Origin of the sequence: Novipirellula galeiformis, from assembly GCF_007860095.1 — a bacterium.
Taxonomy (GTDB): domain Bacteria; phylum Planctomycetota; class Planctomycetia; order Pirellulales; family Pirellulaceae; genus Novipirellula; species Novipirellula galeiformis.
The window spans coordinates 115,344-160,010 of sequence record NZ_SJPT01000011.1 but is presented as its reverse complement, the minus strand read 5'-3'; the positions used below and the strand labels follow the sequence as shown (position 1 = coordinate 160,010).

The window sequence follows — 44,667 nt, the reverse complement described above, 5'->3', positions numbered from 1 at the left end:
GCGAAGCCTACGCCCGCCGCCCCAAAACCACCCACTTCCAGAAACGAAAAAAGAAAAGTAAACCCAACGATCCAGAAGACCCAACGTCAAAGTGAGTGCCATTGGGCGTTAGCCCCGGTTGAACCGCGTGAACCGCGTGAACCGTGGCTAACGCCAAAACGGCTAATCTCCCGAAAGACTCCTGACCTACCTGCTTAGCGCTGCGTTACAGCTAGGAATCAGGGTGCCAGCCGTAGCCTGTGCGCGGGAATCTCATTTTTGACGCCGTCCCTCGCTTACGCTTCGGGTTATGATTTGCTACGTAAAAATGCAATCGCGTTACTTCAAAACGCGTCCGCGTTTAGACAAGCCAACCCGTGCGAATGTTCGTTGCGTTTGCAATGTAGCAAAACTTCGCGGATGGTTGGAACCGGCCACGTGCTCGATTCTGTCGATCGTTAAGAGGCATCGCGTGGCTTGAAATTGAAATTGCGACTCTGCGAGAAAAACTCGATCGGGTTATCGTAAACCACTTTTCGAATCAACGATTCCCGATGGCCGCGGCGGCGCAACTCAAAAATCAAATCGGGAACTGCCGTCGGTTTGCTGGGTCCCCAATCGCCAGCGGAATTTGCCAGCAATCGTTCCCCACCACACATCTCGATCATGTCGGCGGCCCTTTCGGGCGTACATTTTGTGACGGGATAGAGCGTCATTCCGGCCCAAAAACCGCGGTCGAGCACTTCGGCAATGGTGTGCTCTTCGACGTGATCGACTAACACGCGAGAGCGGTCCAAGCGTGAATCATCCGACAGCATGTCAAGAATCATCCGCGTCCCTTGGAACTTGTCTTCCAAGTGGGGCGTGTGAATCAAAATGGATTGCTCATGTTTGATCGCGAGTTCGAGGTGCTCGAGAAAAATGATCGATTCATTCCGCGTATTCTTGTTCAAACCGATCTCGCCGATTCCCAACACATTCGAGGCCTCTAAGAACTCGGGAATCATCGCAATCACATCGCGTGAGAGCGAGACGTTCTCCGCCTCTTTGGCATTGATACACAGCCATGTGAAGTGCTGGATACCGAAGGCGGCGGCTCGCTTGGGTTCGACCTCCGTTAATTGACGGAAATAGTCCCGGAACCCATCGACACTTCCTCGATCAAAGCCAGCCCAAAAGGCTGGCTCGCTCATCGCGACACACCCCATCCTCGCCAACGTTGCATAATCGTCGGTGATCCGAGAGACCATGTGAATGTGCGGGTCGATGTAATCCATAGCAATTTAGCTCAAAATCAAAAAGTCGTAGGAAAGGCAGGATGGGGCCCCGAGCGTGTCGAACGAACGACCGCTGAGGTGTTTGGTACAGGTTCGCGATCAATCGACCTTCAGTTCCGATCGCCATGCGGGGGAGTACTTTCGCGAAAACAGCAACTGCACGCGTTCGGCTCGATCGGTTTCCTCGCTCAGCAATAACCGAATCGCGTCATGAATCTTATCGCGTCGCGCGCTGATGTCTTCATCGAGTGGCTTGCCCTCCTTCAGAGCTCGATCCACTCGATCCAGAACCGCCGCGATCTCAAGTACCTTTGCGCGGACGTCCAAAAAGGATTCCTCAAGGATGATGTTAGCGGGTCGCTGTGTCATGTTACTGCAAAGGGTTAAAGGTTCGTTTCAAGGCAGGTAAGAGCGAGCAGGCGGCCTGTTAAAGAGGGATATCGACAAATCGGCAGCCTCCCCAACGATCATTATAGCGCAAACGGGCCGTCCGCCGGAACCGACAAAGACTCGCGCCCCGGTTACCACGGTTAACCCTGCTGGTGGGGACAATCGCGTTGCCGGGGTTAGGCAAAACGCCAAAGCGCGTTCCGATTGGTCGGATTGTTTTGCTTGTACCGACTCAGGGGGTAGGTTCCCGGACGCGGCGAGGGACATTCGGCGCAGTCGAGCGAGCATTTGCCATCGATGGAGCTAGATTTTCGAGATCGCACGCTGGTGAATCTGCTCCCCGTGACGCGTCGGAAAGATGCAAGTTCCCCTCCACACCGTCTCAGAAGAAAAAGCATGCAAGGCCCGCTCTTAACTTTCGCGACGCTCGCTGAATCACGCAATGCGGCTGCCTTGGACCTGTTGTTGGTTGCGATGGAAGATCCTGAAGAGAGGGTGCGCACCTGCGCCGTCGCCGCTTTGCTGCAGCGAGAGGAGCCACAGTGCGCCGAAGCGGTCCTTTCCCGCTGGAATGTCTTTCCTCCCGAATCGTACAGTCTGCTTCGAAAACACAAGGCATGGATCACCCCGGCGATCCTAGAATCGCTGCGCGACCAGGACGCCAATCTGGTTCATGCCATCGGTGCGACCGAGACGATCGGACTCCACAGTGCCATCGTGAATCTGATCCCTCTGGCCGAAACCCATGAATCGGACATCGTTCGTGACGCTGCGTCGGAGGCAATCCTGCAATTGGCTCATGAGCTTGGGCATAACGCACGCGCGAATCGCGACAAGCCATCGGTGCGGGCGCCCCTGATCACCGCGTTGGCGGAATCAACCAAGCGAATCGCAAAACATAAAAACGAACGGCTCGTTGACGCGTTCTTAGTGGGCTCCGCCTGGGCCGATGCAGAGTTGCGTGCATTTGTTTCAACCTCATCGGAATATTGCCAATTGATTGGCAACCGGTTGGCAACCACCCAGCGTGCCGGAATCGTGGAGTTGTTGGCGGGGTTCATTAGTCGCCGCAAGGTCCCTCATTCCTTGTTAGAAATTTTATCGAATCGCACGGATGATGTTTTTCGCGATTCGCTATTGCGTGCGATTGGTGACGAACCGAGCGTAACGGTTTTGAAGAATTTGCAGGAACTCGGCATGCCGAAGTGTTGTGCCGAAGAAGAGACGTTGATGGACGCGATTAGCGCGAACCATCGCGCTGCGGCGGTACACATTTACAATCAATCGGGGGCCGATGCGCTTGTGTACTTACGCACCATCGTCGCCGCACTCAAGCGAGATGGCCAAGGTTGCACCGCGGCGGCAGTCTCAGGCATGATGAAATGTGTCGTTCCTGAATATGAAGTGTGGGGCCCCTCCGCAATTTTGATCGCCGCTGACAATCAAGCTGCGATTGCCGAAGATCCAACCGCAACGCTGTTAGCCAATTTGATCGACTTGCTTGACCATCGAGACCCCTCGCTGGTTCGCTCGGTTCGCCGCATCCTCGCTCCGCTGCACGCCGAAGCGATGCTGGAGCGATTATCAGGCATGCCCGAGGCAGATCGACGTGCATTGGGGCGAATCGTGATGACCATCGATACCGAGGCCATTTCGCGGATTCGAGATGGATTGCGGCACCCGGTGCTCGGCAAACGACTCGATGCGATCGCCGCGGCCGACGCCTTGGCCGCCGTCGACCTATTGAGCGAATCGTTTGAGCGAATCTCACGTGAAGACCACCAAGCCGCACGGGTGCTCGCTTGCCAAGTCATGTCGCGAGCGGAAAGCAAAAACACACTCAATCTACTCAAAGAGATGTCGGGATTACCCCCTTGCCCGGTCCGCGATGCGGCGATCAAGGCAATCGAAACCCGACAAGCAATGGACGCGCTCTAAACGTTGCTCATGCGACACCGGGTGTTTCCCATGGTTGCGGAATCCCAAAGCGTTTCAAACACGCCTCATTCACTGCATTCACCTTCACTGCATTCTCGAATTAGCCATGTCCCATCTATCGTCATTCCTTTTATTCGCGGAAACTCGAATGGGCGACGTTGCGCTACGCTACCAAGACGCCGCAGTCGAAACGAGCGACTCCACCCCGTGGGTCTGGATCGCGGCCGCAGTGGTGACCGTGTCCGCAATCATCGCGTGGCAAGTGCACCGCAGTGCGGCTCGCAATGAACATTGCGAGCATTCTCTGTTTAGCGAATTGTGCCGAGCCCATCGCATTGGAAACAAAGGCTGCAAATTGCTGCAATCGCTGGCCACGGCGGCATCCCTCGAACAACCCGCCACGCTCTTCTTAGCCGAGCATCACTTTGATTCGGCGTTAACGGTCGCCAAAACCAAAATGAAACTAAACGGCGATCAATTGGCCACGATCGCCATGGTCCGGCGCTGCATGTTCACGGCTTAAGAACATTGTTTGGCCGTGGCATTGTAGCCCCCACCTCTCCACGGGCCCGACACGCGGTGTTCATCTCCGGACGCGTCCGTTTTCGAATTTGGCCGGGCCGTTGGCCCTTAGGTTCCTAGGCATCGAAAACCTGGCCCGTTGGGCTCAGGCTCGGCAAATTGCGAGGCTTTCGGCGCGGAGTACATCGGTGGGCGCAACTTCAAAGCGAACACGCCGGATGATGATGTCCTCAAAACGTCGGGGGACGCCTCGCCTTCCCGCTGACACCAAGCAGTGCGATCTAGAATTCATCCAGAATAAAATCGGCGATCGCATTGAATCGCTCGACTTGTCGAAATCGCTCGGGTTCGCCGGCCGCGTGATACGCGTCGTTCACAAACGTCGCAGGAGGTTGGCCGATGACGGTCACCCGATGCGGAGCCGAGAGGGCGAGCAAACCATCCATGCCAAAATACTTCACCGCGCCGGGAACAAACATCGGATCGCTGTGCTCGGTTAACGACGAAAATGAAAACCCGGCGGAATCGATGATCGTTTGCCCGATCGAATGATTCCCCAATTGGCTCGTCGCTGCGATTGCGATCGGTCCGCCCGTTGTCCCCACTCCGATCATTCGGATCTGCGGTGGAGCCACAAGCGTGCTGGCATACTTCACCAACGACAAAACGTCATGAGTGCGTTGGACAAACAAAGGATGGTTGTATCCATGAGTGAATCCCGAATAAAGCTGCCAACCGACCGTCCCGGTTTGCTGGTACCACATCCGTTGTGAGTCCGCGGGGATGCCGAAATCTTGAAATTCACCTTGTCCGAATAGATCCGCCACCAACACGCGGTAGCCTTTTGCGGTCCACTTCATGACCGCTTCGTTGACGTTGCCATCGCGGAACGCAGCGGATTTGCCATGGTCCGACAACAGAATCATGACGCCAGCGAGCGGCGTTTGGGGATCATAAATATCGATCATCGGGATCTGTTCACGAGCTTCCTGATGGGTCAACGTTCCCGCATCCATGGTCAATCCGGATTGTTGGGTTTGCGTGGTGACGTCAAAGGAAACGGTTCCGACTTGATCATATCGGCGTCCCAGAATGGTCTCCCACGCCCCTCCGACCACACGGCGGAACTCCGCCAGTTCGGCCGCGTTTTTTGGCAGCAGCGAATGCATGATTTGATCCGAGTCAGCGGTCATGCGTTTGAGCAAGTTGATCTCGTGCACGTCGCCGATTTGGTCATCGCTTGGACGCGGATGCGATTGCGTCCAAACGGTCGCCTCGTCGATCGAAAGCGGAGTGAAGTCTCGCTCTTCAATCGTTTCGTGGCCCAGCTTGAAATGCTGGTTGAAAAACGCGTACATCGCGGCACGATTGACGTAATTGTAGTTGTGCTGGAATTGAGTATGAAACACCGCGGTCAAGTGACCGGGAACCCCAAGCATGGTGTAGAGGTCGCGTAGCTCGGGATAGCCTTTGGTTTCCAAACGGAGAGTCCAATCGTCGGCCGCCGTCAAGCCAAGCGCCCGCGGTGCGATCGCGGCTGCGATATCGATGTTGCCTTGATCGATTCGCAGTAGTGAGGCGTTCTCGCACGTACAACCTCCTTGCATCTCGGTCGAAACCATCACACATGGCATCGCCGCAGCGATGCGTTCATCGATGGCCGCGACGATCATCGATTGCGTGCCTCCGCCACTAGCTCCGGTCACTCCGATCCGTGTGGGATCGACATCATCCAATTGGAGCAGGAAATCGATCGCACGCACCGAGTTCCACGTTTGCAGCCCCATCATGTTTTGCAGTCGCAGGTCGGCTTGAACGCTGAAGAACCCCCAATCTTTGGCTGTATCGAGGTGCGACCACTGCTGAGGGCGATGAGCCAATTGGATCGCATCGGCTTCGCCGGTCATGTCGTACGAGAGCACGATGCATCCCATCCGCGCCAACTGAACCGCCCGGGCTTGAATCGGATGGCGTCCTCCGACCTCGAATTTTTCGCCTCCAATCTCAATCTGCTGTTTGACTCCCGCTTCACCCGCGTCATACATGCGGCCGTCTTTCCAATGGCCATGCGGCGAGAGCACCGCTGGGAATGGCCCTTGTTTGCCTTTGGGTCGGTACAAGCTACCGGTCACAAAGTGCCCCGGGATGCTCTCAAAGAAAACACGATCGACCACGTAATCCTCGCGTTCGACGCGTCCATGGACGACCGCATTGAGCTCGGTCTTGGTCGGCAGCGGCCACAGCCCTTGCGAGACCAGAATGCGTCGTCGGATTTCGGCAGCGCGTGTTTCCCATTGCTGCTTCGACGAGACCACTTTGAAGGGAAAGTAGCCATTGAGCGTCCGCAACTCATCCAAGCGATGATCGGCGGGTTTTCGCTCGGCGGTGAACACGCGTGGGGTTTCCGCCAGCACGCTGGTGCAGACCGAACCCAGGGTTGCCAAACAAAACGTCAGCGAGAACGAAATCCGAGTGCATGGGAGCATGGTTGTCCATTCATCAAAGGGGGCGCCGGCGCGCTGGTCATCAAACGCGAGACATCAAACGCTAAGGCAATGTCAGTAACCGCTGTGATTCTTCCAACAAGAAATCGACGTCCATGAACGGTTCGTAGCCGATATCCTGCCAACGAACACGATCATTAGAATCAATCAAAAAAGTGCCGTGTAACGGCTGGTCTTCGAAATCGTCCCAGCACCGGTACGACTTGAATACGGCGTGTTCGGGATCGGCAATCAAGGGAATCGAAATTGGTTTGTCGAAATCGTCGATTCCGGTCGTTAGGGTTTCCGAGTCTTCGGTGCTGATCGCGATGATCTCGATTCCCGCCTCCTGGAACGCCTCTAGCTTGGGTGAGAGCGCGTGCAATTGTTCCATGCAGTGCAAGCAACCAAAGCCGAGATAGAAGACGACCAAGCGTGGACGTCCGCTGAGTTCTTTACTGTGGGTCGGTGTGCCATCGGGCAATTTGGCTTCCCAGGAAGAAGCTTGATTGGGTTCCCAACGAAAAGGGCCAAGCGACTCTAGTGGCGGGCGTTCGCCAAGGTCCTTTGCCGGTTCGCGTTTGATCCGCCAATCGCCTTGCACTCCAGCGAATTTTGCAATGTGACGGAGTCGATTCAGCATGGGGGTATCGATGTCCGCATCGGCAGCCAGCGTACGCAGCGTCTCAAACTGTTTCTTCGCTTCGTCTTTCTCGCCATTTCGCCACAACAGGTCGACCAAAATTGCCACGGGACGAACTTGGCCTTCACGTTTCTTTCGCTCCGATTTTGTGATCTCCAAGGCTGATTCCACGTCCCCCGCATCCGCCAACCATTGCGCTTTGATCAATGCATCGAGCTTTGCTTTTTCGGCAAGCGTTTTGACCTTTTCGGGTTCTTTGCGGTGGGTGGCGCCCGCCGCGGACGCACGGGCGATGATCGGCCGCAATGCTTTCAGATGCGAGCGTAGCTCTTCGGCGGTCACTGCTTTCTCGGCCGGCTCCGCTTCCTTGCCGCTGTCGTCATCGGATCCAGACTCTTGCTTGTCGGCTTTGCTGTTTTTGGCAGCCGATTTGTCCGCGAGGTCTAACAACTGGGTTTCCAAGGCGATTCGGCGACGAATCAGCGTGCGGAGCGTTTTCGCGCCACGACCCGCCTTACCCGTACGGAAATGAGCCACCGCCAACCACCCCAGCAACTCCTCTTCCTGAACCGCGTCGGACGTGAACGGCAAATAGAAGCCACCCGAGTGTTGGATCAATTCATCCCACAAACCGTACTCCGTAAACGATTGCAGCAAGCGTTCGCGCCCGTACTTGTAGCTGCCACGTTTCTTGAGCGTGTTGTAGCGTGGGTGTTGAGGAAGCGAGACCAGATTTTTAGCTTGGTCGACCGCATCATTGATGCGACCGATGAACAGCAGGTTGCGAATGAGCCACTCGTTGTTATGCGCAAAATTGTGAATTTGGTCCGGTATCAATCCCGCTTGGGCGATATGAGCATGATCCACTCGCGCCGATGCTTCTTGTTGCCACGCCGCGTCAGCATAACGGTGAAGTTTGGAATAGATATGCCCCGGCATATGCCACATGTGGGCGACGCCCGGCATCGAGGGACCGCATTTTGCCGACGACTCTAACGCCGACTTCGGATGCGCAGAATCCCATAAATGAATTCGGTAGTGATGCGCAGGATGCATCGGATCGACGGCAAAAATCTCGCTTAGCAATGCATTGACCGCATGCCGGCTGGCCAATTTCACGCCTTCACGATCGGAGAGCCAGATCCTCAGGACCAAAAACGCCTTGGCTTCAATGTCTTCGGGATACTCGTGCAAGAGTTTCTCAAGATCAGCGATGTAACGCTCCGCGCGTTTCCGTTTGGCGTCGACATCATCCTCGGGGGCGTCATCGCCAAATTTTGGCAAGTAGCGAGCGTGCGCTTCGATGTAAAGCTTCTCACGTTTGTCGGCGCCTTTGTCCTTCTTCTGCTCAGCTTCATCAATCAATCCTCTGGCACGTTTTGGATTGTTCGCATTGGCCATCGCCATGCCCCAGTAGGCGATAGCGAGCTCGGGATCGGCCTTGGCGGCTTGTCGAAACGATCGCTCGGCTTCGAGGTACAAAAACCCGTGCAATTGAGCGACACCTTGCTCGAAAAACTGCTGAGCCTCGTCGGACTGGGTCGACGTCGGGAAGTGAATCTTCGCCATCCCCGAAGCCTTCACCGCGCGTTGCCGGGGTCCCTCGTTGAACGCTTCCCCATGAAAGCTGTGCCCCGCGTCGGTAGCACGATCGTCGGCGTTGACATCGCCGTGTGCCCCCTCATGCGGACGAGAATTGGATGACGACTCCATTGCAAAGGTCGCGGGCAAGCTGCTTAGCAGGCACAGAAGTGAGCACGCAATCAAAAACCGCAAATTCATATTTGGCAGGAGGTTCAGAGGGAAGGGGGCAGTGAGGGTTCGCACTCGATTACAGCACCTGGGAACGACGAACCCGTGAAGTTCGTTGACGGTCCCAAACACCGCGACGGAAACGGAGCTCCGTCTTTCTATTTCCGATGCCACAGACGTCCTGTCTCAATCTACTCCTTCAATCCGACGGCTTAGCCAATCCGGCCGGCCGTTTAGTCAATCCGGCCGTGTAGGCAATCCGACCGTTTAGCCGCTTGTGCGGTCGCGGCATGATCGCGATCGGCGTGGCCGCTTTTCGCAGCGTATCAAAACGCCCCCCATCGAGCCCGATCAAGAGAACCTTGGGGGTTTCGGCCAATACCGATGGCATCCTTGCCCAACACGTCCTTATCCAACATGTCGTTGTCAAGCACGTTGTTGTCAAGCAAGCATCCCAAAGCTAAACGCGTTGCTTCGCACATTACTTCTTCGCATCAGGCACGCGATTGATCGTCCAGTAAATCTCTTCCTTAAACGCCTCTCCGTCGCGACCACGTACGTGCAGGATAACGTGCACTTGATCGGCCGGTTGCAAGTTGGCGATTTTCAGTTTCACCGACGTGCCACTGTCATCGAGCACCACCGATTCGATCGGGACGTCATCGACACCCACCTCGCCGGTTTTGACCGAGTATTGTTTCGAGCCGTAGTTCTTGCTCCACAGGTAGTTCCACTGCTTCACATCATAGGCATTCACGTCGGTGGCAACTTTGGGGTCAAGTTCGAAGTTGAATTTCAACGTCAATCCATCCGCTTGCACCGAAGCGTCGGTAATCATCGGATAATGCCGACCGGTGTAGCGAAGACGCTGGATCCCTTTTTCCTCCAAGCCAATACGTCCGCCTCCGTTCCAGCCTTGCAATCCCGTGGCGTAGACTTGCCCATCGACGGGATTGACGCGTCCCCGCATGATCCCGGTGCTGAAGTCAAAGGGCAAATTCACTAGCGCCGCTTGGCTCACGTCATCGAAATCTTGGATCATCAGGTACGACATCCATCCGCGACCAAAACTGGTGTGCAAAAGATGGTTTGACAGTGGCCCGAAACGTTTGTCATCGACCCAAATTTGGCCGCCCGACGAATTGTCCACTTCTTGTGGGATGAACACCAACGGCGGGTCAACCGACTCGGGAGCAACCACTTTCTTGATATCGATGTTGCCTCCATCGGGTGCCCATTTTCCAGGGATCGAATAGGTGGGAACCCAGCCGTAGAAACCGCCTTTTTTCAACAAGATCACTTTCGAAGCGGGGACCCATTGCCCTTGATTGTCGCTAGCGGTAATGCGCCCGCCCGGCATGCTGCCAAGGCCATTGGGGGTGCGGAAACCGGTCGACAACACTTCGCGATGCTTGCCATCGGGCGAGATTTTGAAGACGGCACCGGGGAGCGAAAAATCGGCACCGTGACCACTCTTGGAGTAGTAGAAGTTGCCGTCATCGTCGGTTTGCAGATCAAAATTGAAGGCATGAAAGTTAGTCGAGACGTCAATGTCAGCACAAAAACTTTCGTAAAAGTCTGCCTCGCCATTGCCGTCTTGGTCGTGCAGTCGCGTCAACCGATCTTTACAAGTGAGATAGATTTGGTCGTCGACAACCTTGACACCAAATGGCTCATAGAGTCCCCCGGCAAAACGCTTCCATTTCAATTCCAACAGGTCGTCATCGATTCCCGAGACGATCCAGACATCGCCGCCGTGAGTCGCCAAGACCATCCGTCCATCGGAGAGGAAATCGAGCGAGGTGGTGCGAAACCAAGTGTTCCAGGGGGTGGATCCAGGAATGGTCAACGTGTCCAGCGCGTAGCCGCCTTGCTCGAGACCACGATAACCGACCGTCTTGGGTTCCTCGGGCCAAAGCGTTGGGCCCCCCTTGGTCAACGAGACAAGATCCGCCGTCGCCTTGAAGGAGCCGGCAATCGTTTTCAGTTTTGCTTGGTCGCGGCCTGCGGTGCGAAACAATTGCAGCACGCGTGATTGGGTGTCCGCGGGAATCCGCAACACGAGCCGGTTCTCGGAGTCGGTCGTTAACGTGGTTCCATCAGCATCACCGGCGACGACGGCAGATGCCTCGTCCGCATTTTGTGCGACACACAGGATCAGTTCCTCACCCGCACCGATTTGGAACTCGTGCGCGATGACGTCGCTAGCGGCGATCGTCGGCGACTCTAAAATTTCACGCCCGTCGATCGTGTAGCTCAGCGTCACGCGGTCGTGGTGCAAGTAATGGCCACGGTAGTCCATCCACTTCGCTGGAATCGGCCCGCGAGGCAGAAAGCCTTCGCGAGAGTAGTCGAGCGTGCCACCGTGCCCCCAACGCCAACCGGCCAGTTCCGAAATCGATTCACCATCGGGATCCGCAGTCCCTTCGCCACGCGGACGAACGTGTTGCGTTTCGCTCAGATCAAGGAAACCGCTCCAAAGATCGGCTTGATCCATCGAGTGCAAATTGTAAGCGATCGTGATTTCGCCCAACTTCACATTCAACACACTGCGGAAATCACGGCGAAGTTGGGACGCCAACGCGGGACCAAAGTCACGCTCGACGTTCTCGATCTCCGTCCCGTTCTTTTCCCCTTTGGGCAACGATTGCAAAAACGTGGGCGTCACTTTGACGTAATCGGGATTGTTGCCCTTCATGAACGCTTCGCGGATGTAATGCACCACTTGGTAGCGTTCTTTGGGGGTCAAATGAGACATCGGTGCCATCAAGCCGTTGCCCTTGGTCAACGTCATGAACATCTCATACGGATTGGCACCAAACTTGAGTTTCTCCGTACCAAACGCGCGTGCGGTCGATAGCGCAGGGGTGTTTCCGTCACTGCCATGACAATCGAAACAATAGCCGTGATAAATCGCTTTGCCCGCTTCGAAGTCGCGTGATCCGAAGCGTCCGATGATCCCGGCATGATTGAGGTCGACCGAATCGTCTTTCACCTTCAGCTCTTCGGGCGAAGGACGCAATTGGGCGGCGCGCGTTTTGCCTCCCCGAGCCACTTCGATCACATAACGCGCCAAATCGAGAAACTCACGTTGCTCCTTTAGCGATGCGATCAACCCATCGGGCATCATCGACTTGTCGTTCTTTTTGATGCCTTCAATCTCATCTTGCGGCAAGACGAAATCGTTCGTCAGATCGCTTGCCAATCGCATCGTGATTTTGTCGTCATCTTCGCTGGCGATCAAACCCACGTGAACCTGTCCGTCGACCGTCAACACCGTGAAGGTTTCAAACCCCTTGCGAATGTGCCGTGAGGGAAAAAGCAGCGATTCGACGAGATACTGATCCGTTAACTCGGTTCCCAATTCGGCGAGATTCGGTCCCAAGGGAGACATTTGGTCGCCGCTGCTATGGCAATTCACGCACCCTGCGGCCGATTTAAAAAAGACGATCGCCCCGCGGCGAGCATCACCCCGCTGCTGAACTTCGCTGGCCAGAAAACCAGAATCAACGTTCTTGAGCTGTTGTTCGAGCGGCTCGGCTCGTCTTAACAATTCAGCGTGCAGGGTCAGTGCAGGCGCACAGAAACAAGCGAAAAACACAAGGAAAGCAAAGCGGATCATCATCATCTTTGTTTGCGGATACTCAGCACGCAGAGGTGGTGGGAATGGGGTGGGTAGAAACCAGGTCCAGACAGGAAGCCCTATCATAATCACGTGGCGTCATGAAGTGATTGACGCCTTTATCGCGCGACCCATGATTCTAACCGCGTCTCCTTCACAATACATGCCCAGAGCCGCAAAACGTAGTGATCCACGCGAATCCTCCCAATCTTTTGCCATACCCCACCCCAGACTGCAGGCCTTGTAACCCCCATCACAACCGGAAGGGTCGAGAGTTGATTCTGGCGTTTTTTTGCTGTCGAGCGCCTCCATCGCACGCGATTGAGGCCTCCCAATTAAGCTGTAAGACTCTTTTCCATCACTTTTCGGAGGCTCGGTCCCGTGCCGGACTCGATGATCGATCTCGCCAACCGCATGTTCGTAGGTCCCCTGTGGCCTGCCTCCCTCCTGATTTGCTTGTTGGTCGTCTATACGATCTTGGCACTCATTGGGTTGGTGGATTTCGGGTTCGATCTCCCCGACGTTGATTTGGACGTCCCCGATGCGGGGATCGATCTGCCCGATGGCGAGATGGTTTCGGTGAATGCCGATTTTCTACAGGGGCTCGGGGGAACCGTCGTCCGCTGGACCAATTTTGGACGCATCCCGATCGTGCTCTGGGGCGGCATCTTTTCAGTCCTCTTTTGGGGCATTTCCTACTGGCTTTGGCACACCTTTGACGCGGCGCGTTATTCACCCGATTGGCTGCCAAGCATCCTGTTGTCGATCCGCAACTTGGTGATCGCAACGGGCATCACCAAAGCCGTCACCCAGCCGTTGCTCGGTTATTTCGTCGATCCGCCCTCCTATGACGAAAACCACATGGTCGGTGCCAGTTGTGAAATCACCTCCCACACGGCCACGCCCGAGTTCGGGCAAGCCAAGTTCCGCACCAACGCCGCACCATTGCTGTTGAATGTGCGCACCGACGGAGCGCATCTCCCGAAAGGGACGGAAGTGCGCATCATCGGTTTTGAGAAACAAAAACGTATCTACATCGTGACCCATCTTCCCTCGGAGAACGCATCGTGACCTCGTCGTTATTCATCGCCGCGATCAACTGGACCTCCGGGCCCATGTTATTGCTGTATTTTGTCTTGTTTGCCCTGGTCGCTGCGATCGCGACGTTCAAACAGTACTTCATCGTCGTCGGCCCCGACCGCGCGATCGTCAAATCGGGTCTCGGTGGGCTCGATGTCACGACCGCGGGCGGCAAGTTCATCGTGCCGATGTTTCATCGCTACGAGTTCATGGATCTGACGCTGAAAAGCTTTGAGATCCATCGCCAAGGCAGCGAAGGGCTGATTTGCCGAGACAACATCCGCGCGGATATCAAAGTCGCTTTCTTCATTCGAGTTGATAACACCGACGAAGAAATGAAGGAGGTGGCCCAATCGATCGGTGCCAAGCGATGTAGCGAACTCGAAACGCTCCGCGAGCTCTTCGATGCAAAGTTCAGCGAAGCGTTGAAAACCGTGGGCAAGCAATTCGAGTTTGTCGACTTGTATGACCAACGCGACAAGTTCAAATCCGAGATCCTAAAGGTCATCGGTACCGATTTGAACGGTTACCGATTGGACGATGCGGCAATCGATTACCTCGAGCAAACGCCGCTGGGAATGCTCAGCCCGAACAACATTCTTGACGCCGAGGGGATCAAGAAGATCACCGAATTGACCTCGATGGAAAAGGTCAAAGAAAACCAATTCACTCGGGACAAAGAAAAGACGCTCAAGAAACAGGACGTTGAAGCGGAAGAAACCATCCTCGAGCTCGAACGCCAACGTGTCGAAGCGGTCGAAAAACAGAAACGCGAAATTGCCGAAATCACTTCGCGTGAACAAGCGTCTGCGGCCAAGGTGCGTGAAGAGCAACGGCTCGAAGCAGAGCGAGCTCGAATTGCGACCGAAGAAGAACTGGGGGTCGCCGAAGAGAACAAATCACGACAAATCCTCGTCGCTCAGCGGAACAAGGAAAAAACGGACGCCGTGGAACTCGAGCGTGTCAATCGAGATCGCGATCTCGAGATGACCGAGCGATTGCGTGTCGTCGGGGTCGCCGACGTCGAAAAAGAAAAAGCGATCGAAATCGAGAAACGCAACATCCAAGAGGTGATTCGTGAACGAGTTGCCGTGGAACGTGCCGTCGTCGAAGAGAAAGAGCGAATCAAAGACACCGAAGAGCACGCGGCAGCCGACCGCTTGAAAAAGGTGCAAGTGACCGCAGCTGAAATGCGAGCCGAAGAGGAACGGATCCGCATTACCCAACAAGCTCAAGCGGAGAAAGAATCAAGCAGCCTGCTCGCGGAAAAGGTTCGAATCGAAGCCGAAGCCCGTCGCGACGCCGCCGAGAAAGACACCGCAGCGAAGAAAATGCTTGCTGAGGCCGAAGCGGCAAACGCAGCCGCTGCGGGGCTGGCCGAAGCGACGGTGCAAGAAGCCAAAGCATCCAGCTTGGAAAAAGAGGGCAGCGCCGAAGCAACCGTGCTCGAACGAAAAGCGATCGCCGAGGCCAAGGGAATCGAAGCCAAGGCCCAAGCGACCGAAAAGCAAGGCTTGGCCGAGGCCAACGTGTCTCGCGAAAAGTACCACAGCGAGGCAACCGGCATTACCGAAAAGGCCGAAGCGATGAAGCAACTCGACAACGTCGGCAAGGAGCACGAAGAGTTCAAGTTGAAACTCGAAAAAGAAAAGGATGTCGAGATCGCCGCGATCGATGCTCAACGCGGAATTGCCGAGAGCCAGGCGGGCGTGATGGGCGAAGCCCTGCGTGCGGCTCGGATCGATATCGTCGGCGGCGATGGCGAATTCTTCGAACAGATCACGTCCGCCGTGAAAGGGGGCAAAGCGATCGACCGATTTGTTTACAACAGTCGGGTCGCAACCGACATCAAAGACACCTTCTTTGACGGCAACTCGGATTACTTTCGCGGTCAATTATCCGAGTTGGTCAAGCAATTCAACTTGGATGCCGACGCGGTCAAAGACCTCTCGATCGCAGCCTTGATCGCGCAAATGATGGGACTCGCAAAATCCGAAGAAATGCGGTCACAATTGATTAGCTTGCTTGGCGTCGCAGGGACGACCAACATCGCCGATCAAAAAGCGAGCCGGCTGTTAACGCCCGCGATCCCGGTCGAGAGCAAAAGCAAGAAGGGCAAAGCGTAGCGAGAGCGTCAGCCGCTGCCCATTTGCCTGCCCGCTCGCCCGCCCATTCGCCCATTCGCCCGCCGATTCGCGGGTGGGTGGGAAAACCGGCGGGCCCATGGAACGAAAAAACCCGACGCACGCGTCCCAGCTGGGTCGGCAAACTCGAACGCGCGATGCGGGTCGCTTGGCTCGAGTTCGCCCCGGGACGTTCACGTCGGGCTTTTCACTCAAAAATCAGTACTAAGCAAGGAAGCAGGAATGATTGGGTGAAATCCCATTAGCCGCTTGGGCGTTAGCCCCGCTTGAACCGTGGCTAACGCCCAAACGGCTAATCTACCCAAAGACTCCTGCCTACCTGCTAGCGGCGGGCCGCGTTGTCCGCTTGATTGGCGATTTGCAAGTGCCCGAATAAAGTTTGCTCACGACGAACAATGTAGAACTTTGCCTTCGGTCCGCGTTGCATGTCAGGATGCTCGAGAATCCCTGCAAGGTCCGCCATGTTGGAGGTTTGCCAACCGTGGATGCCTAGCAAAACGTCTCCGGTCGAGATCCCTTGTTGGTCCGCTGGCGAACCGGGGCGAACATTGGCAATGTACAATCCCCCGCGGTACTTCGTACGCATTCGCGTGTTCAAGCGACGGATGGTCGAATCGGCGACCGGTCGAGCTTGAATCCCGATCAACGACCACGCGAGTTCCTCCACTCCTCCAGCCACCGCTCCGGACACTTGTTCGGTACGCATCGCCAAATCCATTTGACGACCTTCTCGCTCAATCGCAAGCTCCAACGAGTCGCCTGGGGTGGCATTGAGCATTGCCAAAGCAAAATCAAGGCGATCGTCCACTGGCTGTGAACCGACGCGGACCACGCGGTCTCCCGGCATCAACCCATCCCGTGCGGCGGGGCTGCTAGCGGAGACATTGGCAACGGTCACGCCGTCGCCGTCGCGGGGTCCGCCGTTTGTTCGCAGACCTGTCACTAATCGCTTTTCATTATGCTCGTCGATCATCTCGGTCACGATCTCAACGACTTGGTCCATCGGAATGGCAAACGCGATCTGTTGTGCCCCGACGCGGACCGCGACGTTGACGCCGATCATGTCACCGTCAATGTTCAACAACGGTCCACCCGAGTTTCCAGGGTTGATCCCAGCACTGATTTGGATCAAGTCGTGGTACTCTTGAGCTTCGTTGACCGGCACGTCACGGTGCAACGCACTGACGATGCCCTGAGTGCTGGTGTGGACATAACCAAACGCGTTGCCGATCGCGATCACGCTCTCGCCGACCATCAAATCGCTACTCGTTCCTCGAGGGATCGTCGGCAGAGGACGATCCACGTCGACTTTGATCAACGCCAAGTCATTGCGAATGCGTGACGCAATCAACTTTGCCGAGGTCGTCTGGCCGTTATCGAGTGTGACGAGGATGTCGTCGACATCTTCGACCACGTGAAAGTTCGTGATCACATAGCCACGAGGGTCGATCACCACGCCCGTTCCCATTCCGTTTACTTGACGGAACGAGTCAGGCCCCGTCGCACCGGCCATCCCCGCCGCCGTTGCACGCACCGTTTTTTGACCGTGAATATTCACGACCGCAGGTGCGGCTCGGCGAATCGCAAGCACCGTGGGCGTTTGACGCGCACTGGAAACTTGAGAAATTCTGGCTGCATTGCCCGAATCACTCGGCGTTTGTGCGGCCATTGGCAGCATGGACGAAGCCAGCGAGAAGGCAACGCCAGCGAACATCGAGCGGCCGACAGCCGGACAACGTAGGGTTGTTGGTAGCATAAATCCCTAGACCCGAATCTTTCGGATGCACAATCTTCAGCGGACTCCACAACGCCCGCTGCCCAAATACCGGAATCACCGGTATGGCTGTTTGCATCGGAACAATCGGCTCATTCGCTTGATGACTTTGGGAGGCACGCCGCAAGGTTTACCAGGCTTAACATCAAACGCGTGATTTGCCGCTTTCCCCGATCGTCCGCATCAAAATGCTTAGCGATAATTGCCAGATAAAACGATTTATCCGGAGCCTCGTGGACCGCAGTCCAGGCTGTCGGCGGGTCTCTCTCCCGCCGATTTGTCTACCCAGTTTGGCTGAGCCAGAAACAAGCCAGCGAGCGACCGCGGAAGCCTCCAACTTCAAGCTGCAACGACGCGAGGGGCTAGCGTGATCCAACCCAGTCGAGCGGGCCTCAACGAAAGGCGTGTGCTCGAATCGGAAGCTCTCTCGGGGGCACAGGGAGCTTCAGGGGAGACGCAGCCCAAGCTCTGGCCAAGCTCTGGCCAAGCTCTGGCCAAGCTCTAGCCAAGCTCTAGCCAAGCTCTAGCCAAGCTCTAGCCAAGCTCTGGCTACGTCTGGCCCGTCTGGCTGAACTTGGACCGGCTGGGCACGCTCGAAACGGCGTTCGAAACCGGGAACCAATCGGGCGACCGGGAATACCGACCGGCATCCGGGCGCTGCCGCGTCACGACTGGGTCAATTCCCGAACCTTTTCGACCAACATTTCCGCGTCGATCGGTTTGCTGAGGTATCCATTACAACCACATTCGATGCAACGCGTCATGTCCCCCTGCATTGCGTCGGCGGTGAGCGCGATGATCGGTTTTTGGAAGCCCATGCGGCGCAGTTGCTCGGCGGTTCGGTAGCCATCCAAACGCGGCATCTGCATGTCGAGCAAAACCAGATCCACCAAGCGATCGTTGCGGAGCATTTCTTGAACTTGCTCCACCGCGTCTTGGCCATCCTCGGCTTCGGTGACGGAGGCACCGGCCTTGACCAAAATGCGTTTGCTTAGGAAGCGAATATCACGCCGGTCGTCGACGATCAAAACGCGGCATTGGAGCGAATCGGGTTGCTTGAACGCATCATAGTTGATGGGATGAGTCGTCAACGAGGGTTGCATCAACGTGGCGTTGCGGATGTCCCCAGGATCGATTGTGACGCTAAAGCGGCTACCTTTGCCAGACTCGCTAACGACAGAAATCTCGCCACCGAGCATTTTGGCTAAACGTTTCGAGATCGCCAATCCAAGTCCCGTGCCACCAAACGTTCTGGCGACGGTCGTGTCGGCTTGAGAAAAAGGTTGGAACAGCTTCTCGATTTGTCGCGGCGTCATTCCGATCCCAGTATCGATGACGTCAAAGTGCATTTTTCCATCACCGGCGACATCAAATCGGACCTGCAACCGCACACAACCTCGATCGGTGAACTTGATGGCGTTGCCCACTAAGTTGATCAGAATTTGCTTTAACCGCTTGGGGTCCGTTTCGATTCGACTGGGGATCAACCCCTCGTATTCCACTTCAAGCTCGATATTGCTTTCCTTGGCTCGCACCCCCATGATCGACCACACGTCTTCGACTAACCGGTTGGGGGCGAATTGTTCTGGCAGCACGTCGAACTTCCCCGCCTCGATCTTGGAGAGGTCCAAAATGTCGTTGATGATGTCCAGCAAGAACGAGCCGTTGGTGCGAATGGTGCGAATGTAGTCAAGCGTCTGTTCGTCGTGGATCGATTCGGCGATCAGATCGACGTAGCCAATAATGGCGGTCATGGGGGTACGAATTTCATGACTCATATTCGCAAGGAATTCGCTTTTCGATCGGTTGGCGACCTCCGCTTGGAGACGTGCGTCTTGCAACGATCGTTCGAATTCACGTTGTTCGGTGATGTCCCAATTGATTCCTGCGAACCGCCGCGTCTTGCCTGATTTCGACGAGACCACTTCGCCTATCGACGCCAACCAACGCTCTCCGAGTTTGGGATGTTCGATACGGAACTCGTGCTGAAAATTATCGCCCTGCTCTGTCGCAGCGTGCCATTTTTCAAGCAACTCGTCGAGATCATCGGGGTGGACCCGATCCAGCACCGCTTGGGTGGAGGGTTGGGTATGCAGTGGATAGCCGAGCAGATCGAACATTTTTCGCGACCAAAACACATGGTCATGACTCCACTCCCAAGCCCCCATTCCGCCGGCGCGCAGTGCCATTTTCACGCGTCGTGCATCGCGACGAGATTTTTCGGTGGTGTTTTCGCGTTCGCGCAATAGATCGCGGACCGCATATTGTCGCGATCGGTCTCTCAAGCGTGCCCGCAACGTGTTGACGAAGACGGCGACACGCAAGGGACGAGTCAGCAAGGTAACGTGGCCCAGTGACAACAGACGTTCGATCGTCTGGGCCGACTGTTCGCCAAGCGTGAGCAGCACGATGACCGGAAAATCCGACCATGCCGGTTGTTGGTCGAGGACGCGTTTAACGCGATCGATCGCATCACCGCTCAAATGCTCTTGAGCGATCAATGCCGCACCTTCCCCGGCCGCGATGATTTTACAGAATTCATCGATCGATTGACAAAAATCGACTTCGATTTCAACATCGCCTAGAATTTTGCCGCAAACGTGCGCGTCCTGCGGTGTCGGTGCAAGAATGGCAACGCGCTGACTGACCGAGGATTTTTCGACGCCGATCGGGTCAGACTTCATGCGTTCGTTCTGCCTTTCCTTTGCAACAATCTTTGCTGGTCCCCCACGTACTCAGGAGTCCCTGCCAAAACGCCGCGGAATTCGCGAAGCGGAGGACCGACAACCAAACCATGGTCGGAAAGTTTGAATTCGCGAATGGTCCGTTCGTGACTTCCGGTTCGTTTCTTCACCACGGAGATCGCTTGGCGAATCTCGCCCGCCGCTTCAAAGTAACGAAATAGAATCACGCTGTCCGCCAAATAACTGGTATCCACCGGAGTCTGCATCGATTGCCCCAACATGCCGTGCTGGGCAACCACCACCAAGGTAACAATCCCTCGACGACCAAGATACTGCAGCAAATCGTGAAGTTGAATGGTCAGGAATTTCTCGTGAGGCATCGAGTTGAGATAGCCATTCAAGCTGTCGATCGAAACCACGGACACGGCCCGCCCCTGGTCGTCCGGTTCCACCGCTTTGCGAATGCAGTCAGCAAATTCGCTGGGCGTAACTTCGCCGGGAGTCAAGTGATGGATGGCGATTAGCCCGGCATCAATGTACTTTTGCAAGTCGAGCCCGAGTCCTTTGCTGCGGGACATCAACGCATGCCGGCTTTCTTCGAATTGAAAAAAGACAGCGCGTTCCCCTCGCTCTGCTGCGGCCACCGCGTACTGAGTGACGGTGGATGATTTCCCGACCCCGGCCGGCCCCAACAACAGCGCGCTGGTCCCCGCCATCAAGCCGCCACCGAGCAATTCGTCGAGCGCCTCGTTGCCGCTGCTGCGTTGCTGCTCGCTAACGATCCCATCGACCGGTTCGAAAGTCTTTCGTGGAAAGACTTTCATCCCTCCACGAGTGAGCTGAACATCGTGAGTTCCGCCAATGAAATCACAACCACGGTGCTTGATGATCCGTAACCGGCGTCGTTCGCCACCGTAATCGCTGAGCAATTGCTCCAATCGAATCACGCCATGGGCAATGCTTTGCAATTGTTGGTCGCTTTCCGAACCGCCATGATCATCCAGCATCAACGTGGTGCAATTTCGTCCGACAAAAAATTGCTTGAGCGCTAAAATTTGCCGTCGATAACGAAGCGGACCTTGCGACAGCAAACGCATCTCCGAGAGCGAGTCCAAGACAACCCGTGAGGGGTTAAGGTCTTTGACCTTCTTTAGTACTCCTTGGATCGTGCTGCCGAGCTCAATCTCCGACGGCTCGAACATCGTGTATTGGGCTTGCGACTCTATCGATTCGCTTGGATCGACTAGCTCGTAAATTTCGATCCCGTCGAGCGACCAGCCATGGGAACGAGCAATCCCTTCGAGCTCGCGTTTGGTTTCCGATAATGTGACGTAAAGCCCCGTCTCCCCTTTGCGGACACCGTCAAGCAAAAACTGCATCGACAACGTGGTCTTGCCGGTCCCTGGGGAACCTTCAATCAAGTAAAGGCGATTTTCCGTTAAGCCGCCGTTCATGATCACGTCGAGCGAGGCGATGCCGGTGCTAATTCGACGGTCAATGGGTTGCTCGGACAGATTCATCAAATGGGCCTCGTCGATGGATTTTGTGGTTCACATCGGTATCAATTTTGAATCGCAACGATCATCAACGATCACGTCGAGACACTTGCGAGCCAATGTTACTATGATTGTCGACTTCGGGTTCAACCGAGCACGCATTTTAACCGCCGAAGTGAGGTTCTCGAAGCCCCGCACCTCGACGAGCATTGCTTCGAAACGAACCCCCACGCCTTTCGGCCATCGCGCGTTCGCTGGCAAGGGTGGCAAATCGGTCGTCGTGGATGATGAGCCGCCGCGCGGGCTCGCCCCAGCCATCCTCGTCTCCCAAGCGGTCATCATCGCCTCCGCCCTGAATGCCATTTTTTGCATTGTTCTAGGCGCTGCCAGACGCGAATGTCGACCGTAGGGAGGTGCCGGATAACACGACCGTCGTTGGCTGGCAATTCCGTCGGAAATTCCGCTGGCGAATCGCGACATTCCGCAACATTCACCTCCTCGCGACCGCTTGCTCTCCCCCGCGACCGGCTGCGGAGGACTCCCGCCGCCGGTCGAACCGATGCCTAAGTGCAGATGGCGTGCCGTTGGTGGAAATTCCTTACTCGGCACGGCGATTGCTAGATCGATTGAAATTCCCCTTCAACGCCGAACGCTCGACGGTAAGAGTATGCCTGCAACACCAACGCCTCCCCGCTGCATCATTGCGGACGATCTTCGCGCATCGCGTGAGTTATTGCGTGCCTGGATCACAGAGTGTGGGTACAAATGCACCACCGTGTCGAATGGCTGTGATGCCTGGGCCGCCGTGAACCACGCTCACCCTCAATTGATTGTCAGTGATATTGAAATGCCGGTGGCCAGTGGCCTCGACTTGCTCTGCTCGCTACGAAAACACGCATCCACCGACTTTCAATCGATTCCGGTGATCGTGATCAGCAGCCTCCGCGACGATGACATTCGCTCCTTTGTCGATGAAGCGGGCGGCACGTTCTTTTTGGCCAAGCCTTTGAATAAAAAAGTGACCCAGCGGGTCGTTCGCGGACTTCACGATTTGGCGAGCATCAAGAACGATGAATTCCTGTGGAGACCGGAGGAGCCGATCGAATCCGCAAAGCAGATTTCCCCGACCCTCAGGCGACTTTATCGCGAAGTCTTGGAAAAGGGTCCCAAGTTTCGCTGATCCTCCCTTGCCGCATCTGGACCACCGATGGGCTGAATCTGTTCGCCATGAATCTGTTCGCCAGAGCAGTATTGAAAGGCACTCGATTCAAACGGGCTTTTTTTGATGTCGCTACCGTCGCGTTCGCGGTGGTCCACGTGCTGGCGAACGTAACTACGGCTTGAATCCGACGTCATTGGTAGGAATGTCTAGAGAGCACAAAAACGTTGCTCCGCTTGGGAACATCCGGAACTCCCCCCCTGCCTTGCCTCGCTCTGCCCTACCCTGCTTCTTCGAGCCCCGCCCAGCCCCAGCCCGACTTGCCCTAACCCTCGACCAACTCTCCCAAAGCGATGCGAAGCGCTAGCGTTTCAGTCGTGCTCCGCAGCGTTTCTAGGCAACGAACCTGTCGCTCGTTGAGCGGCGCGGGAGCGGAGGGTGGCGGAAACGCGTCGGCCAGCCGATTGGCGATTGCCGCGAGCAAAACGTCGATCCCTACGCCGGTCGTTGCCACGGTTTGTATGACATCCTTCGCTGCGGACCCGCGGAGCAAGTCGCTTTTGTTGAGCACCTCGATCTGGGGAACCTGCGAATCACCCTTCACGATCGCCGGGGTGTCGGGGGTTTGAATCGCCAGCACTAGATCGGCCGTGCTCGCTTCACGAAGCGCACGGCTAATCCCTTCACGCTCGATCGACTCGTCGCTGTCGTGGATTCCGGCGGTGTCGCTCAGCCGAATGGGAAGTCCATCGATGATCGTTTCGGCGTGCAGGACGTCGCGTGTTGTCCCCGCCACGGGCGTTGCGATACTGCGGTCGTAACCGAGGATGGCATTGATCAGACTGCTTTTCCCCACGTTGGGACGTCCCGCCAATACGACGCGAAAGGGGGCCGTCAATCGCATCGTGACCGAGGCATAGTCCAGCATCGATTGGACCTCGCCGTGAAACTCCGTCAAATGGTCGTTAATCGCTCCGCGATCAAGAGGCAAGTCGGCAGCGCGATCAGCATCCCGACGGGCCGCAAAAACTCCAAGCCACTTTACGGCCCAATCGTGCATTGCACCACGGACTTGATCCATTGCTACGGCAGCCGTTCGCACGGTTTGGCACTGGGTGAGCGTGTCCGTGGCCTCGCGGATCAGCAGGGGACGAGCAACCGCGTCCGGCGATGCGATGGGCCAAGGATGCGGCCACGCTGCGTTGTCGACCGGAGTGATGCCAACCTGCTCTAGATCGGCGAGGATGCGATCGATCGCGGCGGAGCCCCCGTGGCAATGGACTTCAAAAAGATCCTCGTGACGCATGATCACGACAATCGATTCACTTGGAATCGCCGCTTGCGACGACTCGGCAACCGCGCCGTGCCAATCGCCGTAGCGGATCTCGTTGGACTTCAATTCACGCGGGGATGCCGCAGTAAAGCATTGCATCACCGCCGCGCGTGACGCCGGGCCACCGACGCCAATCACCGCAATCGCCGAGCGTCCCGCACCGGTCAGTCGCGTGCAAACATTTCCGTCACACGACGCCGCCGCGTGAAGATCGGCCTTGCCATCACCACAGTTTTTTTTAGAAGACATCGTTTTAGGGGTAACAAATCTCGCAAGTTGAATAAACTGACGCCACTGCTTCCTTCTGATCCTAAGCAGATAGGCAGGAATCATTGGGAGAAATCCCATTAGCCGCTTGGGCGTTAGCCCCGGTTGAACGTGGGAACCGTGGCTAACGCCAAAACGGCTAATATACGGAAAGACTCCTGCCCAGCTGCTTAGCCCCATTGGTTCATTGCACAAACGGTGAAATGGCAAACCCAAAGCCAAATCTCTCAACGATGCCCGCGCTGTCGAAATTAACCGACGAGCAGTTGTTGGACATGCGGATGTGCGATTTGAAGCTTTCCATTCGTGGCACGCCGCTGCAGAAACGAATTGAACAGTTAAACCAGGAATTGGCGAGTCGGGGGTTAAATTTTCGGCCGCATTGTTGGCTCAGCGACGATTGGTTCTCGCCCGATGACATTCCCGGGATCGCGATTCCGTTCTATTTAGCCAATCCGCGATTGGCGCGGCTGGAGCGAAAGCAATTGCTCGAGGTCGAGGGGGGGACCCAGGCTTGGTGCATGAAAATCTTGCGACACGAGGCGGGGCACGCGATTGATACGGCGTTTCGTATTCGACGCAAAGCACGTTACCGCGAACTATTTGGCCGCCCCTCGGAGCCCTATCCCGATTATTACCAACCGACGCCGTCGAGTCGTGACTACGTGCTGAATTTGGATATGTGGTACGCTCAAGCCCATCCTTTGGAAGACTTTGCCGAAACGTTTGCGGTGTGGTTGCGTCCGGGGACGCGCTGGCGGACTCGCTATCGCGATTGGCCCGCCATCAAAAAACTCGAGTTCGTCGACGAATTCATGAAGTCGATTGCGGGCCAGCCACCTTTGGTCCAAAACCGAAGAACGATCGACTCGGTGGGCCGGATACGGAGAACGCTTCGCACCCATTACCGACGCAAACGCAAGCACTATGGCGTCGATTATCCCAGCATCTACGACGTCGATTTGTGCAAATTATTCTCCTCCGAAGAAGCCCATCGTCGAAACGTGACCGCGGCCGCCTTTTTGAGCCAGATTCGCAACGAATTAAGAACCATCGTGGCGCATTGGACGGGGGAGTACACCTACACGATCGATCAAGTGATCCAAGAGATGATCGAGCGGTGCCGTGAATTGAACCTGCGACTCGGCGGGGCAATCGATCAAGTCAAACGGGACGCGATGATTCTTGTTGCGGTGCGGACCACTAGTTTTTTACATGAAGGACGACACCGTGTTGCGATGTAAGGAGTCCTGTGATCGAGACGAGGCCCCGCTCGGTTTCGTGCACGCCGTATGCGCCGGAACCATCAAATGAGCCAGCTGCGTATTCTAGTGCTGGTCCGCGACGGACATGTTCCGCCCTTGACGCTCCAAGGGATCAGCGACAAAGAGTTGGACGGATGGAAGGCCGAATTCGATGTTTGCGATACGCTGCGCCACATCGGTCACGAGGTCCTGCCCTTGGGCGTGTACGACGATTTGGCGCCGATCCGCAAAGCGCTCAAGGAGTTCAAGCCCGACATCACCTTTATGATGCTCGAGGAATTTCACGGCGTGGTCACCTATGACTTTGCCGTGATCAGCTATTTGGAATTGATGCAGCAACCTTATACCGGATGCAATCCACGCGGCTTGCTGCTGAGCAAAGACAAGGCACTTTCCAAAAAGGTGCTGACCTATCATCGCATTCCGACACCACGCTTCGCGGTATTTCCCGTCGGACGCAAAATCCGTCGCCCCAAGAAATTGCAATTTCCCTTGTTCGTCAAATCGGTGATTGAGGACGCTTCGTTTGGAATTGCGCAAGCATCGATCGTGCATAGCGACGAAGCGTTGGTCGAACGAGTCAAATTCATTCACGAGAAGACCGGCGATGATGCGATTGCCGAACAATACATCGAGGGACGCGAGTTGTACGTGGGCGTGATCGGTAACAACCGTTTGCAAACCTTTCCCGCGTGGGAAATGATCTTCGGCACGATGCCCAATGAAGTGGCCAAAATCGCGACACAGCAAGTCAAGTGGAACCAGAATTACCAAAAGAAACATGGCATCACCACCGAGGAAGCCAAGGACTTGGATGACGCCACCAAGCTGAAGCTATCCAAGTTGTGTAAACGCGTTTATCGAGCGCTGAATATGAGCGGTTACGCGCGAATGGATCTGCGGATGACCGCGGCAGGTGAGATCTACGTGATCGAAGCGAATGCGAACCCGAATATCGAATACGGCGAAGATTTCGCCGAATCGGCCGAAACCATCGAGATCAGCTACGAGATGTTGCTGCAGAGAATTCTGAATCTCGGATTGCGCTACAAGGCTGCTTGGATGACGGTTTAGGTCAAAACGCTCAAGCTTCGTGATGTCACGTCGCGAAGGCTCCAACGGCTGAAACGCATGATCGATTTTGATGTAGCGACCGGCGCGTTCACGGTCGACCGCGTTCTTGCGAACGCAGCTACAAAAAAATCGCCGACCGTTCTCAACGGCCGGCGATTCATCGGTATGTCCGAGGACGCTTTACGGCTTACTCGAGGATCATGTCGTCGACGGTTTGACCGCCGGGAATCATCGGCAAAACGTGCTCTTGGTAAGGCACTTGTACGTCTAGCAAGTACGGTCCCTTGTGTTCGATCATCTCGCGAAGAGCGCCTTCGAGATCCGCTTTCTTGCGAATCGTCGCGGCACCACATCCGTAGCCTTGCGCGATTTTGACAAAGTCCGGATAGCGTTCTTCGGCGTAGCTAAATCGATCGGCGCTGCTATTGCCCGCGGCTTCATTGTGGTGAATTGGGCCAAGGTAGGTATGAGCCCGATTGCGATCCATAAATCGGTCCTCCCACTGAACCACCATGCCAAGGTGTTGGTTGTTGAGCAGCAATACCTTGACGGGCAATTCTTCGCAGAAGCACGTCGCCAGCTCTTGGATATTCATCTGGAAGCTGCCGTCACCATCGATGTCAACGACCAACGAGTTCGGGTGAGCCGCTTGGACGCCCATCGCGGCGGGCAACCCAAAGCCCATCGTGCCGAGTCCGCTGCTGCTGTGCCACGTGCGGGGACGACGGAATTGGTAGAACTGAGCAGCCCACATTTGATGCTGTCCTACACCGACGGTGATGTAGGTATCCATCTCAGCGGTGATATCGCTGAGCGTCTTGATCGCATGTTGCTGAAGGATGCCGTCGAAGTTTTCGTCGTACTTGAACGGGTACTTGGCCTTCAAATCATCACAGTGTTGTTGCCATTCGGCGATCTCAGGCTTCTGAACGACTTTGTTCAATTCCGTCAACACTTGCTTCACATCGCCACGCACGGGGATGTGAGCTTGCTTGTTCTTGTTCAATTCCGAACCGTCGATATCGACGTGGATGATCTTGGCATCCTTGGCGAACGCTTCCACTTTGCCGGTCACGCGATCGTCAAAACGAACGCCTAGTGCGATCAACAAATCACAATCGCGAACGGCATAGTTGGCGTACGCGGCACCGTGCATGCCGAGCCACGACATCGAGTGCTCTTGCTCCGGAGGGATCGTGCCAATGCCCATCACGGTGGTGGTCACGGGAATGCCGGTTTTCTTAACGAATTCGCGAAGCTCCTCGCTGGCGCTGCCGATGACGACGCCCCCGCCCGCGTAAATCATCGGACGACGGGCCAGCTTGATCGCGGCGGCGATTTGGCGAATCGTTTCGCTCGGAACCGCTGCGGGGCTGGGGTCGTAGCCGGGTAGATCCATCGGAGGATCCATGTCGATCTCTTGCGTGCTGAGCTGGATATCCTTGGGCATGTCGACCAACACCGGCCCCGGTCGACCGCTGGTCGCGATATAAAAGGCTTCCTTCATGATTCGCGGCAGATCGGCCAGATCGGTGACCAAGTAGTGATGCTTGGTAATCCCACGACAAATCTCGACCATCGGCGTTTCTTGGAACGCATCCGATCCAATCGCCACGGTCGGCACCTGCCCTGTGATGCAAATCATGGGAATGCTATCAAGCTTTGCATCGGCGATGGCGGTCACGAGGTTGGTCGCCCCCGGGCCGCTGGTTGCCATGACCACGCCGACCTTGCCGGTGCTGCGCGAGTAGCCTTGGGCGGCGAATGCACCCCCTTGCTCATGGCGCGGCAGAATGGTGCGGATCGAATCGCCGAAACGGGTCAACGCTTGATGAAGCGGCATGCTACAGCCGCCCGGGTAGGCGAACAGCACATCGACGCCATGATCCACTAGCGATTTGACCAGGATATCGGCTCCGGTCATGACTTTGGGTTCAGTGGCGGCGGCTTTTGCAGTACTCATCGGTTACGTCAACACAAGAAAGGAAAGGAAACGTTGATTCAATTCAGTGGTAGATTTGCAGGCACAGCAATCTCCCCTGCATAAGAGGGGGTCACGTCCGTATCGGCTAATGTCACTCGTCGGCTAGAGGCAAAATGCCTGCCGCAGGTTCGCGACGGCCACTCCTTCGATCCGTTAAACCGAAAGCATGGCTTAAACGCCCCGTCATGGGATGAACCCCCTTCAAAACCACCACCCACAACAGGGCGGTCAAACAGCTACGCGAGGGGGCCTGGAAAAACTGGCGTTTACGTGGACGACCGAAACTCCGAACCTACCCATCTAAATTAGGTTCGTGCCCCGACTTAGGCAATGGTTAAATCGATTGGTGTTGATGAGTAGTTGGCTCAACTTAGCGGTGGTAGCGGCAGGGGGAGCGGTAGGTTCCATCGCCCGTTACGGGATAACCCTCGGGATGATGTCCATTCCGGGTGGGAGTTCGATGCTGGGAACCACGACCGCTAATGTGGTTGGTTGTGCCGCAATAGGTGCCCTAGCGGAATACAGCCTCCTTAGCGAGACCTTTTCCCCCCGAATCGTGTTGGGGTTGAGAGTCGGTTTTTTGGGGGCGTTAACCACCTTTTCGACCTTTGCCGCCGAGTCGATGCTGTTGGCGGGAGAGCAGCGATGGCCGGTTGCTGTTTTTTATGTTGCCGCAAATTTGTTTCTCGGCTGGGGAGCCCTGTGGTTGGCGGCGACCCTCGTAAAAGGATGGCTTGCATGAAATTGCTGCTACAAAGACTATTTTCACCGGTGCGGCCCGCTGGGCAGCCGATGTTTGCATTTTTATCCGGCGCCGCCCTCGTTCGGTTTGCTGTAGTGTACATCCTTGCCCTGGTCCCAGGGGTGTCCCTTGCTCAATCCTCGCTCGAGCCGACGGCTCCGTACACTCAAACCGAGGCGCTTCGCGAAGACGCGGCACTGCGCGCGATCGCGTTCAACCGCGACGGCAACCTCGCCCTGGCGGTCGGTAACCACGGAACGATTTTGCGATCCGGCGATGCAGGGCAATCGTGGGAAGTCCAACCGAGTCCCGTTGCCTGTCCGTTGGCCGATGTGATTTGGATTGACGACCGCAATGCGGTTGCCATTGGCGGCCAATACGATCGCATCACCGCCCTCAGCCGCGGTGTCACGCTGTGGTCGGACGACGCGGGGATCAGTTGGCGTCGCGGCACCGATAACGAATTACCCCGGCTGGGCACCCTCGCGGTGCGAGCACAGGACGGGGCGTTGATTGCCACCGGCGATTGGTCGGCGATCGCCGAGTCTCGCGAGTTCGAAAGTCATGATGGCGGACGCAGTTGGAGCGGCAGTGGCGAATTGGATGGCGTTCCTCCGATTAAGCCTGAAACCCAATCCTCGATTCGGTTGGCATGGGTCGAAGCAACTCAAACCGCCACCGTGATTCGCGACGTGTTTGAGCTCAAGTCGGGACGGTTATTTGCCGTCGGCGATCACGGCGTGATTCTCCACGGCGATCGTGAAAGCGGTCGCTGGACCGCCATTCGCGGTGGGAAGCACCATGCCTCGATTCTTGTCGTTGCCAACGATCCTGCGTCGATTCCATGGCCGTTGGTCGGTTCGGAAACACTCGAGTCGCATCAACGTGTCGCAATTCTGTTGCAACATCCCGAGACCGTCGGCGTCAGTAGCGAAGAAGCCGAGCGTCAACTCTACCAAGTTCGTCAAGCGGCAGCATCATTAGCGGCATCGTCGGTCGATACGATTGATCGATCCGCAGCGATCCAAACCGAAGCCCGGAATTGGATCGCGATTCATCGACCCACCGTCGTCATTATCGACGACACGTTGGCTGCCGCAACGGCTTCCGCATTTTCGCAAACCGCAATTTCGTCAGGCATTGCTCGAGTCATGCGATACGGCTTCGAAGCGGGCGGCGACAGGATGCTCCACCGCAACGCCATGATGCCCTTTGCGGGAGCATTGACGGGAGATATTTGGGACGACGCACTGCAAATCGTGTCGCCCGCACAGACGGCCAAGCAAACCATTTCGCTTCGCGTTCTGTATGATGCCTCGGGGAATGCACCGCGTGGCGAGTCGATCACCAGCGGGCTTTCGCTCGCTCAAGGGCAACGATTATCGGCGACCTTTGCGAAGGCAAATCGCCGTCAATTACAAGTCGTCCAAGCGAGATTGAGCGAATCAAAACGGGTCGAACAAATGATCCAAACGAGTTCAACCGCCGAGTTTTTCGGGCGTTCCTTAAAGTCGCTGCTGAACCAAACCGCCGTCAGCGATCAGCCACGTTTGGCCTGGTCCCTGCAATGCAAGCTCGCCGCGTATGACGCAGATGTGTTTCCTAATGCGATCCCGTTCCTACAGGTCGCCTTGTCCGAGTCGGCCGATCGATTCTCCGATCGCACGTTTGGTAAGTGGTCCGCGCTGCGTTTGACGGCGATCCAGAACAGCCAGGAATGGAAGACGCTCAACGCGGCGGCGGCACGCTCCTTAGCGGTCGCCTCGAGCCAAACGTCCGCCGCGGTCCAGCAAGCTGCGGTTTCCCCGTTCCAAGTCGAAAGTAGTGGAGTGGCTCAAGTCGCGGCGATATCGCCGCTGCGTGTTGCCGAGCCGACCACGGTTCAAGTGGGAAGCAAACGGGATCAGCAAAAACATGGCGAAGTCGATTTGGCATGGGAATTCCATCCATTGGTCTTGATCGCGAACGAGGCAGCACGGCAACGTGGTGACAATGAACTTTTAGAAGTAACGGGCCAAGCCTCGGGAAATTTCAGACGACTGCTGGCCAGCGGATCGCCCAACCCTTGGACCGCGTTGGTTTCGGCAAGCGAGCCATCGGACGACGGCCGCGTCCATCAGGGCAATCTGCCTGCGAGCGATACCCCGGTCGTCGCGATCCCCGCAACCGTGCGTCCGAAGCTTGATGGACGCGACGACGATGCGTGTTGGTCACAATCTGCGTCTGGACGCGAGCCGCAACCCACGATGCGGATCGCGTATGACGATGAATATGTCTACGTGTTTGTGCAATGCCGGGGAGCTCTCTTTCGGAACGCCCCCTCGACCGCGGACGCGAAGAAGAATCGAGACCACGACCTGACCCATTCGGATCGATTGCAGATCTCGATCGATACCGACCAAGATTTGATGACCGCGTATCAATTGCAAGTCACGCCATCCGGGAAAACTCACGACAGTATCGATGGACAAGCGGGATGGCAGCCGACATGGTATGTGGCGGTGGGCGAAACCGACGCGGGCATCGACTTTGAGCTCGCCGTGCTGAGACGAGATTTGACCGATCTACCACTGCACGCCGGCCAAAAATGGTTCGTCTCGGCCAGGATCGTGGCCGCCGGAGCGACCGCATCGGCGCCGCCTATTCCCAATCCAAGACTATGGAAACTGGCCACATTTCGTTAGCCTGTGCCTTTTGGCACCCTGAATCACCTACGCGATAAGTCCCTTGCCTGAACCAGAATCCAATCAGCATGATCAGCATGCAGGACATGAGCTCGAAGCCGGAGTGCTTGCACGTGTGCGAGAATGGATCGACCTCTTGCCCTGGCTGCGATTGCTAAGAACGCTACGCATCGCGGGATCGCCCTCGATGATCTTGATCGCGATGTTCACCCTTGCCTTGTGGGCTCCCGTCTATCTTTGGATTCTCGATCGCGACGGCCCCGCTCGGTGGAGCCTCGAGACTCCTTTTTCCGCAGTCGATCCGGCCCCAGCGAGGGCCGCGTCGTCGATCGAGACGGTGCGATTTTTTATCGCATCGTTGACAGCGAATATTCAAGGCGATCGCGGCGGACTCACGCGCCCCCTGTGCAGCCTGCTGTGGACCATGATCGTGTGGTCGTGCGGCTCGCTTGTCTTCGTTCGCCAAGGCGGTTTGTTGACCGCAGGACGCTCGATGGTGAACCTGAAAGAGGTCGCTCGGTCGGCCGCATCGCGATCCCCGGCGGCGTGGGCGGCGGGCGTTGTTCCAATCGCCTGCATCGCCATGCTCGCGACCCCAATTTGGGCCGCCGGCTGGGTCGCCAGCCTAGTACCGGAGTCGCCGGTCGCTCAGCTCCCCTTGGCCTTCGTGGCCGCGGTGATGGCGATTCCTTGTGGCATCCTGGGCTTCGGTGCCATCGTGGCCATTCCCTTGGCCTGGTCCGCGATCGCCAACGAGCGAGACCCTGATGTGTTGGATGCCTTGAGTCGCGGCTATGAGTACCTGTACCGGCGACCGCTCCAATTGGTCATGTACGGCGTCGTCGCCGTTGTGCTGCTAACGATCGCGACGGCGCTCATCAGCGGCGTGGTCGCAACCGCCCAACAGATCGTCCTTGTGGCCCTGGATTGGACTTCGGCCCCCGCGATGACCCACAACTTAACGCAGCAAATCCTGACCTTGATCCCCATCGCGACTGCATTCGCGTTGGCATGGGGCTTGGTCGGCGGCGTCTATTTACTGATTCGCTATGACGCGGGAGGACAACAAGTCGAAGATCTTTGGGTACCTCCGCTAGCGCCTCGAGATCCTGTTCCGACACTGCCCACTTAGACCGTTGAGACAGGCTCGATTCGGGGCGATCCACTTTGGCATCAGGCCCCAGCCCCGATTCCCAGGAAATCACCACTCGAAGCGTCAGCGAGGGACCGAACCAAGCTCGATCCCTCCATCGCTAACGCGACCTGTTGTCACAAGCACTTGGCAATAAGAATCCGTCGCCAGACCCATCATCCGCGGCTAACGCCATGCGGTTGGTCTTGCCGAGAGAGACTCCTGCCTCAGTGCTTAGCGTGGAAACTGCAACGGCGCCACGTGCACCTCGGGCAACAACTCGTCGGCCAGCGATTCGACGTTCCCCTGCGGTGCCGGCGAGCGTTTTTTAGCGTTGCCGTGAACCTCGCGGAGGTCCGCGATCTTCACCTCGGGAAAACTCGAGGCGTTGTCATCGACGCCCGCTTGCGAATTCGATTTCGGCTGCGGAACGGAGTGGACATCACTCCAACTTCGCTCTTGATCCGAGACTGCAATGGGCGGAATTTCCGTCGAGGTCGATTGCATCGGCGTGACCGGAAGCTCGACGGCATTGGCTGCCCCAGGAGCGTTTCCAACGATCACTTGGGGGTACGCTTCGATCGGTCCCATCAAGTCCGAGTCCTCAACCCAGCTGGGGGCGTAGGGAGTCGAAACCACGGGCTCGAACCCCTTCCAAGGATAAGCGGCAGCATCGTCTACGGCTGCATCGTCTACGGCTGGGGCGTCCAGGGCTGGCGCCGGAGCCGCCGGGGCCGGTTCTGCAGCCTTGGGTGCCGGTGCCGGTGCGGGTGCCGGTGCGGGAGTCGGCTGTGCTTTGCTCTCGTTGGACTTGGCCTTCGACTTGGGTGCCGGCGGGGCTTCGATAACCGATTCCTGCTTCTTCGCCGATTCCTGCTTCTTCTTGGCGGCCGCTTCGTCGGTGGCCGCTTCGTCGGCGGTCGATGGCGTCCCCGGTTGGTCCGTCGAGGAAGGCGTCATTTCGAATGAATCGATCGACGATTCCAACGTGGTGTTCATTCCCAGTGCCGCTCGATCAATCGTTCCGGTCGAGAAACGCCATTGAGCCAACGCTTGTTGGTAGCCGTAGGTCGCTTGGATCGCGGTGCGTTGTGCGTCAATCAAGGTTTGGTTACTGCGAAGCAGCAAGTCGATGTCCGCTTTTTTCTGAGCAAACAATTCGGAGCGACCGTCGATTTGTGCGGTGGCTGCAATCACTCGCTGGGAGCTGATTTCAAGTGCTTCGTGACGAAGATCGATGTTGATCGCAGCCGCGTTGACTTCGGCAACGACGTCGCGGCGAAGCGCCTCGAGTCGGGATTGTTCCGCTGCGAGCAAGCGGCAAGCTTGGCGTGCTTTGGCGTAGGCCGCTCGTTGACCAACGGATTGGCGGAATTCAAAACCGACAAACCAATCTTGATAGTTTCCGTTGCCGATCGTGTCCCAAGCATCGTCGAGATCCGATTCCAGCCCGGTTTGGGCGTAGCCAAAGTTGGCGCGAATATCGGGACGCAATAAATCACGTGCTTGCAAGATCCGTAATTTCGCCGAGCGAATCAACGTGCGTTGCGATTCCAACTCAGGACGGAATCCCGATTGGATCATGCCTTCATTAAAATCGAGCGTGGGATCCACTTGCGGTGTATCGACCGGGACAAGCTGAATCGATCGGCCTCGATAATCCCCCATCAATCGTTGCAATTCAATCGCAGCGACATCGGCGGTCCGTTTCAAATCCAATGCGGTCAGCCGAGCATTTTGATAAAGCTCATCGGCTTGGGCCACATCAACAAGGGTGGCTTCACGAAGGTCCAATCGTGCTTTCTCGCCGTCGACGAGTTTCTTGAACCGCGCCGTCGATGCTTGTGCCGCTTCGGCTTCCGCATGCAAACCTGCGTAGTTCCAATAAGCAATTTCGACGTCGCGGAAATTGGTATTGATGCGGGCTCGCAAGTCCGCACTTAGCGACGTGTAGGCGAGTCGGGCCAATTGAATCGGAGATTCGTTGATGACACGCCGACGCCCTTGAGCGAGTTGTTGGCTGAAGCGAAAGTTAAGATCCGCGTCCCATGCCGGGTTCACCAACACGTCCGGACCGGCGGGGGTCAGGTAGGTATAGTCGTTGTTGTAGCCCAGCAGGAATTCGCCCCCGCTACGGGTGCGTTGAGTGTAGGACAGCATGTTGCCGTCGACCGCTCGCAAAAAATCGGTTTGCAATTCGTTGGTGGGCAAACCAAAGGTTTGGATCGAGTTGCTGAGTTGGCGATCGAGCTTGCCACCTTGGATATCGACGCCGACCCGGCCATCAAAGTCAGCATCGGCGATCGTCACGTTCTCGGCGATCGCAGCGAGAGCATTCGAAAAACTGTCGAGCTCGGGGTTCGAGTCCAACACCCGCGCTCGCGCTTCGGCTAAGGTCAAATAGACGATCGGGCGTGATTCGTCGAAGACGCCGTAGCCCTCGGGGGCTGCGATTGCCAACACCGATCCCGGCGCCGGGGAACTCGCCTTGTTGGGTTCCGATTCGCTGGCAAACGTGGTCGGCTGGATCATCGAGTCCGCTGACGTTTGCGCCGCTGACGTTTCACTCACGCTGTGAATGCGACTGGCGGTGAAGAAGGGAAAGTTTGGACTGCCCGCGATCAGTGGCCCCATGCTTCCGCTGCTGGTCGCTGCGATCAACACTCCAAGCATAGCGCGACGCCAACGTGCCGAGCGGGGCGAAGGCGATGTCGGAATAGCGGCGTGTGAACGTTTGGGGGTTTGCTGGGTCATCTGCCAATCCATCGGCTAACAGGGTGAGAGGTCAAGGCCGTTCGAGATTCCGATCCGACGACGACACTAGACGTCCGTACCGGCAATCCCTACGACCAAATACTCAGATGCGTCCTGCCCTGATGACGAACACCGCGGCCTGACACCCCCCATGTTCGGCAACTGAAAGACGCTACCCCGAATCATTCAGCCTCATTTGGCTTTCGGCTTCCTCCTCGAGGACCTGCGATCGATGCAATCATCACAATCGACCCCCTTGCGTGGGTCGACTGAGCTCGGTCGCATCGGATGGGGGAAACTTTAGCGATTCGTAGCGGTGGGTTTAGTCGCAGCGATTGCGCCATAGAAATCGGGACAACGGTCTTCGAATCGGTCGATCACATGCGCTCCGGGGGTCCGCTCGATCCGTTTGTTTCGGGCCTCGGCAACATCGATGTTGGCATACAGAATGGTGCTTTGGTCATCGTCGCTTTTGGCGAGAATGACGCCATCGGGGCCGCAAATCGAACTCAATCCACAAAACTGGAAGCCCCCTTCGCTGCCGATTCGGTTGGCCGCGACGAAAAACAAGTGGTTCTCCATACTGCGAGCCGGCGGGACGATCTCGGCCGTCCGATACGCCGAAACGGGCCAATTCGTCCCCAAGGCAATGATGTCCGCCCCTGCCAGGGCGAGCACCCGCATCGGTTCGGGAAACGAGCTGTCGTAACAGATCGCCAGCCCAACCCGGGCCTCTCCCGCGGTGAGGGGTTGGTAGGGAATATCGCCGCGATCGACAAAACGATCGACTCCCAGCGCTGGCAAATGCACTTTGCGATAACGTCCCACCACCCCGTTAGGGCCCACTAAAGCGGCGGCGTTAAATAGCCGATCGCCCTCTTTTTCCAGAAAACCAAAGGTCAAATGCAATTCGTAGGTAGCCGCCAGTTCGGCAATTTCGCTAAACAAGTCATCGTTGATCGAGACCGCGTGCTGCATTGCCTGTTCGCGGCTCTCATACGCATAACCGCATAACATGCACTCAGGCATCACCACCAACTTGGCCTGCATTTTGCCCGCCGCATGTAGGTGCTCGGCAATCCGTTTTCGGTTCTCGGCGATATCGGCGAAAGTGACATCGGACTGGACGCAAGCGATCAACATCGTAAAACACCCTTATCGGAAGCGAAGTTAGGAATGAGTTTCTGTAGCCGTGCGCGCAACGCTGCCGCATGCTGATTCTTTCGCAAGAATCTTCCGGAAAGCACGAACCACGAAGGTACGATCATCTCGATGAACGACACGACAAGCGACTCCCATTTTGACTACGACTTATTCGTAATCGGCTCGGGTCCCGGAGGCGAGGGGGCAGCGATGCAGGCCTCTAAAGGAGGGATGCGCGTCGCCGTGGCTGAAAAATACACGCAAATCGGCGGCGGTTGCACCCATTGGGGGACAATCCCTAGCAAGGCATTGCGGTTTGCGATCACCTCGACGATGAAGGCGCTTCGCAACCCCACGTTTCAAGAACTCGGGGTGCAGGTCAGTCCCACGCTCCAGCAACTCCGCCGCGGCACGCAGTCGATTATCGGCAAACAAGTCACGATGCGGCAATCGTTCTACGAGCGCAATGGCGTGCCGGTGATCCAGGGCACCGCACGCTTTCTCGACGCACATTCGATCTCGATTGATGGTGATAAACCGATCCGCGCCAAGCATTTTGTGATTGCCACCGGATCGCGTCCGTTTCGGCCCGAGGGGGTCGATTTCTCGCATCCACGCGTCTACGACAGCGACACCATCCTCGGCATGACCCACAAACCGACGACGCTTTCCGTTTACGGGGCAGGCGTCATCGGAACCGAGTACGCTTCGATGTTTCGCAACTTGGGGATCAAAGTCAATTTGATCAACACCCGCGAAAAACTGCTGGAGTTTCTCGATGACGAAATTGTCGATGCCCTCGCTTATCACCTGCGGGATCAAGGGGTGATCATTCGTCACAACGAAACGATGAAGAAAGTCGAAGCGACCGACGATGGCGTGATCGTGCATCTGCAAAGTGGCAAACGCGTCAAAACGGATGCCTTTTTGTGGGCCAACGGACGCACCGGGAACACGGATAACTTGGGGCTCGAAAATATTCCCATTGAGGCAAACAATCGTGGCCAATTGGTCGTCGACGAACAATTCCAAACCGCCATTCCGCACATCTACGCCGTTGGCGATGTGATCGGGTTCCCGTCACTCGCCAGCGCTGCGTACACCCAAGGCCGCGCCGCGGCCATGCACATGCTCGGCCGCAAAGACGGCAATTTGCGAGTCAATGACATTCCGACCGGCATCTACACGAGCCCGGAAATCAGTTCGGTTGGCAAGACCGAGCGAGAGCTGACGGCCGCCTGTGTTCCCTACGAAGTCGGGCACAGCTTGTTCCGTTCACTCGCTCGCGCCCAAATTACCGGCGAAACCACCGGGATGCTCAAGCTGCTCTTCCATCGCGATACGCTGGAAATCCTGGGAGTTCATTGTTTCGGAGCCAACGCCTCGGAAATTGTCCATATCGGGCAAGCCATCATGAACCAACCCGCTGGGCATAATACGGTCGAATACTTCGTGGAAACGACGTTCAATTACCCCACGATGGCCGAAGCCTACCGCGTCGCCGCCCTGAATGGCATGAACCGCTTGTTCTAAAATGGCCGTCATCCCCCCATCGTTCGCCGCGAGCAGTTAAGATTGAGGTCCCTCACTAGAGAAAGCTGGGAAGTAAATTCCCAGCGATTCCTCAACGACCCCTCCATCCCCTTCCCCGTCGCGTGTGACTTTCGATGCAATCACCTCATCGCAAACTGAGTTTTGCTGCGCTTGCGAACCCTTTTCGACCTCGCTTCACGCTTGCCTTTGTGTTGGCCAGCCTGACGACTTGTGCTGCCGCACAGGAGCCCGCCGCCGCACCGGCTGCTGAGAATCCTATTGCTGGTAATGCCGAAGTCGCGGAAATCATGCGGACTCGTCCCGGCCGCGGGGTGATGCGAGACGACTCGCAACCGACTCCGGTCGATGTGGCGGTGACCAAGTTCGACGTTCTCGAGGGGCTGAAGATCGAAGCCGTCGCGGCGGAACCCGACGTCTCCCAGCCGTTGTTCGTGTCGTGGGACTCGCGCGGCCGGATGTGGGTGGTCCAGTACCGCCAATACCAATTCCCCGCGGGCTTGAAGATCGTTCGTTACGACCAACACTTGCGCGCCGTCTTTGACCGCGTTCCCGAGCCACCGCCACACGGCACCCCGGGCGCCGACAAGATCACGGTCTTCGAAGACACCGATGGAGACGGCGTCTATGACACCAACAAAGACGTGATCACCGGCCTCAATATCGCCTCGGCCGTGCAAGTCGGTCACGGTGGAATTTGGGTTTTGAATCCTCCCTACTTATTGTTCTATCCCGATGCCGATCAAGACGATGTGCCCGATGCGGAGCCCGAAGTCCATCTGTCGGGATTCGGATTGCAAGACACCCACTCGGTTGCCAATAGCTTGACCTGGGGCCCCGACGGATGGCTCTACGGTTGCAACGGCAGCACGACCGGCGGCGACGTCAGCTCCGCGGTCACCAAGGGAGTTCGCTTTCAAGGCCAGTGTGTTTGGCGCTACCATCCCGACACCAAAGTGTTTGAAATCTACGCCGAAGGGGGTGGCAACACCTTTAGCTTGGACATCGATTCGAAGGGCCGCGTCTTCACCGGCACCAACGGTGGCAACACGCGTGGCTACTATTTCCCACAAGGCAGTTACAGCGAAAAAACCTGGGGTAAACATGGTCCGCTCACCAATCCCTATGCTTTCGGATACTTTCGCGCGATGAAGTTCGAAGGAGACGGACGCCGGTTCCCGCAAGCGTTCTGTATTTACGAAGGAGGCCTGCTGCCAGCGGAATTCAACGAAAACATCATTGCCCCCAATTCGCTGCACAATCTAGTTTGGCAAAGCAAGCGGATTCCCGATGGATCGACCTATCGAACCGTCGACTCCCCGAACTTGGCCGAGACTTCCGATCGCTGGTTTCGTCCCGTCTATGCAGGCGTGGGCCCCGACGGTGCCGTCTACATGGCCGATTGGTACGACAGTCGGCTCAGCCACGTTAGCCCGGTCGATGATTGGCATAAAGAGAGCGGACGCGTTTACCGCGTCGTCCCCGAAGACAAGACAGCGAACTACCAACAAGGCGACCTCAGCCGCGCCGATAATTCCACGTTGATGGGCCTCTTTGCTCATGAAAACAAGTGGGTGCGGCAACGAGCGGCGCTCGAATTGGGTTGGCGAGCCGACCCGTCGGTGGCCGACTCGCTGATCAAACTTATCGATGAACAAGCGTCGCTCGAGGCGCTATGGGCACTGAACTTGATCGGCAAATTCGATCACGACCTCGCCACACGCTGGATTTCTCACTCTGATGCCCACATTCGCCGCTGGGTCGTCCGACTACTCGGAGATCGACACGAAGATCACAGCGGATTGATCGCAATGGCCGCGAATGAGCCCGACGTGCAAGTTCGCAGCCAATTGGCCGCGACCGCGAAACGACTCTCCCCCGAAGTCGGGCTGGGAATCATTGCGGCGCTGCTGCGGCACGAGGACGATGCTAACGACCCGCACATGCCGTTGATGAATTGGTGGGCGATCGAAGCCCATGTCGATGCGTGGCCCGCGATTGAAAAAATGTTCGCCGACAAAACTTTGTGGGATACCACGATCGTTAAACAAACCGTTTTGCAACGCTTGGTGCAACGTTACGCATCGGCCGGCGGCGAGGAAAACCTGCAGCATTGTGGGCAATTGATTGCGATGGCCCCAGACGACGCGTCGCGATCGCAATTGATTCAAGGGATCGACCTGGCGTTCCAAGGACGTGCGATTCCCCAGTTGCCCGAATCGCTCGACAAGGCGCTTGCCGACTACAAGGCGTCGATTGGTGAATCCGATCTGATCTTGTCGCTGCGTCGTGGCGATGCCAAGGCGATCACCGAAGCGATCGCTTTGCTCACGAGTCCACAATCCGATTTACCGCTGGCGATCGAAGCGGCGAACGTGTTCGGCGAAATCCATCACGCTCCGGCGGCAAAAGCGTTGCTCGCCCTGGCGACAGGAAGCCGAACCTCCGAGCCCGCACTGCAGCGGGTTGCGATCGCCTCGCTTCGCCAATACGACACCCCATCGATTGGCACGGTGCTATTGGCATCGTTCGGAAGCCGGATCTCCGAAGAGCATGGTTTGCGTGCCGCAGCATGCCGGACCCTCGCCTCACGTCCGGTTTGGGCCCTGCAATTGCTCAAAGAGTTGACCGAGTGGCGACTCAAACGCGATCAAGTTCCCTACGATGTGATTCAACAACTTCGCACCTACGAGGATCCTGAAATCGCCGAACAGGTCGAAGCGGTCTTTGGCCCCATTTCAGCAACCGCGACGCCAGAGCAAATCGCAGAAACCAAACGCCTGCGCGACATGCTCGCAGCGGAGGCGGGACATGCCGATGCAGGCAAGGCGATCTTCACCAAGGCGTGTGGTGTTTGCCACCAATTGTTTGGTGAAGGCGGCAAGATCGGGCCGCCGCTAGACGGATACGAACGGGGTAAAATTGGTTTCTGGGTCGATTCGATCGTGTTGCCAAACCTTGAGATTCGCGAAGGTTATCAGTCCTACCTGGTGCTGACCGACGATGGTCGCGCAATCAATGGGATTATCGCCGAGCAGACGCCGACCACGGTCACGCTACGCAATGCTGATAACCAAAACACGACGATCGCCCGTGACGAAATCGAAACGTTACAGGCGTTGCCGACCTCATTGATGCCCACGGATCTGCTCAAAGACCTCAGTGACGAACAGATCCGCGACCTGTACGCCTACCTATCGCTCGGCGCTAAGTAGGCCATGGTCGTTGATTGTCGTTGATCGCTCCCGCGATCAATACGCAACCAGCGCTGGTCTTCCCACCTTCGATCCCAGGCTCCTGTCTGGGAACTCCACCGACTCGCAGGCGTGCAGCCTGCTGAGTCGCTCCGGGCAACAGCATCAGCCACTCCACTCCCCAATCTTCAATCGCCCACCCGTTGCGAGTGCACCGCATCGCAGATCAAGCGTAGCGACGACTCCAGATCGCCATCGGCGGTTTTGAACGAGTCGGCGTCGATCGTCAGCGGGGCGCCCAGCACAACCAAGGGCGCGCCGTAAGCCGGGCACTGAATCGCTTGCTCTAAACTCAGCCCACCGACCGCTTGCACCGGCACTTTGACCGCTTCACAAACTTCGCGAAGTTGGTCCAGCGGACTTGGCATGCGCTGGCCTCGGGCGGCGATCCCACGACGTTCATCAAAGCCGATGTGATGGATAACAAAGTCACAGCCGAGATCCTCCAACCATTTCGCACCGGCGACCATGTCATCGGAAACCATATTGTCACCCATCACTTGGACGCCAAAGTCCTTTCCGGCCTTGACCACACAACGGACGGTTTCCTCATGAGCGCGAGCCATCACGACGACATGGGTCGCGCCGGCACCGGCCATCATCTCGGCTTCCAAATAGCCACCGTCCATCGTCTTCAAATCCGCGACGATCGGCACATTAGGGAATTCGCTGCGCAGCGCGCGCACGCCGTGCAGTCCTTCGGCCAGGATCAGCGGCGTGCCGGCTTCGAGCCAATCGACGCCAGCGCGAATCGCCAAGTGCGCGGTCTCGATCGCCTCAGCGATATTGGTCAAGTCAAGTGAGATCTGAACGATGGGCTGCATAGCGGATCACAGGGAAGGGTGGAAATTGGAAACAGGAGTTTTCAGTTTAGGGGGTGCTGCGAGCACAGTGTTGCATGGTCCCCGAAAATTTGGCCGCACGCGACTCGCACGCCGAAGGCGTCGTAGAGAATAGCCGGCGGTCGAGCACAGCAAACACCGCCCCCGAAGGTCGGTCGTAGATCCATTATCGCTGGATGCGGCGACACCCCTCCAAACTCAACGATCATCGCTCAGATCGATGAATCGCAACTGACACTCGACCTACGGCTAATGTCCGCAATCCTTGCGGGATCCTTCTTGGTAACTAACATCGCGCGACCACGTTCGCGACTTTACATGATGGAACCGAAGCAGCCCGGACGCGGTGATCACACCACCAACGCAAACGTTTCGCCTATAACTATTAGAACCACTTGCCCATCGGAGGCAGCGTGATTTTCGGGCGCATGCGAGGACAGAAAATCCCACGTGGGAAGACAAACGAGTTGAGCACGGATGCGGCGAACTGCAACTAGACGGGGAATTCCAATGGGAACGAACGAGAGCTTGACCACGACTTTGACGGGGCAATTGAATCGACGCGCTGCGATCCGATGGACGTTGGCGGGACTGGCGAGCACCGCGGTCGGGAACCCCGCCGCTGCGGAAACAGCGACCAGTGACTCGCCGCAGGAGGATCTGTCGCGGTTACCACGACAAATCGATTCAACTTCGAAGCATCCTTATGCCGTCGCCACCGTGCATCCGCTCGCCACTCGCGCCGCGAAGAACGCGTTGGTGCGTGGCGGCAATGCGTTTGACGCGGCGATTGCCGCTGCGGTGATGCTTGGGGTGGTCGATGGGCACAACTCAGGCATCGGCGGTGGCTGTTTCATCCTCGCAAGATCCGCCGCAGGAGAATTGATCGCAATCGATGGACGTGAGACGGCACCTGGATTGGCGCATCGCGATATGTTCGTTCGCGATGGAGTCGTCGATACATCGGCGAGCAAAGTGGGGCCATTGGCGTCGGCGCTGCCTGGGCAAGTTCATGCGTTGTCGAAGCTGAGCCAATTGCACGGCCGAATCAGTTGGGAGGGGGGACTGCGTGAGGCTGCTCAAGTTGCACGTGAAGGATTCCCGATCGGAACCACCACGCACTCGGCGATCACGCGTGCGGCCAATCGACTGCGGCGTTTCCCCGCCAGCGCGTCACTGTTTCTGAGCGCCGAAGATAAGATTCCCAAGATCGGTGATCGATTGAGACAACCCGACCTGGCCCGTACCCTCGAGTCGCTTGCCAAGGACGGAACCGAGTGGTTTTACAAAGGCCCCTTTGCGATTCAATGCGACCGGTGGATGCGTGACCATGGCGGCTTGCTCCGAGCAGCGGACTTTGCCAACTACACCTCGTTGCAACGACAACCACTTCGCACCCGCTATCGGGATTGGCAAATCGTCGGATTCCCACCGCCGAGTTCGGGCGGAATTCACATCGCGCAAATGCTGATGATGTTGGAAGGGTTTGACGTCAAGTCGATCTTTGCCGAGAGTCCCATCGGCGGCCTACATTTGTTGACCGAAGTCCTGCGTCGCGCGTTTGCCGATCGCGCCCATTGGTTAGGAGATTCGGACTTCGCCGCGGTCCCCAAAGGCTTGCTTGATCCGCAATACTGCCGGGAACTGGCGGCCAGCATCGATCTGGATCGAGTCTCTCCGGTTGCCTCGCATGGCACGC

Annotated in this window: 28 protein-coding genes (1 of these 28 cut by a window edge); 14 read left to right on the top strand and 14 right to left on the bottom strand. The window is 56.8% G+C overall.

From position 1 onward, the window contains the following. Positions 1-437: 437 nt before the first annotated feature. Positions 438-1,256, bottom strand: a complete 819-nt coding sequence (locus Pla52o_RS23525; RefSeq protein WP_146597068.1) for a TatD family hydrolase — start codon at positions 1,254-1,256, stop codon at positions 438-440. A 99-nt stretch (positions 1,257-1,355) separates the two neighbouring features. After that, a complete protein-coding gene (locus Pla52o_RS23520) occupies positions 1,356-1,625 on the bottom strand; it encodes a hypothetical protein (protein WP_146597067.1) in 270 nt (89 codons plus the stop codon). A 417-nt stretch (positions 1,626-2,042) separates the two neighbouring features. Between Pla52o_RS23520 and Pla52o_RS23515 the strand changes: the two genes are divergently transcribed. Continuing rightward, positions 2,043-3,584, top strand: a complete 1,542-nt coding sequence (locus Pla52o_RS23515) for a hypothetical protein (protein WP_146597066.1) — start codon at positions 2,043-2,045, stop codon at positions 3,582-3,584. A gap of 106 nt (positions 3,585-3,690) precedes the next feature. Then, the gene (locus Pla52o_RS23510; RefSeq protein WP_146597065.1) at positions 3,691-4,107 is read left to right on the top strand and encodes a hypothetical protein; all 417 of its coding nucleotides are present in this window, start codon (positions 3,691-3,693) and stop codon (positions 4,105-4,107) included. Positions 4,108-4,387: 280 nt separating this feature from the next. Here Pla52o_RS23510 and Pla52o_RS23505 read toward each other — a convergent pair whose 3' ends face one another. The 4 genes from Pla52o_RS23505 to Pla52o_RS23490 form a co-directional block, all read right to left on the bottom strand. Next, positions 4,388-6,592: an acetylxylan esterase gene (locus Pla52o_RS23505; protein ID WP_146597064.1), complete on the bottom strand. Its 2,205-nt coding sequence runs from the start codon at positions 6,590-6,592 to the stop codon at positions 4,388-4,390. 61 nt (positions 6,593-6,653) lie between these two features. Continuing rightward, entirely contained in the window at positions 6,654-8,945 is a 2,292-nt protein-coding gene (locus Pla52o_RS23500; RefSeq protein ID WP_231612606.1) for a redoxin domain-containing protein, read from the bottom strand. Between the two features lie 238 nt (positions 8,946-9,183). Then, positions 9,184-9,375, bottom strand: a complete 192-nt coding sequence (locus tag Pla52o_RS23495) for a hypothetical protein (protein WP_146597062.1) — start codon at positions 9,373-9,375, stop codon at positions 9,184-9,186. Between the two features lie 90 nt (positions 9,376-9,465). Continuing rightward, on the bottom strand, positions 9,466-12,606 hold the full coding sequence (locus Pla52o_RS23490; protein ID WP_231612605.1) for a DUF6797 domain-containing protein: 3,141 nt from the start codon (positions 12,604-12,606) through the stop codon (positions 9,466-9,468). Between the two features lie 381 nt (positions 12,607-12,987). On the opposite strand from Pla52o_RS23490, the gene Pla52o_RS23485 reads away from it, so the two are divergent. Continuing rightward, positions 12,988-13,677 (top strand): OB-fold-containig protein, encoded by a 690-nt coding sequence (locus tag Pla52o_RS23485; protein ID WP_146597060.1) that lies wholly within the window; start codon positions 12,988-12,990, stop codon positions 13,675-13,677. Between the two features lie 44 nt (positions 13,678-13,721). Further along, positions 13,722-15,812, top strand: a complete 2,091-nt coding sequence (locus tag Pla52o_RS23480) for a flotillin family protein (RefSeq protein ID WP_315852971.1) — start codon at positions 13,722-13,724, stop codon at positions 15,810-15,812. Positions 15,813-16,152: 340 nt separating this feature from the next. On the opposite strand, the gene Pla52o_RS23475 is transcribed toward Pla52o_RS23480, so the two are convergent. The 3 genes from Pla52o_RS23475 to Pla52o_RS23465 all read right to left on the bottom strand — a co-directional run bounded on the left by Pla52o_RS23475 (position 16,153) and on the right by Pla52o_RS23465 (position 21,808). Next, positions 16,153-17,586, bottom strand: a complete 1,434-nt coding sequence (locus Pla52o_RS23475; protein ID WP_231612603.1) for a trypsin-like peptidase domain-containing protein — start codon at positions 17,584-17,586, stop codon at positions 16,153-16,155. Between the two features lie 683 nt (positions 17,587-18,269). Further along, a complete protein-coding gene (locus Pla52o_RS23470) occupies positions 18,270-20,288 on the bottom strand; it encodes an ATP-binding protein (RefSeq protein WP_146597059.1) in 2,019 nt (672 codons plus the stop codon). Further along, positions 20,285-21,808 carry an ATPase domain-containing protein gene (locus tag Pla52o_RS23465; RefSeq protein ID WP_146597058.1) on the bottom strand — a complete coding sequence of 508 codons (1,524 nt, stop codon included), beginning with the start codon at positions 21,806-21,808 and terminating at the stop codon, positions 20,285-20,287. The genes Pla52o_RS23470 and Pla52o_RS23465 overlap by 4 nt, the downstream gene beginning before the upstream one ends. Before the next feature lie 103 nt (positions 21,809-21,911). Here Pla52o_RS23465 and Pla52o_RS23460 point away from each other — a divergent pair, with 103 nt between their 5' ends. Together Pla52o_RS23460 and Pla52o_RS23455 are read left to right on the top strand one after the other, a co-directional pair. Beyond that, positions 21,912-22,193 carry a hypothetical protein gene (locus Pla52o_RS23460; protein ID WP_146597057.1) on the top strand — a complete coding sequence of 94 codons (282 nt, stop codon included), beginning with the start codon at positions 21,912-21,914 and terminating at the stop codon, positions 22,191-22,193. A 258-nt stretch (positions 22,194-22,451) separates the two neighbouring features. Then, the gene (locus Pla52o_RS23455; RefSeq protein ID WP_197169458.1) at positions 22,452-22,964 is read left to right on the top strand and encodes a response regulator; all 513 of its coding nucleotides are present in this window, start codon (positions 22,452-22,454) and stop codon (positions 22,962-22,964) included. Positions 22,965-23,268: 304 nt separating this feature from the next. Here the strand turns inward: Pla52o_RS23455 and Pla52o_RS23450 are convergent, their stop codons facing one another. Continuing rightward, positions 23,269-24,525 (bottom strand): GTPase, encoded by a 1,257-nt coding sequence (locus Pla52o_RS23450; protein WP_231612602.1) that lies wholly within the window; start codon positions 24,523-24,525, stop codon positions 23,269-23,271. A 251-nt stretch (positions 24,526-24,776) separates the two neighbouring features. Here Pla52o_RS23450 and Pla52o_RS23445 point away from each other — a divergent pair, with 251 nt between their 5' ends. Together Pla52o_RS23445 and Pla52o_RS23440 are read left to right on the top strand one after the other, a co-directional pair. Further along, positions 24,777-25,787 (top strand): putative zinc-binding metallopeptidase, encoded by a 1,011-nt coding sequence (locus Pla52o_RS23445; RefSeq protein ID WP_231612601.1) that lies wholly within the window; start codon positions 24,777-24,779, stop codon positions 25,785-25,787. A 66-nt stretch (positions 25,788-25,853) separates the two neighbouring features. Then, positions 25,854-26,882 (top strand): D-alanine--D-alanine ligase family protein, encoded by a 1,029-nt coding sequence (locus tag Pla52o_RS23440; RefSeq protein WP_146597053.1) that lies wholly within the window; start codon positions 25,854-25,856, stop codon positions 26,880-26,882. Positions 26,883-27,069: 187 nt separating this feature from the next. Here Pla52o_RS23440 and ilvB read toward each other — a convergent pair whose 3' ends face one another. Then, on the bottom strand, positions 27,070-28,845 hold the full coding sequence (gene ilvB / locus Pla52o_RS23435) for a biosynthetic-type acetolactate synthase large subunit (protein ID WP_231612600.1): 1,776 nt from the start codon (positions 28,843-28,845) through the stop codon (positions 27,070-27,072). 373 nt (positions 28,846-29,218) lie between these two features. Here ilvB and Pla52o_RS23430 point away from each other — a divergent pair, with 373 nt between their 5' ends. The 3 genes from Pla52o_RS23430 to Pla52o_RS23420 are packed head-to-tail and all read left to right on the top strand — an operon-like array spanning position 29,219 to position 33,424. After that, positions 29,219-29,608: a fluoride efflux transporter FluC gene (locus Pla52o_RS23430; RefSeq protein WP_146597052.1), complete on the top strand. Its 390-nt coding sequence runs from the start codon at positions 29,219-29,221 to the stop codon at positions 29,606-29,608. Then, positions 29,605-32,292 (top strand): hypothetical protein, encoded by a 2,688-nt coding sequence (locus Pla52o_RS23425; RefSeq protein ID WP_146597051.1) that lies wholly within the window; start codon positions 29,605-29,607, stop codon positions 32,290-32,292. The genes Pla52o_RS23430 and Pla52o_RS23425 overlap by 4 nt, the downstream gene beginning before the upstream one ends. A gap of 43 nt (positions 32,293-32,335) precedes the next feature. After that, on the top strand, positions 32,336-33,424 hold the full coding sequence (locus Pla52o_RS23420) for a hypothetical protein (protein ID WP_146597050.1): 1,089 nt from the start codon (positions 32,336-32,338) through the stop codon (positions 33,422-33,424). A gap of 234 nt (positions 33,425-33,658) precedes the next feature. Here the strand turns inward: Pla52o_RS23420 and Pla52o_RS23415 are convergent, their stop codons facing one another. Together Pla52o_RS23415 and Pla52o_RS23410 are read right to left on the bottom strand one after the other, a co-directional pair. Beyond that, positions 33,659-36,178 carry a TolC family protein gene (locus Pla52o_RS23415; protein ID WP_197169457.1) on the bottom strand — a complete coding sequence of 840 codons (2,520 nt, stop codon included), beginning with the start codon at positions 36,176-36,178 and terminating at the stop codon, positions 33,659-33,661. Between the two features lie 300 nt (positions 36,179-36,478). Next, entirely contained in the window at positions 36,479-37,321 is an 843-nt protein-coding gene (locus Pla52o_RS23410; RefSeq protein WP_146597048.1) for a carbon-nitrogen hydrolase family protein, read from the bottom strand. A 129-nt stretch (positions 37,322-37,450) separates the two neighbouring features. On the opposite strand from Pla52o_RS23410, the gene sthA reads away from it, so the two are divergent. Both sthA and Pla52o_RS23400 read left to right on the top strand, forming a co-directional pair. After that, positions 37,451-38,854: a Si-specific NAD(P)(+) transhydrogenase gene (gene sthA, locus Pla52o_RS23405; RefSeq protein ID WP_146597047.1), complete on the top strand. Its 1,404-nt coding sequence runs from the start codon at positions 37,451-37,453 to the stop codon at positions 38,852-38,854. Positions 38,855-38,988: 134 nt separating this feature from the next. Further along, positions 38,989-42,087: a PVC-type heme-binding CxxCH protein gene (locus Pla52o_RS23400; RefSeq protein ID WP_231612599.1), complete on the top strand. Its 3,099-nt coding sequence runs from the start codon at positions 38,989-38,991 to the stop codon at positions 42,085-42,087. A 167-nt stretch (positions 42,088-42,254) separates the two neighbouring features. On the opposite strand, the gene Pla52o_RS23395 is transcribed toward Pla52o_RS23400, so the two are convergent. Next, on the bottom strand, positions 42,255-42,950 hold the full coding sequence (locus tag Pla52o_RS23395) for an orotidine 5'-phosphate decarboxylase / HUMPS family protein (protein ID WP_146597046.1): 696 nt from the start codon (positions 42,948-42,950) through the stop codon (positions 42,255-42,257). A 528-nt stretch (positions 42,951-43,478) separates the two neighbouring features. Here Pla52o_RS23395 and ggt point away from each other — a divergent pair. Further along, positions 43,479-44,667, top strand: partial view of a gamma-glutamyltransferase gene (gene ggt / locus Pla52o_RS23390; protein WP_146597045.1) — the 5' portion only. 590 nt of this gene lie beyond the right edge of the window; 1,189 of the gene's 1,779 nt are visible here — the first part of the coding sequence; it begins with the start codon at positions 43,479-43,481; its stop codon lies beyond the right edge, outside the window.

Bases quoted from the DNA above. Each gene is read 5' to 3' on its own strand.
- Pla52o_RS23525 (WP_146597068.1), bottom strand. From the start codon at position 1,256: ATGGATTACATCGACCCGCACATTCACATGGTCTCTCGGATCACCGAC.
- Pla52o_RS23520 (WP_146597067.1), bottom strand. From the start codon at position 1,625: ATGACACAGCGACCCGCTAACATCATCCTTGAGGAATCCTTTTTGGAC.
- Pla52o_RS23515 (WP_146597066.1), top strand. From the start codon at position 2,043: ATGCAAGGCCCGCTCTTAACTTTCGCGACGCTCGCTGAATCACGCAAT.
- Pla52o_RS23510 (WP_146597065.1), top strand. From the start codon at position 3,691: ATGTCCCATCTATCGTCATTCCTTTTATTCGCGGAAACTCGAATGGGC.
- Pla52o_RS23505 (WP_146597064.1), bottom strand. From the start codon at position 6,592: ATGCTCCCATGCACTCGGATTTCGTTCTCGCTGACGTTTTGTTTGGCA.
- Pla52o_RS23500 (WP_231612606.1), bottom strand. From the start codon at position 8,945: ATGGAGTCGTCATCCAATTCTCGTCCGCATGAGGGGGCACACGGCGAT.
- Pla52o_RS23495 (WP_146597062.1), bottom strand. From the start codon at position 9,375: ATGCCATCGGTATTGGCCGAAACCCCCAAGGTTCTCTTGATCGGGCTC.
- Pla52o_RS23490 (WP_231612605.1), bottom strand. From the start codon at position 12,606: ATGATCCGCTTTGCTTTCCTTGTGTTTTTCGCTTGTTTCTGTGCGCCT.
- Pla52o_RS23480 (WP_315852971.1), top strand. From the start codon at position 13,722: ATGTTATTGCTGTATTTTGTCTTGTTTGCCCTGGTCGCTGCGATCGCG.
- Pla52o_RS23475 (WP_231612603.1), bottom strand. From the start codon at position 17,586: ATGCTACCAACAACCCTACGTTGTCCGGCTGTCGGCCGCTCGATGTTC.
- Pla52o_RS23470 (WP_146597059.1), bottom strand. From the start codon at position 20,288: ATGAAGTCTGACCCGATCGGCGTCGAAAAATCCTCGGTCAGTCAGCGC.
- Pla52o_RS23465 (WP_146597058.1), bottom strand. From the start codon at position 21,808: ATGAATCTGTCCGAGCAACCCATTGACCGTCGAATTAGCACCGGCATC.
- Pla52o_RS23460 (WP_146597057.1), top strand. From the start codon at position 21,912: ATGATTGTCGACTTCGGGTTCAACCGAGCACGCATTTTAACCGCCGAA.
- Pla52o_RS23455 (WP_197169458.1), top strand. From the start codon at position 22,452: ATGCCTGCAACACCAACGCCTCCCCGCTGCATCATTGCGGACGATCTT.
- Pla52o_RS23450 (WP_231612602.1), bottom strand. From the start codon at position 24,525: ATGTCTTCTAAAAAAAACTGTGGTGATGGCAAGGCCGATCTTCACGCG.
- Pla52o_RS23445 (WP_231612601.1), top strand. From the start codon at position 24,777: ATGCCCGCGCTGTCGAAATTAACCGACGAGCAGTTGTTGGACATGCGG.
- Pla52o_RS23440 (WP_146597053.1), top strand. From the start codon at position 25,854: ATGAGCCAGCTGCGTATTCTAGTGCTGGTCCGCGACGGACATGTTCCG.
- ilvB (WP_231612600.1), bottom strand. From the start codon at position 28,845: ATGAGTACTGCAAAAGCCGCCGCCACTGAACCCAAAGTCATGACCGGA.
- Pla52o_RS23430 (WP_146597052.1), top strand. From the start codon at position 29,219: ATGAGTAGTTGGCTCAACTTAGCGGTGGTAGCGGCAGGGGGAGCGGTA.
- Pla52o_RS23425 (WP_146597051.1), top strand. From the start codon at position 29,605: ATGAAATTGCTGCTACAAAGACTATTTTCACCGGTGCGGCCCGCTGGG.
- Pla52o_RS23415 (WP_197169457.1), bottom strand. From the start codon at position 36,178: ATGACCCAGCAAACCCCCAAACGTTCACACGCCGCTATTCCGACATCG.
- Pla52o_RS23410 (WP_146597048.1), bottom strand. From the start codon at position 37,321: ATGTTGATCGCTTGCGTCCAGTCCGATGTCACTTTCGCCGATATCGCC.
- sthA (WP_146597047.1), top strand. From the start codon at position 37,451: ATGAACGACACGACAAGCGACTCCCATTTTGACTACGACTTATTCGTA.
- Pla52o_RS23400 (WP_231612599.1), top strand. From the start codon at position 38,989: ATGCAATCACCTCATCGCAAACTGAGTTTTGCTGCGCTTGCGAACCCT.
- Pla52o_RS23395 (WP_146597046.1), bottom strand. From the start codon at position 42,950: ATGCAGCCCATCGTTCAGATCTCACTTGACTTGACCAATATCGCTGAG.